A 57,671-nucleotide genomic window follows, 5' to 3' on the forward strand; every position below is an offset into this window, starting at 1 on the left:
GCATGCGGCACCCGCGAGCAAGCAACCGCGCCCCACGACCGTCTGGATAGTATCGCCCGGGAATATGTAAAGCTCGGCCTTTCGATCGGACAGTTCGACGGCGATTTTGTGGATGCCTACTATGGCCCCGACTCGCTCAGGCCCGCAAAAACCGATACCTCGCATTTCCCGAAAGAAACGTTCCTGCAACGGGCGGCAGCCCTGAAAAAAGCCCTTGCCGCATTGGCGACGGGTAATGAGCAGGACACGCTCGCCCACCGTGCCGAATGGTTAACCGCCCAGCTTACGGCATTCGAAAGGCGCATTCACCTATTTTCCGGGACGTTCGTCGCATTCGACGCCGAGTCCAAAGACCTGTTCGATGCCGTGGCGCCCGTTTACGATGAGAAGCATTTTCAAGACCTTATCGCCAGGCTCGACCACCTGCTGCCGGGGCAAGGGCCTATTCCGGCACGGTACCAGCAACTTGCAAACCACTTCCTGATCCCGCAGGACAAGATCGATACCGTTTTCACAACCGCCATCGCGGAGGCCCGCCGGCGAACACTCGCGCATTATGCGTTGCCCGCAGGTGAGGATTTCAAACTTGAATATGTCCACGACAAGCCGTGGTCGGGGTATAACTGGTACAAAGGCAACTACAAAAGCGTGATCCAGATCAATGTAAGCCAGCCAATTTACATTGAACGGGCGATCGATCTCGCATGCCACGAGGGTTATCCCGGACATCATGTGTACAACGCATTGCTGGAAAAGAACCTCTTCCGCGACAAAGGATGGACGGAGATTTCACTCTACCCGTTGTTCAGCCCGCAGTCGCTGATCGCCGAAGGAAGCGCCAACTACGGCATTTCGATGGCTTTCCCCGGTAATGAGCAGCAGGATTTCTGTAAAAAAGTGCTGATGCCGCTCGCCGGCCTGGATACCACCATGGCCGGTGCCTATTTTGAAGCGCTTACGATTCGCTCGGCACTGAACTACGCCCGCAACGAAGTGGCGCGCGGCCTGCTCGACCACGGTATGAGCGAACAGGAGGCGAAGCGCTGGCTTACCGACTACTGCCTGCTTCCCGAAAAAGGCGCGTCGGATTACCTGCGGTTCATTCGTAAATACCGGAGCTATGTGATCAACTACAATTACGGGCAGGACATTATTAAAAAGTACATTGAATCGCAGGGAGGCTCCGCGGCCGATCCGGCCAAAAGATGGGCACTTTTCCAGGCATTGCTCAGCAACGAAAACAAGGCAGGAGACCTCATAAGGAAGTAAAATGCGCTATATTTAACTTCTTTCAGCAATTCCCCTGACCAATCTTGAAAAACTTTAATTTAATCGGCAGAAAGAGCAGATTCCACTTTTTTCTAACCACCTGCATAGCCCCTGCAATGGCGTGCGTGACCATTACAAATGCGCAGGCACAAACGCCTCCGGCCCCGAAAAACTACACTTGTTACAGGGCGGAAAAGAGCATTTCGATCGATGGAAAGCTGAATGAGCGTTCCTGGAAAAAGGCCGCGTGGACTTCGTCGTTCGTAGATATCGAAGGGGACAAAAAGCCGCTTCCCTTGCAAGAAACCCGCGCCAAAATGCTTTGGGATGATCACTATCTCTACATTGCCGCGCAAATCGAGGAGGAGCACATATGGGCTTATCAGGACAAAAAAGACCAGATCGTGTACCTCGAAAACGATTTCGAAGTTTTCATCGACCCGGATGGCGACACCGAGAATTACTATGAGCTGGAAATCAATGCTATCAATAACACATTCGACCTGTTTTTGCCCAAAACTTACCGCAAAGGCGGAAAAGCGCAACTGAAATGGGATATCAAAGGCCTGAAATCGGCGGTATCGGTGGAAGGCACCGTAAATGATGCGAAGGGTAAGGACAAACGCTGGTTCGTGGAAATCGCGATTCCGTTCGAATCGCTTGCAACTGAAAATGTGAAACCGGTGATCCCCGCCGACGGCTCCGAATGGCGCATCAACTTTTCACGCGTCAACTGGCAGCACGAGGTGGACGCCACTGGCCGTTACAGCCGGAAACGCAATGCGGAGACGGGCAAAATTATTCCGGAGTACAACTGGGTATGGTCGCCGCAAGGCATTATCAATATGCATTATCCCGAATACTGGGGAAAACTGCTTTTCCGAAACGAGGAAGCCGGAAAAGCGAGGTAATCTTAAAACCCCGGCAAGCCGCCAGGCGTGCCGGGGTTTTGACTATCAATGCCCTTCACTCGACTCGAAGCCCAGGATGGCAAGCCGGTAAGGCGTAGCGGAGACTTTCACCTTATTGATTTTGGCCAAATTGCTCGTGCTTACCACCAGCAATTCACCACTTTTCGGCTGGGTAATATATATGTACCGTGAGGTCGCTTCCAGTTGCGGCTTCTGCGTTTCGTCTTTCGCCGTCGCGCCTGTTACCGAGCCATTGATTTTCAAACTATTCGTCTTCAAATCATAGATACGGAGTTCGCCGCTATGCAGCAGCACCGCCAGGTTATTCCCGGCGTAATCCACCTTCGCCTGCATGATATCCGCGCTCGCGAGCACCGGCGTAACCGATTTCGCGGCAACATCTATGATATAAACGCCCTTTGCAGCGGTGTAACCCAGGAATTTACCGGCTCCTTTTGCTTCAAGAATGGAACCGAACCACGCCTCGCCGAAATCGGCGGGATGCGGGATCAGTTGCTGATTACCACTAGGCTCCACGGCGAGAATGCCGCTGGAAGAGCCAAAAAGCGAAACACTTCCATTGGTAGCATTACCATGAATGCCTTTGGTTTGAATGGTTGAAGCGAAAAGCGTTTTGCCCGACGCGTCGATGATCTTCACGCGCTCGGGTAATGTGCCCGCTGCCGAACCATCTTTCACGGTAATGGCATAGGTACCGTTGTCAAACTTCGTCATGGCGCCGTGGTGCGCCACGTTACCGGCATTAACAAGCGTCATTTTCTTGCCTGCCGTGTGAAAATCAGCCTCTTTGGCAATGCTAAGCGTACCATCGCCGTCGTTGAAAGTAATAATTTCGTCGCCCTTGCTTTTAAAATGGGTAGGCTTGTTGCCATCACCGGTCAATGCGCCGAATTTCGGCGTTCCTTTCACATCCACATGGTCGCCGTGACCTTCGAAACCCGTATCGAACAGCTGCACAAAATTGTTCGCGCCATTCACAATCGCCCCGAAGCGACCGCCTTGCGTGCCATAGAGGGCCGATTTGGAAAATTGTGCTTCGAACTTCTCGGCCGTCATTTTCACCGGGTCCACCAGCGACAGTTCCCTCGAAACCTCGTCATTCACCACCACGCGGATGAATTTGTACTCCGTTTCTTCAACAGGTTTTACATCGTCTTTTTCCTTGTCGTCGCAAGCCACGAGCACTACGCCGAAAGCCGCTGAGAGTAGTAATTTGAATAAATGCTTTTTCATAAAAAAATCTTTACATGCAACAATGATGCAAATGTAGTTTCAGAAAAACCACAAATGCAACAGTGTTGCACATAAAGATTAAAAAAGAATTAAAACGTTCCCGGACCCTATCAGGCTATCGCTTCACGTAAGAGGTTCCTGCTCTCCTTCTTCACGAAGGTTATCGGCACAAACTCGTCATTCGGCGCGCCGATGTAATAGACCGTCCATTCCGGATCATGATGCGACAGCATTTCGCTGATACAATCCGCGCGATGCGCAACCGGATTGGTACAATCTTCCCAGTAAAACAGCTCGACCCGATAGAACAGGTTCTGCTTGATTCCGTTGATCGTTACCTCAACTTTAATCTCCTGCTTACCTTGAAGCGGCGGGATAGGGATGGCAATGTGGCTCATGGGATTATGTTGTTAAAATTCAATTTTATAACTGGGAGGAAGGAGGATGGAGGAAAGGGAAGATGGGGATTTCCTCCTCCCCTTCGTCCTTCCTCCCTTTCCTCCATCATTCCGCTCGAAGGCTTTTGACAGGATTCGTCAACGCGGCTTTGATACTTTGAAAACTGATGGTGAACAATGCTACGAACACGGCCAGTGCGCCGGCGAGGAGGAACATCCACCATTCGATATCGATGCGGTAGGCGAAGTCGTTCAGCCAGGTTCGTACGGCCCACCAGGCAACCGGCGTGGCGATCAGGATGGCGAAGAGCACGAGTCGGAGAAAGTCCCGTGACAGCAATGCCACAATGCCCGCTACCGACGCACCCATCACTTTTCGCACGCCTATTTCCTTGATCCGCCTTTCTGCCGAATAAGAAGCGAGCCCGAACAACCCGAGGCACGATATGAAAATCGCCAGCCCCGCCAGTATGCCCACGATCTCGCTTACCTGGCTGTCGGCGCGGTACATTTCGTTGAAATGCTCGTCGAGAAATGAATAGGTAAATGGCTGATCGGAAACAAGCTTGTTCCATGTTCCCTGAATGGCGGCCAGCGCCTGCTGCGAATTTTTGCCCTTGATACGTATTGACATTTCAGAATACGACCAATCCTTCTGGTTGAATATGCAAAGCGTCTCCACTTTATGGTGCAGCGAGTTGAAGTTGAAGTCCTCCGACACGCCTACGATCGTAGACAGCGAGTCCATCCCCGAGAAACCAAACCGCTTGCCGATCAATGTCTCCATCGTCAGCGTCGGCTCGTCCTTCAAAAGCTCCCTGGCGAGCGACTCGTTGATAATGTAGGTTTTTGCATTATCCGCGGCGCTGTTGGTGAAATTACGTCCTGCGATGATTTTGATTTTGTACAATGACAAGTAATCCGGGTCAACTATTACCTGCGACGAAGTAAGCTCCCTCCTGGCCCCGGTGCCTTGAAACGCCACGCCCGTCTGGTGCAGGTTGTTACCCAGTCGCTGCTGCGAACCGGTTACCGCCTCGATGAACGAGCTCGTCAGCAGTTCCTGTTTCAAAGCGGCATACTTCATGTCCGACGTCGAATTCAATGGTACAATCACCACCTGCTCCCGATCGAAGCCGGGGTCCTTATTGACCATAAACCGCAATTGCTTCACGGCAAAACCCGTGGCGATGATCAGGAACACCGCGCTCGTGAACTGCGCGATCACCAATGCATTCCGGAAATTGCTCTTACCGGCACGGATTGTACCTTTCAATACCTTCACAGGCTCGAAAGCCGACAGAAATGCAGCGGGGTACAGTCCCGAAAACAGTCCCACCAGCATCGTACCCAGCAGAACGATCAGTAATAATCCCGGATTTTGAAATATGGAGAATTCGAGCCGGCGCTGGCTGAAATCCGCTACCGAAGGCATTACCAGCTTGGCGACCCCCACCGCCAGCACCAATGCAAATAATGCCAGCAGCACCGACTCGCCTATAAACTGCCCTGCCAGCTGAAAGCGTTGTGCACCGATCGATTTTCGGATACCGACCTCCTTCGCCCGACCCGTCGAACGCGCCGTAGAGAGGTTCATGAAATTCACACATGCAATAATGAGCACAATGGCCGCGATAATGGAGAAAACGTAGGTATACCGCTTATCGAACTTCTGATAATTCACATAATCGTGTGTAATGTCGACGGATTGCGCGTGGACCTCGTTCAGCGGCTGTAAAAACAGCTCGTAAAACTTCCAGCCGCCCTCTTTCATATGCTTTTTGAGGAATGTGGGGAATTTCTTTTCAGTTTTGGCGATATCGGTCCCTGGCGCGAGTTCGAGGTAGGTCACGAGCCAGTTACCACCCCAGTTTTTCATAAAATCGGGCTTAGCGATGGTCGTAAACGAAATGAGTGCGTCGAACTGCAAATGCGAATTCGCTGGCACGTCCTCCATAATGCCCGTCACTTTTAGCGTAAGCGTATCGTTGCCGAAGTGGCTGACATACTTCCCGACCGGATCGGCATTCCCGAAGATATTTTTCGCACTTTTCTCGGTCAGTACAATGCTGTTCGGCTCTTTCAAAACCCGGCTTTTCTCGCCTTCGCGCAGCGGATAATCAAAGAGCTGGAAAAAATTGGAGTCGGTCAGGAAGGTTTGTGACAGCTCGATACGCTGTTCCTGGTAATGCACAGGCAGTTTTCCTGTGGTATTTATTCGGACAAACTGCCGGATTTCAGGAAACTCTTCCTGCAATGTGGGGCCCATCGGGAACATCGAGAGCGCCACTTTTTGCGGGGCCACCATCCCTTCAAACTTCTGCACCTCGTCGAGCCGGTAGATGTTTTTGGAATGCATTCCATCGAAACTGCGCTCGTAGAACACAAACAGCATGATCACGATACAGGCGGCCATACTCACCGCCAGGCCCACGATATTGATAGCAGAGAAAACCTTGTTTTTCCAGATGTTCCGGAGGGCGATTTTGAGGTAGTTTTTGAGCATGCCGTTGCTGTTTTTTTGACCGCAGACGGCCGACCGCCGACCGCCGTTATTTAGTGTTTGGCTACGCCAGTGAATGCATTTACGTATCGATACAGATGTTCCTTGCTTAGCCCCATCGGCGGTCCGCGGTCGGCCGTCGGCGGTCACACCCATCAGGCATAAAACAAGAATTGCCAGAAAACGTAATTCCCTGACAATGACTGTTTCAGCTTCTGGCAACAAAGTTATGCCAGCCCAATCAACGAATTAATAATCAGCATTTTAATGGAGAAAAACGAACGGACAATGTCCGATTTCGGACAATTTTGTTCACCGATGGACAACGCGGGAAAGTCGGATGGGGCAACGTTATTACCAGCTCTTCCGGATACCGATATACCCGCCTGTCCGCTTGGTAAAAACATCCCCCTGATCGGTTGCAATGCGTGCGATAATGCTGGTGTTTTCAAACCACGGAGCGGCATACTGCGCGCCAAGTACCGTCGAAAACTGCCCTCTCGGCGGATCGAAAGGAGCTCCGGGTGTTCCGAAGTTTTTGCTGTAAGAAAGCTTCAAGGTAAGTGCCAGCGACCGGCCTGCTTTGCCCTGCGCTCCCAGGTAGTACACATTGACTCGGTTATTTGGGAAAAACCGCGGATTCACGAGTTTCGACTGGTCCATATCCTTCCCGGGAATAATGAACGGCGTGCCTAACGTCCGGCCCTGGTACGACCAGCCTTCTGAATACTGCGTGTGGTTAAAGTAGTTATCAGCACCCTGGTACTTGCTTCCGGGAATGTAAAATTCGGAACCGGACTGGTCTTTGGTGGTCAGGAATTCCAATGTCAGATGGGTAAGCGCAAAGTCGTTTGCGGCATTTCCGGGCAACAGTTTCAGATTGACACCGTAAAGCCCGTCGGGAATATTCTTGAAAAGCATGCTCGAAACATCTTCGAAAGGATGCTGATGGTACACGAAAAGCCGGTAGTCTTGCAGCTTCGTTTCGAATGCGACGTCATAGCTTCCCAAATGGTTGCCCACCCGGTAGCTGTCGAATGCACCGTAACCATTTTTTTCAAACCAGTTTTTGGAAGTAAATGCCAGCACCACATTCGGGTAAATGGACCACGACGACGGCAGTTCCCCATTCACCGCAAGTTCGGGATGTTGTTTCAGATAGTCGGAATGCCCTGCCCACATCACATTATGGTTCAGTCCGAGGTAGAATTTGGATTTATGTTTACCCAGCCGCAGGTACAGAAACTTCTGGTGGAGCCTTACTCCCTGAATGTAATCCGTATTGAACCACCCGTGTGCAAACCCGGCATGTACTGCCACGAAATTACCGGTGAATTTGAGCGGTGAAAATCCTATCGTCCCGATCTGTACCTTGGGAATCGGCAGCGAATTCCCCGACATCGAGTAAAAGCCCGACGACAAAGTAGTGTCACCCAGCCCCATTACTTCCTTCCTGCGCCCTACCCACAGCTCCACGCGCTTGAAACGCACACTTGCCTGCGCCTCCGGCAGCACAAATTCGAATTTGTTTTCCTTGTTATAGATCCCCGCCGGACTTACGCTTGCGCTCCAATCGAATTTCACCGGCCGGTTGGTAAGGCTGTCGTAAAAAAGGTAGTTCCTCCGCGCCGCTGCCTGCACAACGCCCGCCGTAGCACGGTCGGGTACTGCCCCAAACTGGTTTGTCCTGAGCCAGAAAGGCGTTTCGCCATTGGAAGAAAGGTAGGCCCCGGCTTCCACGCTCGCATCGAAGTTGGACACAAGCATGCTCTTCTGGGCAAAAAGTGGCCCCGAAATGATTATAAGAATCGCAACGACACTGAAAGTAAAGGTTCTACACAAGTGATCCGCCCGCTAATGGTTTACAATGCAAGATAAATACGCGCGGCCGATATTCGTTACTGTGAGCTTGGTTTTAACTTAACATTAATGAAGAAGGGAGTAAGGGAGGAAAGGGAATAAGGGAGAAAGGAGGAAAGGAGGAAAGGAGAAAGCCTATTCCTCCCTTTCCTCCATCCTCCCTTCCTCCCTTCCTCCCATTCCTCCATCCTCCATTCCTCCATCCTCCCTTCCTCCCTATTCACTACTCCGCCTTAAGGCTCTTAACCGGATTGATAAGCGCGGCTCGGATGGCTTGGAAACTGACGGTTAGCAATGTGATCAGCAATGCCCCGAGGCTGGTACCGGCGAAAATCCACCAGGATATTTCGGTGCGATAGGAATAGGTTTTCAGCCAATCGCTCATAAAATACCAGGCAATAGGCCCTGAAATAATGCAGGCGACGATGACCAGCAGCAGGAAATCAGTGGAAAGCAACTTCCAGAGATTGACCACAGACGCACCGAGCACCTTCCTGATCCCGATTTCCTTCGTACGTTGCTCGGCGACGAACGATGCCAGTCCGAAAAGACCCAAACATGATATAAAAATCGCCAGCACCGTGAAGAAAGAAGCGAGTTTACCGATCCGCTCTTCGTCGGCAAACTTCTGAGCATAGCGGGCGTCCACAAACTGGTAGCTGAACGGGCTGCCCGGATCATATTTTTTAAAAACCGCCCCGACTTTCTCCAACGCATCGCTCATTGCGGCCGAATGCGAGATCCGGATATTGATCATGTTCGTATTCCGGTAATTGACGACGTAAAAGGCCGGGCTTATGGTACTGAAAGGCGACTCCCGGACCATGTCTTTCGTTACGCCGATCACCCGGTACTCCTTACCTCCCCAAATCAGTATCGTTTCGAGCGGCTTTTTGAGGGCCATGAGCTCCAACGCGGATTCGTTGATGATCATCGCCACCGAGTCTGTCGCGTATTCGCGCGAGAAATCCCGGCCCTGGGTAATTTCCCAACCCACCGTTTTGCCAAAATCATGCGAAATACTGTTCGACATCAGCAAAGGGATCGCGTCCGGCGCCTTACCCGGCCACGAAAGGTTGGTAACACCTCCATAGTGAGACGTGATCGACCCCGTCGACTGCGAATAGCCGCTTACGACACCGGTATTCATAAGATCGTTTTTGAGGGTATTATAATGTCCGTACAGTGCCGGGGAGGTCATATTTACCTCGATCAACCCATGTCTGCTGTACCCAACCGGGCGGTTTTTCGCATGTTGTATTTGTCTGAAAACGACCACCGTACCGATGATCAGCGTCACAGAAACTGTAAATTGCATGACAACCAGCACTTTCCTTGGCAACACGGCAAGCTGGCCGGCCTTGAATGTCCCTTTCAGCACTTTCAATGGTTGGAAAGACGAAAGGTAAAGCGCCGGATAGCTGCCAGCAATCACAGCGGTGAGCAAGCTGAAAACAATTCCGACGATCCAGAACAGCGGATTGGCAATGGGTAATGCGATCTTCTTCCCGGACACTTCGTTGAAAGCCGGCAATGCAACACCCGCCAGCACCAGCGCAAGCACAAATGCGATCATTACCACCATTACCGATTCACTAAAGAACTGGCTTACCAGCTGCGCCCGCACCGAACCGATCGCTTTGCGAATACCGACTTCCTTGGCCCGTTTTTCAGAACGCGCCGTACTCAGGTTCATAAAATTGATACACGCGAGCAAAAGCACAAAAACGCCGATGGTACCGAAAAGCCAGACGAAACTGATCAGGCCTCCTACATTCACGCCATTCTCGAAATCGGAATACAGGTGCCATTTGTCCATCGGGTGCAGGAAAAATTCCGGCTTGTAGCCCGGCGGATTCTCCCTCTTCATGCGCGAGTCTTTGATTTTGGCCGAAGCCGTCGCGAAATCCGCACCTTCCCGAAGCTGCACATAGATCTGATAGGAATTTTCGTCCCAATTCGTATCCGCCCCTCGCAGCGATTTATCCACCGCCACATACAGCTCCCACGGCGCGAGCACCTGAACCTCCCTGAATGTGCTGTTTTGAGGAATATCTTCGAAAACACCTGCCACTTTCACATCGCGGTCGCTATTCAGCTTCACGATCCTGTTAACCGGATTGGTATCACCAAAAAGAGCCCGGGAAAACGATTCTGACAGCAGTATCGAATTAACATCCTGCAAGTTATCGCTTCCGGATACCATCCTGACGGACATCATTTTGGTAAATGAAGGCTGTACATACCGACCTGTCTTCGAGAACTTTTTGTCGCCATTTGAAATAATCATATCCCGGAAGGCCGATTTACTCACCGCTTCGAAATCGGGATACTTATCCTTCATCTCCACCGCCAGCGGCAGCGGTACCACATCATACGCGGATTTCTCCGGCCCAAACTGTACAAACTGCCAAACCTGCCCGATGCGCTTGTGGTTTTGATGGTAATGGTCAAACGACACTTCGTCGTAAATCCACAACCCGATCAACACCGCCACAGCCATTCCCACCGAAAGCCCGCCAATGTTAATAGCCGAATACCCCGCACTTTTCAGCAGGTTCCGTAATGCGATTTTTAAGTAGTTGCGTATCATGTTCGTTGCGTTTTTTGGGTAACAGTTATCGCCTGCGGCGGACGATGAATCATGACCGCCGACCGCCGACGACCGACCGCCGATCGCTATTCTTTCCAGTCTATTTTTCAAACTCAAACCAAACCATCGTCCATAGTCTATCGCCCATGGTCACGCCGCAGGCCCCACCCATCGGCGGTCGGCCGTCAGCGGTCGGCGGTCATTCCCAACCAAACCATCGTCCATCGTCAGGCCCCAGGCCCCACCCATCGGCGGTCAGCGGTCGGCCGTCAGCGGTCATTCCGACCTCAAACTCTTCACCGGATTCATCAACGCCGTTCTTACCGATTGAAAACTGACCGTGCATAAAGCGATCACCAGGCTCAGCGCGGACGCCGAAAGGAATATCCAGGCGCTTATTTCAACTTTGTACGGATAGTTTTCCAGCCATTTCTGCATTGCATAATAGGCTGCGGGGAAGGAGACGACGAAGGACAGGGCCACGAGTTTGACAAAATCGCTGGACAGCAGCGTAACGATACCCGCTACCGATGCGCCAAGCACTTTGCGGATACCGATTTCCTTGGTCCGGCGCTCTGCCGCCAGGGTAGCGAGGCCAAACAGGCCAATGCAGGAGATAAAAATGGTCAGTACCGCGCCGAAAAGCATGATCTGCTTCCATTTCGCCTCCGATTCGTAGCTTTTGACATTCGCCTCGTCGATAAACTGATAGCTGTACGGTACCAGCGGGAACAGCTTCCGGAATGTCTTGCCGATGTGTCCAAGGCTCGCCGATTCGGTACCGGGTTTGATGCGGATCAATACTTTCCCGAACACATTACCCGGTTTCATCGTAAAAAGCTGCGGCCGGATGTTCGACGTCAGCGACTGAAAGTGGTAATCTTTCACCACGCCCACCACGGTATATTGCTCGCCGGGGTTGTACCAGAAATCCACTACTTGTCCCAAAGGCTTTTTCCAACCTGCTTTTTTAACGAATGTCTCGTTTACCAATATGGCTTTGGTGGAATCCGTAGCCAGCGCTCCCGACAATTTCCTGCCTTGCAACAAAGGGATTTTCAGCACCGAAAGGTAATTGGCGCCAACCGTTTCATAAGAGAATTCGATATCCGTCCCGCCATTAATCCTCGCCGTCGTACCCCATTGGCCGCCGTTTTTGGGCGAGACAGCGGTTATCGAATGGTTTTTCAACAATTCCTCGGTCAGTAACTTCGCCTCCGGGCGTGTGAGATTCTGTTTCTCGATGCTGAGCAGGTTCCGATCGTCGTAGCCGAGCTCCATATTGGTGAGGAAGTTGAATTGCGACCGCATCGTGAGCGTGACGATGATCAGGAACGAGGCCAGCGCAAATTGGACTACCACCAATGTTTTTTGCAAATAATTCCTCCCCGAAAAGTTGAACCGGCTGTAAAGTGTTTTCACCGGATCATAGCCCGAAAGCACCACCGCCGGATAAAAACCCGCCAGCAACGCAGTGAGTATGAACAATGCAATGTAAGCCGCTATCAGTTGCCAGTCGAACAGGTAGGAAAGCGAAAGTGCTTTGTTGGCAAGGTTGTTAAATGTAGGCAAAACCGATTCCACCAGCAGGATAGCCAGCACGAATGCCGCAAAACACAACACAAACGATTCTCCCAGAAACTGCGCCGCAAGCTGGTACCGCCCGCCGCCGACCACTTTCCGGACCCCTATTTCCTTCGCACGTTTCAGCGAACGCGCGACGGTCAGGTTCACGAAATTGATGCAGGCGATCAGCATGATAAACAATGCAATCCCTGAAAGCACGTAGGAGAATAACGGCTTGCTGCCATTCACGAGGCCATTTTCGGCGGCCAGTTGCGGATCGAGGTGAATGGCGGTAAAAGGCTGCAAGGCGTAGTACTGCTTGTTTTTGAGTCCATACTTTTCGGCCACGGCCTTCATCGCATCGCGGGCGTCGGACTGGTAAATGCGGTTCATCGTCGCGCTCACAGCCGTGGTATCCGCGCCGGGCGTGAGCTTCACAAATGTATTCAGCGAGCTGTTAAACCACGCTTCGCCCTGCATTTGCGACTCCGGCACGGGCAGTGGTTGTAAAATTTCGAATTGAATGGACGAATTCTGAGGGCATTTCGCCGCGACGCCGGTAACTGTAAAAGGTTCGAAAGCCGCATTTTCATCAAATGCATCCTTGAAAAGCATGGTCTTACCCAATGCATTAACCGTACCGAAATGCTTTTCCGCCGTTTCTTCCGAAATCACTACCGACCGCGGCTGCGATAGCGCCGTGAGTGGGTTACCGCTAAGCAACCGGAACGAGAATATTTTGAAAAAGTCACGATCGGCCTGGTGCACCTCCTGGCTGGTTACCTGGTCGCCAACTTTTAAATCGTTCCTGTGCTGATGGAAGCGGGTAAATGCCTCTATCTCCGGCGTAGCCGCCGAAAATTTAGGTCCCGGCAGGTAACCGGTAATGGCACTGCGGTTTTCCAGCACGCCCGCCGGGTTCACCGATTTAAACGTGATCCGGTAAATATTCGGATTGTTGACATGGAAGCCGTCATAGCTCACCTCATCCTTGGTATAAAGCATGATCAGCATAGCCGCCGCGAGCCCGATGCTCAGCCCGGTAATGTTGATCACCGAATAGACCTTGCTCTGCGCAAGCGTCCGTAATGCGATTTTAAGGTAGTTTTTTAGCATGATATTTTTTGTTCCTCCATCACTCCAACTTTACCAACATTTCTTTCGCTTCATTATACATTCCATCTTTCGCTGTTACATATTCCTTGTAGCGCACGAGCCGTTCCAGGGTGGCCTTCGCCGATGCCGGGTTCCGCGCCATGTCGTATTTGGCCACTTTCATCATCGCATTCAGCTTGTAGGATTGCTCTTTAAAATCATCACCGGCAGCCAATGCATTGTAGAAAGCCATTGCACCTTCCATGTCTCCATTCTTTTCAAGGATTAGCCCTGCGTAAAGGGATTTGGCAGGATGCACATTGCCCGTTTTACCAAAGTCTGCCACCATTTTCTTACCAAAATCCAATACGGCTTTGTCCTCCGATTCCGCAATAAATTCGAACGCGGCGGTAGCCTGCCACAGCGGGTGCTTCGGGTAGTTTTGGATTAATGTTTTTAATAAATCAATGCTTTTCGAATGATTACCCGGCATTCCTTTGTCCGCCGAATACGACAATGCCATCACCGCGCCGAATGCCTCATGCAGCAGCACGTCCGTAACTTCGGGTGCTCTGCGCTTTTCTAAACTTGCTACAACACGCTCCCTGTTTTCTTCGAAATCAATGGATTCAGGTGCATTCAAAACATAATTGCGAACAAATGCGGCAGCAACCGGTGAGAGTAACAGATTCCCGAAACCCAGCAGCGCGGCAGCGGAATGCGCATTGGCGGGCGAAAGTAATAGGAGCGTCAGGTTGCGCTGCGGCACACGGAGCAATAGTGCGGAACTGTTGTCGCCATAACCATACGACCAATGCAGGTCGACGCCGGCCACAGAACCGGTGAACCAACCCATTCCCTGCGGACTACCCGGGTAAAATGGCGTTGTGATTTTCCGGTAGCGCTCAGCCGGAAGAATGCTTTCCTTACCTATCGCCGCCGAATAGCGCACCAGGTCCTGCACGCTGCTCATCATCCCGAAGCCGGGCCCGCTCTGCATCCCTGCCGGGTTCACAGGCCGCGGTACATACTTGCCGGCAGCGGCATCGAAACTATACTTTACAGCCACCCATTTCCTCAGATCTCCGTGATCAGCCTCCGTGAAGCGCGTGAGCGTGTGGGTCATTTGAAGCGGTTTTAAAATACCCTTTTCAATCTCTATTGTGAATGGGCGTGTCATTTCTTCCGTGGAATCCATCGGATTAATGGCCGAAAATGCATTGAAAACGATATTGAACTTGCTCCCGTTATACACAAATGCCGACCCGACCGGCGTGCTTTCCGAGGTATGGCTCACAAGGTGCGCGAGCGTAGTCTGTGCATTCCAGCGCTCCTTCGTGAAATAGCGGTTCGGGTACTTATCCACGGGGTCGTTCAGCGAAAGCTTTCCGGCCTGTTCGAGTTGCTGCAATGCAATAGCGGTAAGCGATTTGGTAACAGAGGCTATTTCAAAAATATGATCCTTCGTAATCGCCACTTTGCCCGCCGAATCTGCATAACCCGCACTTTTGAAAAACACGATCCTGTCGCCCTCAGCCACGCCCAGCGCATACGCAGGCAGCCCGAGCATACGCGCATAACGCTCCACATCCTTCTCAAAACCGCCCCTGGCCTGCGACCATGACTTTTGAAAAAAGCAGAATAGGAGGAGAAGCGCTAGGGTGTATTTCATGGCGTTTAATGTTTGGGAGGAACGGGAGGAAGGAAAATCTCCATCACTCTCCTTTCAACGATTTCACCGGGTCCATCAAAGCCGCTTTCACACTCTGAAAACCGACCGTGAACAATGCTACCAGGATAGCGAGCAGGCCGGTAACGGGGAAAATCCACCATTGGATACCTACCTGGTAGGCAAATCCCTGCAACCACTGGCGCATGCCCACCCACGCGACGGGCGTGGCGATCGCGAGCGCTATGCATACGAGCGAGAGAAATTCACCCGAAAGCATGCGTACAATGCTGCTTACCGATGCGCCAAGCACTTTTCGCACACCGATTTCCTTTGTGCGCCGCTCCGCCGAGAATGCCGCCAATCCGAACAGGCCGAGGCAAGCGATCACGACCGCAATGCAGGTGAAATACAGCACGATGGTGCCTGTGCGGCGCTCTTTTTCGTAATTCTTCTGAAAATCCTCGTCGAGGAAGGAGTAAGCGAATGGAATATCCGGGTTCAGCTTCTTCCAGGTTGCCTCCACCGATGCCAGCACGGCTGCATAGTCGCTGGTTTTTACATTGGCAATGAAATACTGGTACTTATCGGTAATGCTGGTCGTAAGCGCGTAAGGCTTGATTCCCTCGTGCAGGCTATTGAAGTTGAAGTCCTTCACCACACCCACCACCTGCAAGCCCCGGCGGTTGCCGCCGAGCTCGAAAAATACATTTTTGCCGATCACGGAGGTCAGGTTGTAACCCAGCTCGCGCACTGCCGCTTCGTTCAGGATAATGCTGCTGGAATCACCGGTAAATTCCTTGGTAAAGGAGCGGCCTGCGGCCATTTTCAGGCCTAATGTTTCAATATAATCATCACCAACGGTGGCGAAATGCGTATCGACAGCGTCGTGTATGGTCTTGCTTTCGGCATAAAGGGGGAGGTCTTCGATGTTTTCGATACCCGGGTAAACCGACCCGCTGGTAGCCGTCTCCACGCCCGGTATCCGCAGTACTTCTTCCCTGAATGCATGGTAGTTAGCCGTCGCCTTCGCGTTTCTGAACGGCACCACGAGTTTTTGTTCCTTATCAAAACCCAAATGCTGATTTTGCAGAAAAGACAATTGCTGCCCGATGACGATCGCGCCGAGAATGAGGATGATGGAAACTGTAAACTGAAATACCACCAGTCCTTTTCGCAGCAGCGAAGCCGAAGCTACGTTCGCCAGCCTGCCTTTGAGAACGCTCACCGGTTTGAAGGACGACATGTAAAAGGCCGGATAAAGTCCCGCCACTAGGCCGGTGAACAGTGTAATGCCCGCTATCCAGTACAGAAATGCAGGCTCCGCAAACATATCGAGCACTTTGCCCGTGAGGTTATTGAAATAAGGCAAAAGAAGCTCCACCACCAGCACCGCAACGCCTAGCCCCATAAGCGCCAGCATCATCGACTCGCCCAGAAACTGATACACGAGCGACTGCCTCACCGCCCCCATCACCTTCCGCACACCCACTTCCTTCGCCCGCTTTTCGGAACGCGCGGTACTGAGGTTCATGAAGTTAATGCAGGCAATGAGCAGCAGAAATACCGCAATGGACCCGAAAATGTACAGGTAGGTCATGCTGCCATTCGGCGCGATCTCACCGCCGATGTTGGATTTCAGGTAAATGTCGGTAACGGGTTGAATGAACAGTTCCTTGGAAATGCCCATTGCTTTGAGGTCCGCGCCACCGTGGCGGTTCATGAATGGGGTGAGTTTGGCTTCAAATGCCGCGGGATCGGCGTCATCGCGCAGCCTCACGTAGGTATGAAAAATATTGTTCATCGCCCAGTTGTTCTGGCTCGCCACCCAGCCGCCCATGTCGCCATTCTGCATAGAAAGGAAAAAACGTGCATCGATATGCGACTTGTGATTAGCCCTGAAAACGCCCGAGACGGTATATTCGAAATCCCCGAAATTCAGCCCGACGCGGATTATCTTACCCACCGGATCGGCATTGCCGAACAGCTTCTCAGCCACATTTTCAGAAAGTACCAGCGAGTTCGGCCGTTTGAGCGCCGTGCGGGCATCGCCGTATTTGAAATCATAGGTAAAAACATCGAACAGCGTAGAATCCGCATAATAGCCATTGGTTTCGTAAAACGGCCTGGTAACCTTGCCATTCCAGTTTTCCAGCAGCATACGGTCGAAACCGGAGAATTTCAGCACGCGCGCCACCGATTTTACTTCGGGAAAATCAGTCTGGATACCCGCCGCCACCGGCCCCGGCATTCCCGACCATTTTTCGTTCTGTACCTCCATGGCAATGCGGAAAAGCCTGTCCGCCGACCGATGGTGTTTATCATAACTCATCTCATCGAAAATGTACAGCACGATCAGCAGGCAAGTCGCCAAACCCAGCCCCAGTCCGAACACATTGATGGCGGTATAGCCCTTGTTATTCAAGAGATTGCGCAGGGCTATTTTTAGGTAGTTTTTTAGCATGGGGGTTTGATGTTTTTGACCGCCGACGGCCGACCGCTGACCGCCGATTGGTTGGGCCTTCGGCGACCATGGACGATCAACCATGAACCATGTTTTGATTGGTTACACTATGTCTTCTATTATAAACTAACCGAAGTCAGCGATCGGCCGTCAGCCGTCAGCGATCGGCCGTCAGCGGTCGGCGGTCGGCGGTCAGCCGTCAACTCTATTCCGACCTCAACGACTTCACCGGATCCAGCAACGCGGCCCGGATCGCCTGGTAACTTACCGTTGCCAGCGTTACGAGTAGCGCGCCTCCGCCTGCTGCTGCGAAAATCCACCAGGGGATGTCGGTGCGGTATTGGTATTTTTTGAGCCAGTCGTTCAGGAAATACCAGGCGGTGGGCGTCGAGATCAGGAAGGAAATGATCACCAGCGCTACAAATTCGCGGGATAGCAATGCCCAGAGGTTGGCAACCGAAGCGCCGAGCACTTTGCGCACGCCGATTTCCTTCGTCCGTTGCTCGGCGGTGAAAGATGCCAGCCCGAACAATCCGAGACAGCTGATAAAGATGGCCAGCACGGCAAACACCGTCGCCAGCGTGGCAATGCGTTCTTCGGCTGCGAATTTCCGTGCGTATTCTTCGTCCGTAAATTTGTAGTCAAATGGCGCGCCGGGATTCACTTCCCTGAAAACCGCGGCTACTTTGGCCAGCGATTGCTCCAATGGCAGACCGGCTTTGAGTTTGACACTGATGAAATTGGCCCAGCCGTAGTTCACCATGAATAGTGTCTGGCGTACTGGGCTGAACGGAGAGCCCATGACCATGTCGCGGATCACGCCCACTACTTTGTAAGGATTATCACCCCATTTCACCGTTTGGCCTATTGCATCCGACGGCTGTTTGAAACCCATGTATTTCATCGCCGACTCGTTCATCACCATACCCGTCGAGTCGGTGGAGAACTGGCGGGAGAAATCACGGCCGCCGATGAACTGCCAGCCGACTGCTTTGCCAAAATCGTGTGAGACGCCGATCGTGCCGAAGTTATCATGCAGGTTAGGGTCTTTGCCCGGCCAGCTGAAACCGCCGTTGTTCGACCCGAGGAACGTCGACGCAGACGAAGACGTCGCCATTTCCTCCACCGCGCCGGTTTCCTGCAATGCAGCGCGGATCCGGTTATATTGGTTGTACAATTCGGGCGTGTTGATTTCGACAGTAATCAGGTTATTCCGGTCGTAGCCAACGGGCCGGTTCTTGGCGTACTGGATCTGTTTGTAAACAATGGCGGTACCAATAATCAATGTAACGGACACTGTAAACTGCAACACGACCAACACTTTACGCGGCATCGAAGCAAAACGGCCTGCATTGAATGTACCTTTCAAAACCTTCACCGGCTGGAACGACGACAGGTACAACGCCGGGTAACTGCCCGACAACAGCCCGGTGAGGAAGCAGAATGCAAAACCTGCCAGCCAGAAATAGCCGTTCTGCCACGGGAACTCGATCCGCTTATCGGCCAATTGATTAAATGCCGGCAATGTGAACACGACGATCAGGATCGCGAAAACAAATGCCAGGAACACCACCACGAACGATTCGCTGAAAAACTGGTTGATCAGCTGGCCCCGCATCGAACCGATCGCTTTCCTAATACCTACTTCTTTCGCACGCTTTTCGGAACGGGCAGTGCTGAGGTTCATGAAATTGATCGATGCCAGCAAGAGTACAAAAGCCCCGATAATCGCAAAAAGCCACACGTAACGAATGCGCCCGTCGGCCTGCCCGGCATCGTCCCAGGTACCATACAAATGCCATTTCGACATTGGTAACAGGTAGTTTTGGGGTTTCAGAAACCGTGCTTCCGGCGTATGTTGGGATTTAATATTCCTGATTCTTTCCGTAACCCCTTCAAATGTTGTGTTAGGACGGATTTGCGTCAGCAATTGCCAGGAGTTGTTGTTCCATTGTTCCTTATCCCGCGCCTCGCGTACCCAGTCTTGCGTAGCTACATACAAATCCCAGGGCGCTACGAATGTCAATTCGCGGAATTCGGTATTGTAAGGCAGGTCTTCGTAAACGCCCGTTACCTTCATATCGAAACGGTTGTCCAGCTTCACAATCTTGTCCATGGGATTCTCCTTACCGAATAAAGCCGCTGCTACCGATGCTGAAAGGATGATGGAATTGCGCTCTTTGAGGCCATCGCGCGAGCCCCGCTGCATATTCAGCGTGAACATATGGGGCGCACCGTCGCTCATGTAGGCACCCGTTTTGGTAAATTTGTTGTCTTTGTAAGCCAATATGTGCTCGTCCGTCCACGACGATTGAATCACGTGCTCGAAGTCGTCCTTATGGTGTTCTTGCAGATATTGCCCTAGCGGAAAGGACGTATGCTGGCCGCCGTCATAGGTTTTGCCCTCAAAAACACCCCGCTCCACGACTTTCGCAATGCTGTCGTAATTGGCATGATAGCGGTCGAACGTAAATTCATCATAAACCCAAAGGCCTATCAGCATAGCCACGGCCATTCCCACAGCCAGCCCGCCGATATTGATAGCCGAGTATCCCTTGCTTTTAACAAGGTTACGGAATGCGATTTTTAAGTAATTTCTGATCATGATGTTATCTTTTTTTGTGGGAGGAAGGAAAAAAGGGACGAAGGAAAAAGGAACTCCAATATTTTTTTCACCATCCTCCCTTTCCTCCATTCCTCCCTTTCCTCCCTTCCTCCACTATTCCCCTTTCAAACTCTTAACAGGATCCAACAGCGCCGCCTTCACGGCCTGGTAACCTACCGTTCCCAGCGTGATGAGCGCGAGGCCGGCGGCTGCGGTAATGAAAATTCCGGCGTCGAGGTCGATGCGGAATGCGAAGTTATCGAGCCATTGGTGCATGAGCCAGCCGATCAGCGGGAATGCCACGAGTAATGCGATCACCAGGAGTTTGATAAAATCGATGGAAAGCATCATCACTACATTGGTTACCGAGGCGCCCACCACTTTGCGGATACCGATTTCCTTTTGTCGCCGCTGCGCCGTAAATGCGGCCAGTCCGAACAGCCCGAGACACGAGATGACGATCGCCAGACCGGCAAAATAGCGGGACAGCACGCCTACCCGCCGCTCGGAAGCATAAAGTGCTTTGTAATTTTCATCCAGAAACTGGTAATCGAACACGAGCCCCTTGTGACGGTCCTGAAACAGCTTGCGTACACGCGCGATCGTCTGCTCCTCGGCCCCTGCCTGGATTTTGACCATCACATTCGGCATGATCGGGTACATTTGGAAGAAGCACGGTTTCACGGGCTCGTACAGCGATTCGAAATTGAAATCCTTCACCACACCGACGATCTGCCGTTCTCTTCCCCAGAACTTCACCATCTTGCCGACAGGGTCTTTCAAACCCATACTTTTAATAGCCGACTCGTTGAATATGATTTCGTTGGACGCATTCTGGTTTTGGGAGAAAAACCGCCCCTCGCGCAGCGTCATACCCGTGGTTTCCATGAAATTATAACCCACTTCGAGGTTAGAGAACTCGATATCCGTACCCGCGGGCCTACCTGGCCATTCGAAACCGGAGATTGCGCCGTGCTGACCGGTGAGATTATGGTAGTAGCTCGACGCATTTACCACACCAGGCAAATTTTTCACTTCCCCGAGAAACGCCTCCGCCGCTTTCAGTTTCAGCGAATCCATTTCAAGGGGTATTTCAAAATGGATAATGTGGTCGCGGTTATAGCCGAGGTTCCGGTTCTGGATAAACTGGATTTGCCGGTAAACAACGATCACCGACACGATGAATATCACGGAAACCGCAAACTGGAAAACTACCAATCCACGCCGTATGAGCAATTCTCCGGCGGTATTTCTCAGTTTTCCTTTCAAAACAGCAACCGGATCGAAACCGGACAGGTACAATGCGGGATAGCTGCCCGCCAGCAAACCGGTGACGAGGGTAATCGCTAATGCGGCGGAAATAAGCGCCGGATCGGGCGAAAGAGTGATTTGCTTGCCGGTGATGCTGTTGAATTCGGGTAACAGGAGCATAACCAGGCCGACAGCGGCAAGCAGCGCCACGAAAGTGAGCATCAGCGATTCGCTCAAATGCTGCATGATCAGCGAACTGCGCAATGCTCCCACCACTTTTTTGATCCCCACCTCCTTCATACGCCCCGAAGCCCTGGCCGTGGAAAGGTTCATGAAGTTAATGCAGGCGATCACCAGAATGAACACCGCGATCACTGAGAACAACCTCACGTACGTAATGCGCCCGCCCCTCTGCACGCCGTTTTCGAACTGGCCATGCAGGTATTTGTCCGAATAGCGGATGGCGAAAAGCTGCGTGTCGTTGTCTTTGCTTTTGGATTTCAGGAAATGCCTGATCTTATCGTTGAAAAGCGCCAGGTCCGTACCGCTTTTGAGGATTACAAATGTATTGGGATCGCTGTTACCCCATTTCTCCATCCCCGGCCGCCGCGCCTTGAACTGCTCGAAATTGAAAAGAATATCAAACTGATTGCTCGCATTACGCGGATTGCTTTTGAACACCCCGCCCACGCGGTAAAGCCCGCTGAATTCCCCCTCTTCCCACTTGACGGCCTTTCCCACCACATTTTGTTGTGTACCAAAAAGCTTTTCAGCCATTTCCTCCGAAAGCGCCAGCGTATTATTGTCGCCTGCCACCGCCTGCGCGTCACCCTGTGTGAACGGGCACGTGAAAACATCGAAATAATCTTTGCTGACGAACTGCCCGCCTGCTTTCAGCTTCGTTTCTCCGGCTGAGATTATACCTTTATTTGAAAACCATTCGGCCGGTACCACCGTTGTCGCCAACGCTACTTCCGGCATTTCCGCCTTCAATGCATCGGCCAGGAGGCCCGGCGTGTGTCCGCCGGTTTTCATGCCATCCTCATGCGGCTGGTTGACCATGACCTGGTACAAATGCGCGTCCTTCACATTATGCTTATCCACGCGCAGCTCATCGGTTACCCAAAGGTAGATCAGCAGCGTACAAGCAAGCCCTGTAGAAAGGCCCAGCAAATTGAGCAGCGTAAACTGCCGATCCTTGATCAGGCTACGCCAGGAGATTTTTAGGTAACTTTTTAGCATGTCAGTATCTTGTTTCTGTGGGAGGAATGGAGGAAAGGGAATAATGGAGGAAAGGAAGGAAGGGAGGATGGAAAAAAATATTGGAGTTCCTTTCTTCCTTCCTCCCCTTCTTCCCTCCTCCCTTTCCTCCCTCATTCCCTTTTCAAACTCTTCACCGGGTCCGTCAACGCGGCTTTAATACTCTGAAAACTCACCGTTAGCAAAGCGATACCGGCCGCGAGGAAACCTGCCCAGGCGAATATCCCCCAATGTATCTCGATGCGATAGGCGAAATCCTGCAACCAGCGGTGCATGAAATACCAGGCAACCGGGCTCGCGATGACGATCGCGACGAGCACCAGTTTCAGAAAATCCATCGATAGCATGGCAGTAATGCCCGCCACAGAGGCCCCGAGCACTTTCCGTACGCCTATCTCCTTGGTACGCTGCTCAATGGCGAAAATGGCGAGCCCGAAAAGCCCCAGGCACGACAGGCACACCGATAGCAGCGCAAAAGTGGTCGTCAGGCGGGTTGCAAGTTCTTCGCGCTGATAGAACTTCGCAATTTCCTCGTCATAGAAGCTGTATTCAAATACATTCTCGGGAAAATGTTTCTGCCACGCCGAGCCGATCCGGCTGATCGTCGACGCATTTAACCGGCTCAGCTTTACGCCCGCCCGGCGGTAGCGCTGCTGATCGGCAAAAACGATCGTCGGCTCGATGCCGGTGTAGAGGTCGCCATTATTGAAATCCGACAGTACGCCCACGATGGTACCGGTTTTGCCCGCGTCGCCTACGTGCAGCCGTCGGTTCAATGCGGCTTCCGGCGATTTCAGGCCCAATGCCCGCACCAGTTTGCGGTTGATCAGCAACTCGTTCAATGTATCCGAATGCACCGGAACACGGCCTGCTACAAGTTTCAATCCATAGGTTTTTACAAACTGATCGTCCGCCGCTCTCGAGCGGGCTACGAACTTCTCCCAATCGCGGTTTTCGAACCGGATCGACCCGCCGCCACTCATCTGCACCGACGGCGCGCTTCGGAAAAACGACAGACCGGTCACCTCCGGCAATACCGAAAGTTCATTGCGCAATGCCGTGAGCTTACTGGTTTCTGTTTCTGGCAAATTCAGATGCAGGATCAGGTCCTTGTCCATTCCAAGGTCTTTATTTTTCAAAAACTGAGACTGTAAAATGATGAGCGTCGATACTGCGATCAAGACGAATGAGATGCCGAATTGTGTCACGACCAGCCCCTTTCTGACTGAAAAAAAGCTCCGGTTATTTTCTTTCAACACCCCCTTAATCGCTTTCACCGGGTTGAACCTGGAAATGACGAACGCCGGATAAACGCCGGCCAGCATAATCACGAGCAGGAACAATGCGGCACAAAAAGCCAGCAACCGAATATCCCTGAAAATATCGATACGCACATTCAGGCTCAGCCATTGACTGACCATAGGCGCAAAAAGCCAGGCTACTGCCAAGGCAATGGCACCGGCTGCGAACGTCAGCAATGCGGTTTCCTGGATAAAAAGCCAAAAAACCTGCGCTTGCGACACGCCTAGCACTTTTCTCACACCCACTTCCTTGCTTCGTTTGAATGCCTGTGCAGTGGAGAGGTTGATGAAATTGAAGCAGGCAATGAGAATGAGTAGGATGCCTACCGTCGCGAGTACGATGATTGTATTGAATTTGATTTTACCGCCGTAGGCAATATTGAAATGCACATCGGACAGGTCCTGTAAATGGTAGTGGTAAACCCTGGCGTCCGGGCCGTAATATTTTTGGGCAAATGCCGGCATTTGCGCCTCGAATGCGGCCTTGTCCTCCGGTGAGCGGAGCGTTATGTATGTATCGCGGCCGCTGTCGATCCACCCCCAGTCTTCGTAGCCATATTGCGGGACGATCTTTTTTAAAGTAGGCAGCGAAACGAAGATATCCTGCTGGAAATCGGTTTCCTCCGGGTAGTCGGCCACTACGCCGGCGATCACGAGGTTTTCACGGTTATTCGCACGGATCACCTTTCCCATTGCATTATCATTCCCGAAATACTTCCGGGCATAGCGTTCCGTCACTACCGCCTGATTCGGTGCCGCCATGGCGGATGCATTGCCGCTAATCCACTTGTAATCAAATATTTTAAAGAAATCCGCATTCGTAAAAACCAGATGTTCTTTTTCCAGGAACTTGCGCGATGTCCCGTCCGCATCGACCCGGATCGTCACTTCCTTTTGGGCCACGTAAGCGGCATCCCGGACATTACTGAACTCTTTTTTCAACGTTTCGTGCAAAACATAAGCAGAGCCTCGCTCCTGCTCTACCGAGCCGTCTTCCAGGTGCAGATCCACCACCACGCGGTAGGTCCTGTCGGCATTGGCATGGTACCGGTCCACGCTGAGATGGTATTTCACCAGCTGAAACAGCACAATCGCCCCCGCCATCCCGACAGCCAGGCCAACGAGATTAATACCGGCATAAACCCGATGTTTCGCCAGGCTCCGAACCGTAAATTTTAGATAGCTATTGATCATATGCTTATGTTTTGGGAGGAAGGAGGATGGAGGAAAGGGAGGAATGTTTTCCATTATCCTTTCCTCCCTTTCCTCCCATTCCTCCCCTTACTCCCTCTTCAAACTCGTAACAGGATTCGTCACCGCCGCTTTAATCGCCTGATAACTCACCGTCGCGAGCGTGAGGGCGAGGGCTCCTGCGCCTGCGAGGGCGAAAATCCACCAGCTGATCTCAGTCCGGTAGTGGTAATTTTGCAGCCATTCGCTCATCGAATACCAGGCCAGCGGTGTTGCAATGAGGCTTGCGATGGCCACCAGCCCGACAAAATCTTTCGAAAGCATACTCCATAATGCCGCTACCGACGCGCCCAACACTTTACGGATGCCTATTTCCTTGGTACGTTGCTCGGCGGTGAATGAGGCCAGCCCGAACAGGCCGAGACAGCTTATCAACACAGCCAGTGCAGCGAAGAAACCGGCCAGTTTTCCGACCCGCTCCTCCGCCCTGAACTTCGCGTCGTATTCCACGTCGGCAAACTTGTATTCGAATGGCGCGGCGGGTACTATTTTCCTGAATACTTTTTCAACGGCGGGCAAAGCCGCGGCAGAGCTGATATTAGGATTCAGTTTGATATTGATCCAGTTGGGAGAACCGAAAAGGAAGAAAACCGTCGGCTTGACGGGCGCGAACGGCGATTCCATTACCATATCTTTCACTACCCCGAGCACCGTGTACGACTTGCGGATGTTGTCGGTCATCCACTGGCTTTTCCAGGAAACGGTCATTCCAATAGGGTCTGCCACGCCCAGCAACCGGGCTGCCGATTCGTTGATGACGAAGCCCGACGAGTCGGAAGCTAATTCTTTCGAGAAGTTACGACCGCTTACAAACTGCCAGCCGGCTGTTTTGGCGTACTCGGGCGAAACCGTGAGGGTAGCAAATGTTTCTACAAAGCCCTCCGGCATTCCCTTCCAGCTGAACCCTTCGTTGGACGACCACACACCGGTAACCGGGCTTTGCGATTCGGCAATTTCGGCTACCATGCCGGTATTCTTCAATTCGGTGCGGAACAGGTCGGTTTTGCCATAAAATTCATCGGTTTTCATAGGTACCATCAGCAACCCGTCGCGCGAGTAGCCGACAGGCCGCTCCTTGGCGAATTTGATCTGCCTGTAAACAATGCTGGTACAAATGATGAGTGTAACGGAAATCGTGAATTGCAATACCACCAACGCCTGCCGCGGCGTGTAGGCAAAGCGCCCGAAATGCGTCCGCAGCGACGCGCCCGAGCCTTTGAGCACCTTCACAGGCTGAAAAGATGTGAGGTAAATGGCCGGGTAGCTGCCCGCCAGCACCGACGTGAGCAGCACAAAACCCGCACTGCCAAGCCAGAAATAACCATTACCCCACGGGATAATCATCTGCTTTGCAGCAAGGTTATTGAACCAGGACAGCGACAGTACGACGCCCGCCAACGCCACCACAAACGATAGCAGCACTACGAGGAATGATTCACTAAAAAACTGCCCGATCAACTGCACCCGCATGGAACCGATCGCCTTACGTACGCCCACCTCACGCGCACGCTTCTCCGAGCGCGCGGTGCTGAGATTGACAAAATTGATACACGCCAGAAGCAGCACAAAAAAGCCTATCAGACCCACCATCCACACATATTTTACAGGCCCGTCACCCACCGCGCCATTCCGGAAGTCGGAATACAAATGCCAGTCTTTCATCGGATGCACCCACATTTCGGGGCGGGTGGCGGCTTCCTCGCGCATGTCGTCCATTTTGCGGATCGCATTCAGTTCCGAGAGGCGGATAGCATTGCTGGCAGTTTGGAAATCGGTATTATCGGCCAGCTCGGTGTAAACCCAAATGGCGTGGTTGTCCCATTTCTTATCCCGCATAAAGCGGTTCTTTTCCATAAAATAATCCCAGGAACCCATAAACTGCACTTCGCTGAACCGGGTATTCTGGGGAAAATCTTCGTAAACACCCGTTACTTTCAGGTTCAGATGGGTATCCACCATCACGATCTTGTTCATCGGATCGGTATCGCCGAAAAGTGCCCGGGCAGTCGATTGCGAAAGAATAATGCCCTGCTGGTCTTCCAATGCGGCCAAAGAGCCTTGTACCATCCGGACGCCGAACATTTCCAGCGCTTCCGCTTCGATAAAATGCCCGTTGCGGGTCAGCCTGGTTTCCCCGGCCGTAAGAATGTTGTCGCTGATCTGCGTGGAAGCAACAATGCGCTTGAAATTGCCCGCATAATGCGTTTTCATCTCTGCCACATACGGCACGGGCAGCGAAAACGACGTTTTCTTTTCCCCATGCTCTACCCGGTTTTGCAGCACCTGCCCTATCCGGTCGTAGTTTTTGAAATAGCGGTTAAATGCCAGTTCATCATAAATCCAAAGGCCGATGAGCATCGCCACGCCCATCCCGATCGCCAACCCGCCAATATTGATCGCCGAATAACCCTTATTTTTCCAAAGGTTGCGGAAGATGATTTTTAGGGAACTTTTTAGCATGATGGTATCGTGGGTTTTTGGGAGGAAGGAGGAAAGGGAAGAAGGGGAGGAAGGGGAATTACTTACGACTTCCATCCTCCCTTTCCTCCATCCTCCCCTTCCTCCTTTATTCGCTTTTCAAACTCGTTACAGGATTCCTCAACGCCGCCTTAATGCTCTGAAAACTGACCGTTAGCAAAGCGACACTTACCGACAGTAGCCCGGCGAGTGCGAATACCCACCATTCGATATCGACCTTGTAGGCAAAATCGGAAAGCCACTGGTTCATACCGTACCACGCGAGCGGCGAGGCTATGACGATGGCAATGCCGACGAGTTTCACAAAATCTTTGGAAAGCAATGAAACAATGCTCAGTACCGAGGCACCCAGTACTTTACGGACGCCGATTTCCTTGGTGCGCTGAATAGTGGTGAATGCGGCCAGCCCGAACAACCCGAGACAGGCGATCACCACTGCTAGACTGGCAAATATGCCGAACAGCTTCCCTACCCGCTGCTCCGATTCGTACATTTTGTCGAAACGTTCGTCGAGGAACGAGTAGGCGAACGGATTGTCCGAAGTCGCTTTCCAGGTCTTTTCCAAAGTTTTGAGCAAGCCGGGGATATCGTTGTTTTTAATGCGAATGGCCATTTGGTAACTGTCGCCACCGTAGAACATCACCAGCGGCGCGATGCGCTCGTGCATGGAGCGGAAGTGGAAATCCTTGGTCACGCCCACCACGGTGTAATACCTCTTACTTTCAGGGGTACCATTGCCGATGGTCCTGATACGTTTTCCGATCGGGTTCGTCCAGCCGAATTGCTTTGCAGCCGCCTCGTTGATCAGCACGGACGCACTGTCGCCGCCGAAGCTTTTCGAAAAATTACGGCCTGTGGCAAGGCCTATACCCAGCGTTTTCAGGTAATCCTCATCGATCTGGTAAGTTGTGAAACGGTAGGGCGTAATGTTGTTTTCGGCATTTTCGGGGAGGAACCCGTCGGTACCATTGTTGGAAGAACCCGCCGGAATAAAGCCTGCGAGGGTGACGCTGCTCACCGCGGAAAGATTGCCCAGCTGTTCTTTGAATGTCTTCGCCTTGTCGCCCAGCAAATAGGTATCGTGCAGGATCAGCACCTGTTCTTTATTGAAACCTACATTTTTATTCTGTATAAAACGCAGCTGGCGGTAAACGACCAAGGTACCGATGATCATCGCGATCGAAACGACAAACTGAATGGTAACCAACGCATTGCGCAGCCATCCGCTTTTTACACCCGCCTGAATGCTCCCTTTCAGCACTGCTACCGGCCTGAATGCCGACAGAAAAAAAGCGGGATAGCTTCCCGCGAGCAGGCCTACGATCAGGCAGCCGGCCAATGCGTATGCGATCATCGGGCCATTCAGGATCGACTGGATATCAAACTGCTTGCCGGCGAGGTCGTTGAAACCGGGCAAGAGCAATGCAACCAATGCCAATGCGACCACGAGCGCGAAAAATGTTACCAAAACCGATTCGGTCAGGAATTGCGCCATGAGCTGCTGACGTACCGAACCCATTACTTTTCGCACCCCCACTTCTTTCGCCCTACCAGCCGAACCGGCAGTAGAAAGGTTCATAAAGTTGATGCAGGCGATGAGCAGAATGAATGCGGCGATGGCCGTAAAAATGTAAATGTATTTGATGTTGCTGTTGCCTTCCAGCTCGTTTTCGAGGTTGGACGTGAGGTGAATGTCGGTCAATGGCTGTAAACCAAACCCGAATTTGTCGCCCTTCCGCAGGTACTCGTCATAGCTCATACCCAGGAATTCCTGGATTTCCGGACCGATGTATTTCCTGACAACCTCCGGCATCCTTGCGGAAAGCTTTTCCGCGGGATAACCTTTACGGAGCAAAACATAGGTATGCGCGCCGCTCGAAAGCCATTTCTCACCCAGCGTGATCGATTTCATCGACCCGAAAAAGTCATAATGGAAATGCGAATTGGAAGGCACATCTTCGCAAACGCCGGTTACGCGAAAAAGGCCAACCCTGCCCATGTCGAGACTCTTTCCGATCGGGTCCTGGTTTCCAAAGTATTTCAATGCGGTGGATTTGGTCAGCACGACCGTCTTCGGCTCTTGGAGCACGCTGTTCGCGTCGCCTTTCAGCAGCGGAATAGAGAAAAAATTAAAGAAGTTGGAATCGGCAAAAATGACGCGCTCTTCCAGAAAGCGCTTTTCACCGTTTTTAACCAGAAAGGTACCATTGGTATTGAGCCTCGCATACGACTCCACGCCCGGGTAGTCGCGCATGAGCGCAGGGCCTGCGGGAGCGGATGCGCCCGCGATGTTGATGTCGTTACCGCCTATCCGGCCATGTAAAGTAACCCTGAAAATGCGGTCGGCATTCTTGTTGAAGCGGTCGTAACTGAGCTCGTGCTGTACGAAAAGCAGGATCAGCATGCACGTCGCCAATCCGATAGCCAGCCCGAAAATGTTGATGGAAGCGAAAACCTTCTTGTTCGAAAGGCTCCGCAGAGCGATTTTCAGATAACTGGATAGCATAACTGGGCCGGTTACGAGGGTTAGCGGATGGACATTCCATGCTAACAGTCAAATTATGCACCAGTCGGCAACAATATCACAAATATCTGAAAATCAATTTTTTATATATTAATAAAACAATTCAGCGGTGTTCACTATCGGACACGTCCCGTTCGATTTGGAACGGGACGTGCGACGCAATGCTATTCACTCCGCAAACTCTTCACGGGGTTCATCAGGGCCGCCCTGATGCTCTGGAAACTGACCGTCGCAAAAGCGATGACGGTCGACGATACCGCGGCAATCACGAACACCCACCAGTAAATGCCGGTGCGGTAGGCAAAGTTTTCGAGCCAGCGATCCATTCCGAAATAGGCAACGGGCGCCGCCACTACGAATGCGATAAGTACCAGTTTGAGAAAATCCCTTGAAAGCAGACCCACAATGCTTGCAACAGACGCGCCCATCACTTTACGCACGCCTATTTCCTTGGTGCGTTGCATGGTACTGTACGACGCCAGGCCAAGCAAACCAAGGCAGGAAATGAATATCGCCAGGATGGCAAAATTGAAAAACAGCTTTTCGAAACGCTCCTCGGCGCGGTATTGCCGGTCGAAGAATTCGTCCATAAAATAGTAGCTGAACGGCCTGCCGGGAACCATTTCCTTCCATTTGCCCTCCACCGCCGCAACGGTTTCTTTCAATCGGTTACCCTCGATTTTAACAGAAACAAGCTCCGTACCGTCTGGCTCAATGCGCATTGTCAGCGGTTTAATGGTTTCCTGCAACGACCGGAAATGAAAGTCTTTGATCACGCCGACAATTTTGCCTTCACGCCCCCATTGTTTGAAACGGCGCCCGATCGCATCTTCGGCTTTGGCATAACCAAACAGCTTCACCGCCGCTTCATTGATGACCATGGCCTGGGTACTATCTGTGCCGAATTCTCTCGAAAACGGTCTGCCGGCTGCCATTTTCAGTCCGAATTGCGGGATGTAATCAAAATCCACGAAATAGAGATCGAGGTTGGCGACTTGCAGCTCGCCGCTTTTATTCTCAATTTCGGAATATGCGCCGCGGTTGGGACCTCCGGGGACGCTGGACGATAAAGTCGTTTGTTTCACGCCTGTCAATCCCCGCAGCGACTCTTTGAATGCCTCCCGGCTGGAATCGCCCTCGGTATTGACCACGAGCATCTGATCCTTGCTGAAACCGAGGTCGCGGTTGCGCATGTAGTTCATTTGAATGTAGACGATCATTGTAGCGATAATCAGCGCGATTGAAATGGCAAACTGAACGGTTACCAAGCCTTTTCTTAGCAAAATCCCTTTAAAACTGGTCGTAAAACGCCCTTTCAGAACCGTTACCGGCTCAAACGACGACAGTACCAATGCCGGATAAATGCCTGCCAGAATCCCGATCATGATCGCCGCCACAAGCATGTACATGAGAAATGAAGGATCGGCAAAGATGTTCGAAACAATCACTTTACCAGCCAGATTATTGAACAGCGGCACCAGCACCGCCGAAAGTGTAATCGAGAACACAAATGCGATGAGGCATAGGAGGATGGATTCGCTCACAAACTGCCTCGCCAGCAGCCCTTTCGCCGCCCCCACCACCTTGCGGATGCCCACTTCCTTCGCCCGTTCGGCCGAGCGTGCGGTGGTGAGGTTCACGAAGTTGATACAGGCAATGAGCAGAATGAAAGCCGCAACCACGGAAAATACATATACGTTGCTCATACTACCCTTTTCAGCCACATCCCGCTCCGAATGCAAATGCACGTCGCGCAGCGGTTCGAGGAAAAGTTTGTAGGACATTTTTGCCTCGCGCATGAGCTTGCCCGCGCGGCGTTCGAGGTATGCCGGAAACTTCTTTTCCAAAGCTTTACGATCGGCCCCCGGTTTCAGAAGCAGGTAGGTGGTCGCCCCGAAATTGCCCCATTCATCGTCGATACCGCGATTGAAACGCGTGGTCATGGTTGTCATCGAAACAAACATATCCCCTTTGATCTGGGAGTTTTCGGGGATGTCCTGCATTATACCCGTAACCTTCGCCGGAATGCTTTCGCCCGTCAGCAGCACCGTCTGCCCGACCGGATCGCTGTCACCGAAGTACTTTTGGGCTGCTTTTTCCGTAAAAACAATGCTTAGCGGTTCTTTGAGCGCCGTTAGAGGATTTCCTTGTATCAGTTTAAAATCAAAAACGCGGAAAAACGAAGAGTCGGCGAACACCGTAGCTTGCTCCTGGAATTTGATATCCCCTTTCCGGACGAGAAAACTACCGCTATTAATGCGGGCATAGGCCTCTACCTCTGGAAAATCCTGCTTGATCGTCGGGCCATAAGCCCAGGAAGTAACGCCCGCATGAATGGTTTCGGAAGGAGTAATCACGTCCGTCACGACCCGGTAAATGCGGTCAGACTTGGCATGAAACGCGTCGTAAGTCAGTTCGAAATTGACATACAGCGAAATCAGCAGACAGGCCGACATCCCGACGGTCAGCCCCATGATGTTGATCAGGGAAAAAACCTTGTGCTTCCACAGGTTCCGGAAGGCGATTTTGAAATAATTCTTTAACATGGCTGTCAGATATGATTGGTATTTAAATAGCTAGTCGTTCTTCAAAGACGCCGCCGGGTTGACCATCGCCGCGTGTACCGCCTTGAAACCGACGGTCAGGAGCGTAATGAGCAGCATCATGGCGATCGTCAGGAAATGTACCCAGAGCGGCATGCTGATCCGGTAGGCGAAATCCTCCAACCAATGCGACATGAAATACCACGCCGCCGGAATGGCGATCACACCCGAAATGAGTACCAGCACCACAAACTCCCTCGAAAGCATTCCCACAATGCCCGCCGCCGATGCGCCCAGCACTTTCCGGACGCTGATTTCCTTCGTCCGCGTTTCCGTGGTAAAAGTAATAAGGCCGAAAAGTCCCATGCAAGCGATGAAAATGGCGAGTACCGTAAACACCGAGAACATCCCGGAGAGCCGCATTTCATTTTTGAAAGTTTCATTGAACGCATCGTCGAGGAAGTAATATTCGAAAGGCGTTTCAAGGTCGTACTTTTTGAAAAGGCCGCCTATGGCTTTTACGTTCGCGGCGATGTCGGATTGAGCGTTCATGCGCACATACATGACTCCCCGCACAGATCCGGGCGTGCGGAGCATGTTCGTGGTATCGGCGGCTACCGAAAGCGTCATCGCTTTGGCACCGTTCTGCACACTGGTAAAATCGAAATCTTCAAACACGCCTTCCACGGTAATGCCTTCGATCAGTTGCTGGCCTACGGGGTCTTTTTTCAAACCCAGTTGTTTAATGGCCTGCTCGTTCACCAGGGAGGTATTGAAGCGCGTGCTTACCGCCGGTGTTTTCCATTTGATTCCCAATGTGTTGATAAACTGATCATCCACAATAAGCTGCACAATACCCACCTCCTTTTTAGTGATTTTGTTCGGCGCGACGAACATATTATACCCTTTGAAAAGGCCCGCATTCGCAAAAGTGGCATTCGACACGCCCGCTTGCTGCCTTACCGCGTCACGGAACGGAATGTAATTGTCGGCCATCGAGGGCCCCAGCGGAATGCTGAGCAGCTGTTCCTTGTTCAGCCCGAGCTCTTTCCGTTGCATGAATGAGAGCTGCTCCCGCACAATGAGGCTGCCGACGATCAACGCCATGGAAACGGCAAATTGAAAGACCGTAAAAACCCGCCGCACGCCTACCCCGCCGATATTACCCGTAAACCGCCCTTTGATCACTTCCAAAGGCGCAAAGCCCGACAGTACGAACGCCGGATAGCTCCCGGCAACCAATGCGGTAATGGCCAGTAACCCCGCCAGAAACGATAAAAAGAAAGGCGATATCACGAACGAAGTATCGATCCGCAACCCCAGGAGCGCATAAAACGGCTGACTCAGATAGAAAACCATCAGCAATCCCAAACCAAATGCCAGCGCGCATACCAATGCCGATTCCATATAAAATTGGCTGCCGAGTCCTGCGCGTGTGGCGCCTACGACTTTACGCACGCCTACCTCACGTGCGCGCTGCGTGGCCCGGGCGGTGGTGAGGCTCATGTAGTTGAAGAGCGCGAGCAGCAGAATGGCAATAGCGGCGACCCCGAAAATCGGGATCAGTTTGTTGTTTCCCGAGTCGGTGAATGCCCCGCCGAGGTGCATATCGTCGAGGCTTTCGAGGGTGTATTTAGGTTTTAAATCAGGCTGGCCTTCCTTTAAATGGCTAACGCGGTTGATCCCCTTCTCGGCCAGCGCTTTCGATCCGGCGGAATTCAATAGCAGGTACACATTGAAGATTCCGCCCCCATTCTCCCAGTTTTGACGGTTTGAAGCCGTCAGCGCAGGATAGGTGGTACTGGAAATGACAAAATCAAAATCCAGGGAAGAATTGGACGGCGGGTCCTGGGCAACACCCGTAATCTGGATGAGGTGCTTTCCTTCATACAACAGCGCCTTGCCGATCACATCGGTACTCCCGAAATATTTCAATGCCGCCCGCTCCGAAACTACCATCGTGAAGGGCTTTTGCAATGCCGCCGGCGCATTCCCTTTTTCAAGCGGAAAACTGAATATCTTGAAAAACGACGGGTCCGCGAACATAACATTCTTTTCCAGGATCGCCTCCTCTTTCCGTGCGGGGTCTGCGATGGCCACGTTTCTGTACGAGGGCAAAATCCTGACATAATCAGCCACCAGCGGCACACCTTCTACTATCGCCGGCGCAAAACTGGCAGCAAAGGAGTTCATCTGGAATTCGTTGTCGCCCATTTTTACCTTTCCCAACACCCGGTGAATATCGCGGTGCCGGGCATGAAACCGGTCGTAGCTATGCTCATGGACCACGAACATCAGTATCAGCGTAGAAACACAAATACCCGCAGCAAGCCCGAGGACATTGATCAACGAATACGTTTTATGCCGGAAGAGGCTCCGGATTGCAATTTTGAGGTAATTTTTGAGCATAATATCGCAGAAAGGCTTCGAACGTCGATTCCGGAATTGGGTCAACAAATCCGTACCAGCCAGATAAAGCACTTTGTATCAAATATTTACCTCAAAACGAGTGTTCAAAACCGGACAGTGATGATTTTATCCATTACTATCAAACAAAAATGTATATTAGCAATGGATACTTTTGTTTGATATAAAAATACATTGTTGTATTTTTGAATCGATAAGAATAGCAATGATCTTAAAAACCGTCATAGCAAGCGTTGCGGAAGCTCAAAAAGCGAACCTTACCATCCTGGAATCCGGGCTGGCAAGAACCGCATTGGACAAGCTGCCGGATATCACCTCCCATGCGCTTATTGTTTCAGGTGTGCGACGTTGCGGTAAAAGCACGCTGTTGCACCAATTGCTGCGCGAGAAGCATCCGGATGCGTTTTATCTCAATTTCGAAGATACCCGGCTGTATGATTTCGAGCCTTCCGACTTTCTCCGGCTGGATAGCCTCGTGACGGAAACCGGGCAAAAAGTGCTTTTCTTCGATGAAATCCAGATCGTCGACCGGTGGGAAACATACGTGCGGCAGAAGCTGGATGAGGGTTGCAAAGTCGTGATCACCGGCTCCAACGCCTCGCTATTGAGCCGCGAGCTTGGTACCAAGCTCACAGGACGCCAGATCACCAAGGAGCTGTTCCCTTTTTCCTATTCCGAGTTTTGCGCGTACCGGAATGCCCTGCCTTCTCCTGACGCCACCCGTGACTACATGGCCACCGGCGGATTTCCCGAATATGTAAAATCCGGGCTGGAAGAATTCATGCGGCAACTTTTCGAAGACATTCTCATACGCGACATTGCCGTGCGCTACGGCGTACGCGACGTGCGGACTTTGCAACGCCTTGCGCTATACCTCGTTTCGAATATAGGCCGACTCATCACCGGTAACAGGCTGAAAACTATGTTCGAAGCAGGGTCCACGAGCACCATCATGGATTACCTTTCGTATTTTGAATATACATACCTGTTCCATTTCGTGCCGAAATTCAGCTATTCCCTCCGTAAGCAGCTGGTCAACCCGCGCAAGGTGTACGCGATCGACACGGGTGTGGTGAATGCCAACTCGGGATCATTTACGGACGATTTCGGGAGTGTCTTTAAAAATCCGGTGTTCCTGCATTTGCGCAGAAACTATAAGGATATCTATTACTTCTCGGAAAAGAGCGAATGCGACTTTGTAATCTCGGAGAAAGGCACTGTGCGGCAAGTCGTGCAGGTTTGCTATGATCTCAATCCCGACAATATCGACCGCGAGTTGAAAGGGCTTTTCGAAGCCGTGGCACATTTTGGTTTAAAAGAGGGTATGCTCGTGACGTTCAACCAGACCGACGAATTCGAGCGGGACGGTATGAAAGCCCTTATCGTTCCGGCCCATCAATATCTTGCAGATTAAAAAACGCCGGGCTTTCACCCGGCGTCCACTATCAGTTACCGCCATTCTGCACGTCGTCGTTTCGAATGCCGCGTTTGTTCTTTTTAATGCCGTCTTTCAGTTTTCCAAACTTGTAGTTCACGCTGAAATTGAACGACCGGAAGTAATTCCAGCGGTCGGTGAACTGGTCGAAATCCGGGCCGAAGGTTTCATTGTGGAACCGTCTGAATTTCGTGAAAGGATTGCTCACAGCCGCCGATACCGACAATTTATCCTTCACAACATCCTTGTTCACGCTGAACGACGTGCTTTGGATAGAGTTCGTAGTGCCTTGCAGGTTCACGCCCGGGCCATTCGCATTGAAGTTGGCATTCACCCGCCAGTCTTTCGGCAGCTTGTAACCCGTGGAAAGTGAAAACTGGTACATTACTCCGCTGTTGGTGATCTCCACGCCATTCACAATGCCGGTTACCTTGCCATGTGCAATGCGGAGGTTGGTGCTGACATTCCATTTTTTGCTGAATGGGTAATTCGCATTCAGGTTACCGCTGATGAGCCGCGCGCGGCCGGTGTTACCGTAGGATGTGCGGGTAATCTGCGTTTCGGGATTGTAAACGGCGATCGGAAAAATGAGGTCTTTGAAATGCGTGTAACCTACGCCGAAATTGATATTTCCCTTTTTGGCTTTATTAAAACTCAGTTGCAGATCGTTCACAAATGCCGGACGGAGATCGGGGTTACCGGTGCGTTCGTAGCTCGGGTTCGAACGGTCGACGAACGGGTTGAGTTGCCAGATACCGGGGCGCTGGATGCGTTTTGTATAGCCGAAGTTGATCCCCGCATTGTTTTTAAGCTTCCGGTTGATCGAAACGGAAGGGATGAAGTTGAAATAGTTTTGTTCCACCTTCGAATCCGTAGAAATAAAATCGGCGTCGATCACCGTCTGCTCCACCCGCGCGCCCGCTTTCACACCCCAGTTTTTGAAATTGTACGCGTAAGTATTGTAAGCGCCGAACACATTCTGCTGGTTCTTGTACATATTACTCATGCGGGTGTCGACCTCGTAAGTATTGGTTTCGGCATTGAACACCGTGTATTTGAAATCACTCTTATTGTCTCGCATAATGCCCTTCAAACCCGCTTCGATATTGAGCTTTTTCACAGGATAAACCAGGTCGACCTGGAAAGTCTGCTCCGAAAAACGCTGGTCGTTGAGCTGGCGGTAATCGGGCCGATCGTAGTTGATTCGGTTCGTAATGTTGAGGTTCCCGTTTTGCTTGTTGTCATAGCCGTAATAGCGGTAAGAGAATGTCAGCAATCGGTTTTTATCGGCTTTGAAACCCTTCTGGTAGTTGAGCGCCGCGTCGCGCCCGTTGCCGCGATCCGAATTGGTGTTGCTCACATTGTAGCGTTCGAGGATCTCGTCGCCCGCATTCAGCAGCGACGACTGATAGCCATACGAACGGTTCCGGCCGCCATTTACATTCAACTGGGCACTCAGCAGGTTCAGCGTATCGATCTCGTAAGTGATTTCATAGCCGATGTAGCCATTCTTGTTATTGTTCCGGTTCCAGCCGCGCTGATCGAGCTCGGTAGGATTGGTGCCCGTTGTAGTACGGTTGGAAATCGACTGTGTAGAAGGGTTTTTGTATTGATTTAAACCCGCATTGAGCGACATTCCAATCTTCCCGAGCTGGGCCGAGAGCGAGCCACCGACTCCCGGTCCGCCCGTCGGGAAGCGTTCACTGACATTGAGGGTACCATTATACCCGTTATCGATTTTTTTGTTGGTAATAATGTTGATAATCCCCGCCAGGCCTTCCGCGTCGTACTTTGCTGGCGGCGTAGTGATCACCTCGATGCGCACGATAGACGACGCCGGCATGCTGCGCAGCACATCCTTGTAACTCCGCTCGACCATACTCGACGGCTTACCGTTGATCAGGATCTTGAAATCGGTATTGCCTTTGAGCGAAATGTTGTCCTCGGCATCTAGCGAGAGGTATGGCACCTTCCGCATCATTTCGAGTACGCTGTAAACCTTGCTTTCCGGATCAGCTTCGAGATCGTAGCTAATGCGGTCTACCTCCTGTTTCACAATGGGTTTTAATGCAGTAACCGTAACTTCTTTCAGGCCAACCGCATGCTGGCTGATCGTAATATTGCCCAGATCCACCTGCTGACGGGTGCTGTCCGTCAGATCGACATCGATGACCTTGTTTTTATAACCTACGCCAACCATTACCAGCGCATATTTCATCGGTTTCAAATTTTGAAAAGCAAATGAACCGTCGGCCTTTGTAAAATCGGCTTTCACGGCGGTGTTCTTGTCTTTCATGAGGTTAATGGTAATGAAATCCAGCGCCTTGCCGGTTGTCGAATCGGCTACAATGCCTTTAATGCTCCCGGTCGCAGGGACGCCTGCCGCAGGGACGCCTGCCGCAGGAGCTACTTTCGCAGGAGCGCCTGCCGCAGGGACGCCTGTCGCAGGAGCGCCACCGGCGGGTGCCGTTTGCGCGAATGAGTCCTGGCAACAAATCAGTCCAGGGATCAGGATGGACATGAGAATTTGGAATAGTGTTTTCATGGAAAAAAATTTCATGGCTAATAATTTTTTGAATGGGCATAGGAATTCTGGCAAGAGATTTTGGGCTCTTTCAGACAGCAATCTGTGTATCAATAGATTAGATATCGATATTCAATTGACGCACAGATACAGACTAACCTAATTTTGATGTTACAAATGTATTGGAAGGTACTTTGTGATGCAAGGTACTAGGCCTGATTTTTTGCATTAAGTGATGAACGGTAGAATAATGCAGCTGATCGGTACCGGCCTGTTCCTATTCGAGTGGCTTTGGCTTGTTCAAATACCTTTCTATCAAAAAATTCAGGATTAGGCTGATGCCGCCGTAGAGGAACACCATCGACATATACGCGACCTCCGTGTGGAAATCATAGTTTTGGTCCAGCCAGTTCGCCGTCAGGATACCTAGCGCGATACCCACGAAAAGCATACCGAATTTGAGTGTGGGATAAAACTTCTGGTTTTTATCCGTAAAAATCGACGCATCGGCGCCCTTCTCGATCAGCGCTATACGTTCGCGGTGGCGTGTCATCAGAAACACATACGCGATTCCGAAAATACCCAGAAAAGCCGCAACAGAAACAAGTACACCATTCATGACTAAAAGATGGTTAAATTTCGAATGTTACCCATTTGACAGCCGCGCGGCATTCCCGGTTACAGTTTTTGCAAAAAGTTTTTGGTTAAAAAATAAATAGGGTTCCCTGTAACCGATCCGGGGGTAATGCAGTCTCATTAGCAGGCGAGCCATCGAATGCATGAAAAATCAAGACGACCGGATACACATCGAGAATGTAAAGCAGGGTAACCTGGCTTCGTATACTTATCTGGTCGACAAGTACAAAAACATGGCATTCACCATTGCAATGAAAATCCTTTCGAATGCGCAGGACGCCGAGGACGCGGCGCAGGAGAGTTTTGTGAAGGCTTATATGCAAATCGGGAGTTTCGAGGGCAAATCCAAGTTTTCGACCTGGCTGTACACGATCGTTTACCGGACGGGCGTTTCAAAATTGCAGCAGCCGCGGCTCGCTTTGCAAAGCATCGATGAAGAATTTGAAGAAAATTACCATTACCAGCACAGCCCGCCGCCGCTGGAAGGCTTGCAGGCCCGCGAGCGCGAACGGTTCGTGAAAGAGGCGATCGACCGCCTGCCCAAAATGGAAGCGCTGGTCATTACATTATATTATCTGAATGAGAGCCCTATCGAGGAAATCGAGCAGATCACGGGCCTTTCGAACAGCAATGTGAAAGTAAAACTGTTCAGGGCCAGGAAGGTACTGGGCAAAGAATTGCAATTTTTGTTATAATGCGGGAATTATGGAGCAGACGGACGACAAACAGGAAGCGCATTTCAGGAAACTGATCCAGGATACCGGGACCGACGCGCCTTCGGACGCGTTCACGCGGGCGGTCATGCAGCGCGTACACGAGGAAGCCGCATTCCATGCGCTGATGCAGCAAAATGCCGTCGATGCAGCTCCGAATGCATTCAGTAGCGCGGTTATGGCGCAAATCCTAGCCAGCCAGAAAGTCGCCGCGCCGAAGCCGGTCATTTCACGAGGCATATGGTACGGGATTGCGGCCGCGTGGGCTGCATTGATCATTGCGTGTTTTTTCCTGCCCGGCAATGAGCCGCAATCAGCGTTTTTTAGCGAACTGAACGCGCACATCATGTCAAGTCAGGTTTTCAGCCAGCAATTCTCCACCATTCCGCAGCCAGTCATGCTGACAGTGATCGGGCTGTCGTGCCTCGTTTTGCTCGACTATTTTCTTCGGAATAATCGGGTGCTGCTAAATAAAACGGCCAGATCCTGAGACCTGGCCGTTCGTTCATGGCTATCATTTCAATCGGTTATCCTCTGCGGTTGTAACGGTTTTCGAAACGGTGCTGATAAGCGAACAAACGTTGGCGTTGTGCAGGCGTCAGCACAGAGAGGATTTCTCTTTGTTTCTCTTCTTCCAATCTTTTCATGCCTTGGTAGGTGCTGTATCGCTGGTTTCTGCCGGCCAGACGATCGTATTTGTTTTCGATCTTTTTGATCTGGTTTTCCTGTTTGCGGCTCAGCTTAACAATCTCGTCCAGCTTGTTGATCTTGAACTCTTCGGCGGCATTGTCGCGGGCGTCGATCACGACATGGGCAGGTTGGCTATAACGCTGGGCAAAAGTATTTCCGGTAGTGAAAGTTACGATTGCTGCGATGGCGAAAATGATCTTTTTCATGGTTTCCAGTATTTAAATTGTTTGTTTATGTCTTTTAGAGGCACTTTTCCCCTCCAAGTTTAACGCACTGGAAACACAATCTGCGAAATGTCACTGTTAGTAGATAGCAAGCCGTTTTTGATCGACGAAATGGCCGCCGCAGGCTGGATAGAATTGCTATGGGGTTCTTTTATTTTTAAATTTGAATAAGGCCAACCTACAAAAGAGATGCTAACTACTATCAAGGGAATTTATGAAGACGGCAAGGTGACGCTCATGGGAACGCCACCTGTACAGTCACGCACGGAAGTCACAATTACATTCCCGGAAAAAGTAGCAAAACCGCTCAAAAAACGTCAGGCGGGAGCACTGAAGGGAAGAATTCATATGTCAGACGATTTTAACGAACCACTTGAGGATTTGAAGGACTACATGTAGATGAAAGTATTATTGGACACACACACGCTGATTTGGTTTCTTGAAGACAGCCCCAAACTCTCACGCAAGGCCAAATCTCTCATGGAAGATTTGGGCAATGACGTCTATGTACACGCCATCAGTTGGTTTGAAATGTCAATTAAGGCGAAAATCGGAAAACTTTCGCTGGCGGACCCTATCGATCTAGCTTTTACTCAGGCTACGAAAAACGGGATATTGACCATAGATATTGATGTCCCCCAGCTGAAAGCTTATCAAGAGCTACCATTCATCCAGGAACATCGCGATCCATTCGACCGTTTAATAATTGCAACAGCGATTCAAGAACGCCTTAGCATTGTATCCAACGACCCGAAATTCGCACTGTATCCGGCAGCAGAAGTCCTCTGGTAAAGAGATAGCCTACTCGCTCCGCAGCGACTTCACGGGATTCATCAACGCTGCTTTGATCGCCTGGAAACTTACTGTCAGTAATGTGATGGCTACTGCCAGCAATGCCGCGACGACGAACACGACCCAGCTTAGTTTGATATGGTATTCATATTTATCCAGCCAGTCGTTCAGGAAGTAGAGCGCGATGGGCGAGGCGATGACGCAGGAGATTACGACCAAATACACGAATTCTTTGGACAACATCGCCCACATCTGCGCGACGCTAGCGCCCAATGCCTTGCGGATACCGATTTCTTTGGTGCGCTGCTCGGCTGTGTAAGCTGCGAGGCCGAATAGCCCGAGGCAGGAGATAAACACTGCGAGTACTGCAAACACCCGGGCCAGTTTCCCTATCCGCTCTTCGGCGCGAAACTTGGCATCATACTCCTCATCGGCAAACTTGAATTCGAATGGCGAATCCGGATCGTGCTTGCGGAAAACGGTTTCTACTTTCTTTAAAGCCTTATCTACCTGCGTTCCGGGGGCGAGTTTGACGTTGATCAGGTTGGCCCATTCGTAGTTAAGCATAAAAATCGTAGGTACTGCCGGCTCGTAGGGTGATTGCATGACCATATCCTTGATCACGCCCACTACCTGCCGCGGTTTGCCGTTGTAGCGGATCGTTTTGCCGATGATGTTTTTCAGGCCCGTCAGTTTCACGGCCGATTCGTTGAGTACAAATGCGGCTGTGTCCGTTGAAAAATCCCTGGAAAAATCGCGGCCGTCGATGATTTTCCAGCCGATTGTTTTGCCAAAATCATGTGTGCAGGCAATGGTACCGAACAGCGGCACGGAGCCCGGCTCCAATCCCTCCCATTCAAAACCGATCTGGTTCGAATAAATGCCCGTGGTAGGGCTCGACGATTCGCTCATTTCAAATACCGCCCCGGTTTTGAGCAGATCATCGCGCAGCGGATCATATTTACCCCACAAATTGGGAGAAATGGTAATCTGTAAAAGTCCCTGACGATCGTAACCCACCGGCCGGTTTTTGGCATGCTGGATTTGCTGGAATACGATAATCGTCCCGATAATGAGCGTGATCGAAACGGTGAACTGCACCACGACCATCACCTTACGCGGCACAGCCGAATATTTCCCGACCTTGAATGTACCCTTCAGAACCGCTAACGGATTAAACGAGGACAGGTAGAATGCAGGGTAACTTCCGGCCACAAGACCCGTAAACAATGCGAATGTGATCAGCAACAGCCAGAATTGCCAGTAGAAGAACGGGAATTTCACATGCTTGCCAGCGAGGTCGTTGAATGCCGGCAGCGAAATAAGAACGATCAGGATCGCGAGTACCAATGCAAACGTCACTACCAGGAACGATTCGCTCAGGAACTGGAATACGAGCTGGCTTTTGAGCGAACCGATCGACTTGCGGATGCCTACTTCCTTGGCCCGTTTCTCCGATCGCGCCGTGCTCAGGTTCATGAAGTTGATACATGCCAAAAGCAACACGAATGCGCCAATAATACCGAAAAGCCACACAAACTGAATGCGCCCGCCGACGTTATGGCCGTTCTTGAAGTCGGAATACAAGTGCCAGCGGCTCATCGGATGCAACAGGTATTGAGGCTTGTCGGTTTTCGAGAATGCGTGCGGCATTTCCACGTCCCTGATTTTGCGGGAAACCGTGGCGATATCCGCATGATCGGCTACCTGTGCAAACCATTGGAACGAGTGGTTACCCCATTGCGTTTGCGCGTCCTTCACCCATCCTTCCGCTTGCAGGTAGTCGTTCCAGGGCAGGATTAAATAGAGTTCGTTAAAGTTCGAGTTGAAAGGAATATCCTCGTACACGCCCGTCACTTTCACGTCCTTCTTGATATCGAGTTTGAGGGGTTTGTTCAGCGGGTCGGCGTCACCGAAAAGGGCTTTCGCCAGCGACTCGCAGATCACCACCGATCCCGGGTTTTTCAATGCACTGTAATCGCCCCGGATCATTTTCAGGCCCAGCATTTCAGGAAATGACGGCTGTGCCCACATCCCCGATTTGTTGATTTTCTTATCGCCATTGGCCAACAGATGCCCGAAATTCCAGGAGGCAAGCGAGGTATGCCTGAAATCCGCCGAATACTTGGTCGCCATTTCCGTTACCGAAGGAATGGATACGGCGGTACCGGTGCCGGTTTGGTTATTAAAAGTCTGGCTGATCCACGCTTGCACCACGCGGTCGTAGCTCTTGTGGTATTTGTTATAGGACAATTCATCCCAAACCCACAGCCCGATCAGCATTGTGACGGCGATACCTACCGACAGTCCGACGATGTTGATCAGGGAATAAACTTTGTTTTTGAGGAGGTTGCGGAGCGCGATTAACAGATAATTCTTGATCATGGCCGGGTCAGATAGGTTGGGAGTTGGAATACTTTGGCGAAAGATGTAAAAACCAGCCTGCTGGTTGCATCTCCAAGCCCCTGATTATTCACTCCTTAACGCCTTCACCGGGTTGGTCATCGCGGCCTTCACGCTCTGGAAGCTGATCGTTACCAGCGCGATCAGTACCGCAGCCACGCCTGCCAGCACAAACAGCCACCAGCTAATGCTTACTTTATAGCTGAAATCCTGCAACCATTCATTCATGAAATACCACGCAATAGGCGATGCAATGACGAGCGCAATCACCACCAGTTTGACAAAATCGATGGAAAACAGCCCGAAAATGTTCATCGCCGATGCCCCTACCGCCTTGCGGATACCCATTTCCTTCGTGCGCGACTCGGCCATGAATGCAACCACGCCGTAGAGTCCCAGGCAGCCGATGAAAATCGCGATACCGCTCAGTATCCTGAACAACGAGAACAGTTTTGCCTCTTTCTCATAAAAGCTTTCCAGCGTCTGGTCGTAGAATGAGTATTTAAATAAATAATCGGGGAAAGCTTCCGACCAAACCTGTTCTATCCGCCCGATCTGTTCCAGCCCTGCACTTTTATCGAGCTTCACGCTCAATGTCCGGTAGTTATTCCGCATGGTAGTCATTGCACAAGGGATGATTTCCTGGTGCAGCGAGTAAGTATTGAAGTTTTTAACAACGCCTACTATCGGCAGCTTAAAGTCGCTGCCTCCTATCGCAAGCCGTTTTCCGATCATATCCTGCGGGTTTTTAAAACCCATTTTTGCAGCAAACGCCTCGTTTACAACATACTCCCGGATCGTATCCGAGGGAAGAAAAAGTCTTCCGGCGGCCATTTTCAGACCGTAAGTATTAAAATAAGCAGTATCGGCAGGCCGCATTACTATATCGAAATCCAGGAACTCGGTATCGTTCTCGTACTTGAAGCCGGTTTGCCAGTTGCTTCTCGACATGGGCGTAAATGCGCTGTATGCGATGGACTTCACGCCCGGAATCTGCGCCACTTTTTCCCGCAGGGTTTCCAGCTTGCCTTCCTCCTGGTCGGGCACGGCAATCGTCACGATTTCGTCCTTTTCAAAACCCAGGTCCAGCGAGTTGAAATACTTCATCTGGCTGTAAGCGATCAACGTTCCGATCAGGATTACCTGCGATATGGAGAATTGCAGCACGATCAGGCCTTTGCGAAGGTTTGACTGTCCGCTTCCCGCAACGCGCATTTTTCCCTTCAAAGCCAGTATCGGCTGGTACCCCGAAACGACGAGCGCAGGATAGAACCCGGCCAGAAAAGTGGTCACGACCGTCAGTACCAGGCAGCAGAGCAAAACATACGGATCCTGGAAAAACACTACACCCTGCGATTGTATATTGAGGATACTGGCAATGGAAGGCAACAGCAACTGCGCCGAAACCAGGGCCAGCAACACCGACAACACTGTAATAATACCCGTTTCGGAGAAGTATTGCCGCAGTAACTGCCCGCGCGTGCTCCCGAGCACCTTGCGCACACCTACCTCACGCGAGCGGCGCAGCGCCTGCGCGGTGGCGAGGTTCACAAAATTCACGCAAGCCGTGATCAGAATGAAAATCCCGACCAGCGACATCGCCCAGATCATGCCTTTGCTGATCGAGCGGTTGGCGTAGTTACTCATTTTTGTAGCAAAATGAATGTCCTTCAATGGCTGCAAAACGAATTTCAGCTTGTCGACATCCTTGGGGTCCCGGTACTTTTTATTGAAGGCCAAAAGCTGCTTTTCAAACTGTGCTTCGGTCACATTTTCGGGCAGCATCAGGTATATTTGCCCGCCTCCGTAGCTGGAAACCCAATCGTCCCAATTGGTAAATGCGCCGAATTCTTTCAGCGAAGCAAACGATAGCAGTGTCTTAAACGGCAGGTTAGTGGTGGCAGCCGGATCGGCCACCAGGCCAGTAACCACGAAATCCATCTGGTTCCTTACCCGGATGGTTTTGCCCATCGGGTCTGCATCGCCGAAATACTTTCGGGCCTGGCTCTCTGTCAACACCACCGATCCGGGGTTTTTGAGGGCCTGCGCCGGCGAACCTTTCAGCCATTGATAGTCGAACATCCGGAAGTATTCGGGGCCTGTGAATGCGATATCGTACCCCGGATCCGAAAACTTCTTTTTCTCCGAACCCTGCGTGATGGTGATCAGCGTTTCGCGAAGTCCATACGTGCACACAACCTGATTCCTGATCTCTGGATAGTCGTTGCGCAGCGCTTCCAGTGCCGGCAGCGGAATCCCGGCACCAAACCCCTTCTCGCCATCTTCTACATTCTGGTTGAGCAGGCGGTAAAGCCGGTCGGCATTCTTATGATGGCTGTCGAAACTCAGCTCGTACCTGACCGTAAAAAAGATCAGCAAACAGCAAGCCAGGCTCAGCGTAAGCCCGGTAATGTTGATCAACGTAAAATTCCAGTTGCGCCGAAGGTTTCTGAATGAGGTTGTTAGATAGTTTTTGATCATGGCACCTTATTTTCTATTTTTGAATACAATGAAAGAACCGATTCACCCACAGCGCCGCTTAGGCAGCTTGAAAGGAAAAATCGGTACTCCTGATGATTTTAATGCTCCATTAAACCACCCTACTCGCTCCGTAGCGACTTCACCGGGTTCATGAGCGCGGCTTTGATACTCTGGAAACTGACGGTAGCGATGGCGACGAGCAATGCGGCGGCACCGACTCCTATGAATACCAGCGGGCTGATTTCAATGCGGTAGGGGTAATTATCCAGCCACAGCTGCATGAAATACCAGGCCGCCGGCGTGGCGATCAGGATGGCAATGAGGACAAGTTTTACAAAATCCTTGGATAATACGAATACCAGGCTCGCAATGCTTGCACCGAGCACTTTGCGGACGCCGATTTCCTTCGTGCGCTGTTCCATGACGATCAATGCGACGGCGAACAGGCCGAGGCACGACAAGATGATCGCCACGGACGATGCCAGGCTGAATACCTGCGAAAGCCTTTCTTCCTCTTTGTACCAGTTGTTCGTGTTCTCATCCAGAAACGAGCCCATGAACTCCGATTCCGGCGTGATTTCTTTCCACACGCTTTTTAACTTCTCCATCGACGATGCCAGGCTCTGCGGCGTCACGCGCACAAAAATGTACCCGATGCCGTCGGTATGAGAGAGGTACATCGTGATCGGTTTTATATTGGTTTTGGATGAATAGAGGTTAAAATCAGGCACTACACCGATGATCTGATGCTTGATGCCGGCCGTGTCGGTCTGGAAGAACTTGCCGACCGGATCTTTTTCGCCGATCGCTTTGGCCATACTTTCGGTGATGATCACCCTTCCCATCGAATCGGTGGGGTAAGCGGGGTTAAACTCCCTTCCGTCGCGTAATTTGATATTCAGTGTTTTGAGATAGTCGTAACTGATATGCAGCCAGTCGGTTTCCACTTCGCGTTCTTTGAATGTAAAACCAATGGAACTGCGGGAACTGCTGCGGTCGAGACCAAGTCCGAGGTTCACGCCCGTGCCGGTGATCGCTACCACGTTGGGATCGTCGGCAAGGCGGTTACGCATTCTACGCAGCGCTGTTTGTCCATTCACTTTGCTGCCCACCGGAATGCTGATCACTTCTTCCTTCTGAAAGCCCAGCGGCTGCTTCCGGAGATGGTCGACCTGCTGTACAGCGATGATCGTGCAGCATATCAGCAAGCTCGAAAGCGCAAACTGCGCCACGATCAATGAATTGCGCAATATACCCGGCTTTTTAAGCGACACCTTCCCTTTCAGCACTTCCACCGCATTGAATTTAGACATCTGCAACGCCGGATAACCGCCCGCCACGAGCGTAACGAACAGGAACAGCGCGATCAGCATTGCCATTTTATCGGGCTCGAAAATGTATTCCAGCGAGAGCTTGGCCCTGAATGTCGCATTAAACGCAGGCAGCAACAGGATAGCCAGTACTATGCCGGTCAGGAAACCAAGGAAGCATATTACCCCTGCCTCGCCCCAAATCTGCAAGAAAAGCTGTTGTTTCAATGCCCCGAGCGACTTACGTACGCCCACCTCACGTGCGCGGATGAACGAGCGCGCGACGCTGAGGTTGATGAAGTTAATGCAGGCGATCAGCAGGATGAAGATCCCGATACCCATTAATGCATAGATCAGCGATCCCTCCTTACCGCCGGAAATTTCTCGGTTGAAGTGGATGTCTTCCAGTTTTTGAAGGCGAAGCGTGTAGATATCGCCTCTTTCATCGGGCTTAGCGCCTTTCTTTTTAAGCTTAGTAAGCGTTTCCGCGAAATATTTGGCCGTAAAAGGTTTCAGCTTCTTCTCAAATGCCAGCTTATCGACCCCGGGTTTTAGTTTGAGAAAAATATTATGTGAAAATGCGTCCCACTGATCCTTTTGCTGCTGATACCCACCCACATTCTCACTGCGAATGAACGCGTCGAATTGCAGGGAAGAGTTTTCGGGAAAATCCGCGAGGACGCCGCTTACGACATACTCCTTTTTACTTTCCTCCAATCCCAGCTGTATGCGCTTGCCCATCGGGTCTTCTTCGCCAAAAACAGCCTTGGCCATGTGCTCGGTGATCACAATATTGCTGAGATCCTGCAATGCGGCTTGTGGGCTGCCTTGTTTAAACGGAAATGAGAATATTTTAAAAAAATCCGGCTCGGTAAATTTGATGTTTTTGTCGAGATACTTGCCTTTGTATTCCACCACATCCGAACCGTTGACAATCCTCGCTACCGCCTCGATATCGGGATACTCCGCCTTCAATGCGGGCGTGATCGGGAATGGCATGGAGGCGGTACGGCCTACGCCCTCGGGATCATTTGAAAAGAAATAAGGTTCATAAATCCGGTCTTTATCGGCATGAAAACTGTCGTACGACAGCGCGAAATATGCGGTCAGGAACAGGAACACGCTCACACAAAATGCGACCGACAGTCCGACGATATTGATAAAAGCATAACCCTTGCTCTTCCAAAGGTTACGCAGCGCGATTTTGATGAAGTTTTTGAACATAGCTTATGCTTATTTGACCGCCGACCATTGACGGCCGACCGCCGATCTCTTGTTATGATTTCTAACTAGTTCCTTTCTGATTCCAAGACCTGTTGACTAATGTACATACAACAATCGGCCGTCGGCGGTCGGTCGTCAGCCGTCATCAACGCTACTCCGACTTCAACGATTTCACAGGATTGGTAACGGCTGCCCTGATAGCCTGAGTACTCACTGTCAGCAGTGCTATGATCACTGCCAGCGCTCCCGCCGCGGCGAACATCCACCATTGCAGGGTGATTTTGTAGGCAAAATCGGCTAGCCAGCGGTTCATGAGATACCAGGTAAGCGGCGTGGCTATGACAATGGAAACGACTACGAGTTTGACAAAGTCACCGGACAACAGCCCCACGATGTTGGTCACCGAAGCGCCGAGCACTTTTCGTACGCCAATTTCCTTAATGCGCTGCTGAGCGGCAAATGCGGCCAGGCCAAACAGTCCGAGGCAGGAAATCAGGATTGAAATAATGGTAAATGCATTGACAAGCCTCGAAGTACGCGCATCGGCAGCATAGTTTTTCTGAAAATCCTCGTCGAGGAAGGTATATGAGAATGGCTCGCCCGGCACGAGTGATTTCCATTTACTTTCTATGAACGGCAGCGCGGCGGCGGCATCCTTGCCCGCGATGTGCGCGATCATGTAGTTGTAGCTCGGGTCCATATTCAGGAAGAAAGCATAGGGTTCTATCACTTTGTGCAAATCCTGAAAATGAAAGTCTTTCACCACTCCCACTACCTCGACGGAACCCGGCGTATCGCCGCCATTATTAAAAAGGAACTTCTGCCCTACCGCCTTGTTCAGGGGCACGTTGAATTTACGGAGTGTGGCTTCATTCACCACGATTTTATAATTTGTATCTGCCGGAAATTCTTTTGAAAACATACGTCCAACCAGCGGTTTGAAACCCATTGTTTCCATAAAATCCGGCGCTACCCAGTTGGTTTTGATAATATTATCGTCATTCACCGTCTGTCCAGGCAGGTACACCGACATATCACTCGGATTGAGAATGCCCGGGTAATAGCCCGTGCCCGATGCCGCGGTAATGCGGCTGTCCTGCAAAAGTTCGCTTTTCAGCGCCGTATAAGCCTGCCGCGATTCCTCGCTCCGGAAAGGGATTACAACCTGCTGGTCCTTATTGAAACCCAGCGGCTGGTCCTTCATAAACCGGATCTGCCCCTGAATGACGATCGTGGCGACCACCAGCCCAATCGAGATAACAAACTGGAACACCACCAGCCCCCGGCGCAGCGTCGTAGCCGATACCGAATTCACAAACCGCCCCTTGATCACGTCCAGCGGGTTGAATACCGACAAATAGAATGCAGGGTAACTTCCCGCCAGCAAGCCCGTAACCAGCGCCAGCAGCAGAAAACCACCTACAATTTTCACTTGTAAAAGGTCATTTACATCGAGTGATTTGTCGGCGAGCTGGTTGAAGAATGGCAACAGCACCACCACAAGCGCCATCGCGATTGCCAGGCCCAGGAATGTAAGCACCATCGATTCGCCCAGGAACTGCCCGACCAGGCTGCCTTTGCCGGCGCCCATTACCTTGCGCATGCCTACCTCAGCCGCCCGTTTCGCAGAGCGCGCGGTGGCGAGGTTCATGAAATTGATACAGGCGATCAGCAACGTGAATATTGCGATGCATGCCAGAACGTACAGGTAAGTCGAGCTGGTGGTGGCCGAAACAATGCGGTCGATCTGGCTGAAAAGGTGAATATCCCGTACCGGAAGTAATACCAGTATTTTATTGAATCCGGCGATTTTCAGGTCCTTCCGCGCATACTTATCAATGAATGCGGGCAATTTAGCCTGAAACGCAGCCGCATTGGTACCCGGCCGGAGGCGCAGGTAATGGTAAAACATGTTGTTACTGATAAAGTTGTGCTCTGGCTGCCGGAGGTAATCGCCGATCCAACCCACCTGGAATGTTACAAAATAATGGGCGTCGATGTGGGAGCGGGCGGTTTCGTCCCTGAAAACGCCGGTTACTTTGAAATTCTCGTTATGGCCTGTCTTCCCGCCCACTTTTATGGTGCGGTTCAATGCAGGTTCGTTGCCGAAAAGCTTTTGCGCGAGTGCGTCGGAAAGGACGATCGAATGCGGATCGCTCAATGCCGTCCGCTTGTCTCCTTCCAGGAATTGGTAGGTGAAAACGTCGAAAAACGTCGAATCGACGTGGGTACCTTTGGTTTCGTAGAATGATAGCGGGGCTCTTCCGGCCTGTTCGACCGTCAGCAGGGCTTTGTCTTCGAGGAAATTCTGCCAGAGTCGGGTTACCTGTATTACTTCCGGGTATTCGGCTTTCAGCGCTTGCGCGTAAGGCGCCGGTGCGCGGGGGTTATCCATTTTCTCCCCGTTCGGCTGCACATTTTCCGAGCGCACCAGGTAGAGATCATTGATATGCTCCTGATGCTTATCGAACGATACCTCGCTCAGAATATAAAGCAGCAGGAGCATGCAACAAGTCATCCCGACCGAAAGGCCGAAGACATTGATGATGGAGAACATCTTGTTTTTCAAGACATTCCTCCAAGCAATTTTCAGATAGTTTTGAATCATGGCTGGTCATGGATTGCATTCCGTTTCATTAAGAATGAATAACTGTACCAGCAGGGCTACCAATAGAATAACTTGTTAATAATCAAATATTTAAATCCTCAATTAAACAACAAAGGTGTCCACTATCGGACACCTTTGTTCAGTATTGGACTGGGAGATTTTAATACGAAATTGGTTCTTGCCTTGTGCTCCGTACCCGGATAATGTTTACGCTATAATCGACATCATCGATAAAGTAGGTAACTCGTATATTGTAAACTTCAAATGACCGGAATGCTTCATTATGATCGATCCTGAATTTATCCGGACCAAATCGCATGGGCTCGGCTTTGATCTTCGCAATGCATTCCAAAATCTTCTTTTTGACTTTCAATGCATTCTGATAGGAATCTTTGCGAATGTAGACAAAGATTTCTTTAAACTGAATCAACGCGACCGTGTCCCAACGAACGTCATACTGCCTGTCTACCATCCATTAATTTCAGCTTCTGCTTCTTCCTCCGTGTGATATCTTCCTGATTTAATTCTTGCCAGGGCCTCATCCAGCTCTGAATTATATTGCTCAATCGAAACCCGCTCACCGTGGTCAGGTCGTTTCAATTTCAGGAATGCCTCGATAATGCCCAGCAGGGATTTCTTTTCTCCTTCTCCCAACAGCGGCAGATAGCTTACAATTTCGGAATCTATTGTTTTCGTGCTCATTGCCGATAATATTTAAGTCAGATAACATCACTTAAAACAATACTTATCTGATACTAAACTAATCAATTCCGACCATTATCCCCTACTCACTCCTTAAACTCTTCACCGGATCGGCCAGCGCAGCTTTGATGCCCTGAAAGCCGACGGTCACAACGGTAAGGAGCAGTGCACCCAATGCGACGAGTACGAAAATGTACCAGGGCAAATCGACGTGGTATTCGAAACTCGCGAGATATTTGATGACGAATGTGTAAGCCAGCGGTAACCCTGCGAGCATGGCGATAACCAGGAGTATGATGAAATCACGTGAAAGCAGCATCGCGATTCCCTGCACGCTGGCACCGAGCACTTTGCGGATACCTATTTCCTTGGTACGCTTGCTGGCGGCGAGCGATATGAGACCGAAAATGCCGGCAAATGCAATGATAATAGCCAGGAACGTCACAAAATTGACCATTTTCCAGATGCCGTCGAGGTCGTTGTACTGTCGGCTGAGCTCATCCTGCATATAAAAATACTTGAACGGACGCTTGGACGGTATGCTTTTCATGTCCTTTTCCAGTGCAGCCAGCACGCCTTGCGCCTGTGAAATGTCCGTGAATTTCAATGAAAGATAGTTGCTCAGGGCCGGCGGGCCATTGTACCAATGCAGCAGGGGCTCGATACGCTCTTTCAAAGGGCCGTAGTGGAAGTCTTTCATTACGCCTACCACCGTATAAACCTCGGTATTATTGCCCTGTCGGAGCGTCTTGCCTACGGCGGTTGTCCAGCCGAAAGCCTTACGAGCCGCTTCGTTGATCACTACGGGATGCTGGTCGCCCTTTTTGTCGAGTTCTTCTGAAAAATCCCTGCCTTCCACCATCCGGATATCGTAGGTGCTGGTGTAGTCGGTACTGGTGCCGACGTGGCGCAAGCGAATATTTTTCTTCTCTTCGCCGTCCGGTGTATACATGTTATAATTACTCCAATAGCGCGTCGGAACGATGCCGGACATGGCAATACTTTCTACTTTTGAATTTTGCCCTAAACCGTTCAGAATAGGGACGAATCGTTGTATAGCGGCATTCTCATCCTTGTATTGCAGATCCGACATAACCACAACAACATTCCCACCTTTGAATCCGGTATCGGCCTGCCGCATGAAGTCGATCTGCCAGCGCACCGCGATCGCCCCGATTACCAGGACAATGGCGATCACCAGTTGCACGACGATCAGTGTCCCCTGCGTCCAGTTTCCGTAGCCCGGCTTGCCCGACAGCTTCCCTTTCAATGTATCCCGCAAATCGAGCTTGTTCAGATAAGCCGCCGGAATGGTGCCGGCAATAAAAGCGATGATTCCGATTATACCCGTCAAAGTCAGGAACGTGGCGGAATCCCGCTGCCAGTTCACCACCAGCTGCATTCGGCCCTGCCTGAATTCATTAAATTGAGGTACCAGATACATGATCCCGAATGTTACGGCAATCAGCAGCGACGCGATCAGTACCAGCGCCGATTCGGTCCAGAACTGCGCCAGCACCTGCCCGAGCGTGGAGCCGGTTACCTTCCTCACCGCCACTTCCTTCACGCGTGTGAACGACATTGCGGTGTTGAGATTTACCATATTGATACTGATAATCAGCACAATGAATACCGCAATGGTGATCGCCCCGTAAATCATCCACTTGAAATTGGGGTTTTCATAATGGATGTATTCTTCCAAAGGCGCGATGTGGATTTGCCATTTCTGCCCTTCGGCATGGAAATGCGTTTTCGCAAAGGTGGGGAATTTCGCTTCCAGCCTGCCTACATCCGTATCCTTCCGCAATTTGAGGTAAACGGTCGCGAACGTATTGTACCAGTCGGCACTCGATGCAAAGTCTTTATTGTCTTGAAGATTTGAAGCAGGTAACAGTACTTCGAACTGAATGGACGAATTGGCCGGAACCGGTTCGAGCACACCCGTAACGGTGAAAGTGAGCGTATCCTCCACCGTAACCGTTTCGCCGACGGGGTTAACATCCCCGAACAATGCCGCCGCAGCCTGATCGCTCAGCACGATCGACTGCTTCCGTTTCAACGCGATGGCCGCATTGCCATATTTAAGTTTGAAGGAAAAAACATCAAAGAATGTGCTGTCGACGTACCTCGTTTGCCGCTGCAAATCCTTGCCGTTATGGTTCAGCCACACATCGTTCCAGCTCTGCACGTGCGTGCCGGTTTCGACCTCGGGAAACGTTTTGACCATCTGTTCCAAAATCGGATAGACGGTCTGGTTATAACGTCCCGACACATCGGCTGTCTGCACAAAATAGAGCTGGTCGTTGTCCTTGTGAAACGTATCAAAAGTAATGCCCCGCTGAATAAAAAGGATCAGCACGCCGGCACTGGCCAGCCCCAGCGAAAGCCCAAGCACATTGATCGCCGTAAACAACCGGTTTTTCCACAACGACCGGAATGCGATTTTGAAGTAGTTTTTTAACATGGTAAAAGGGAAAGGGAGGAATGGAGGATGGAGGATGGAGGAAAGGACGAAGCAGAAAAAAAATCCCTTCCTCCCTTCCTCCTTCCTCCATTCTCCCCTACTCCGTTCTAAGTGATTTAACAGGATTCAACATCGCCGCGCGGATGCTTTGGTAGCCCACCGTCAGTACCGCGATGGCAATGGCGAGGACCGCCGCGATGGCGAAGTACGACCATGACATGGGAATGCGGTAAGGGAAATCCTGCAACCATAAATTGGCGCCGTAATAGGAAATCGGCAATGCGATGAGGATCGAGATGACAACGAGTTTGACAAAATCCATGGAAAGCAGCGCGGTAATGCTCGCTACCGAAGCTCCCAGCACTTTGCGGATTCCGATTTCCTTCACACGCGTCTCCGCATTGAATGTCGCCAAACCAAACAGCCCGATGCACGACACGAAGATCGACAGTACCGCCGCTAGCGTGATCATCTGCTTCCATTTCGCTTCCGATTCGTAGCGTTTCAGATTCGCCTCGTCTTCGAATTTGTATTCAAAAGGCTGGTTTTTAATATGATTTCTAAAAATCTTCTCGATGGCTTTGAGCGTCGCCGGAATGTCTTTACTATCCAGCTTTGCCAGAATGGAACCCACGCGGTATTTTGGGTCCTGCGTAAGTACCAATGGCTTGATAGTATCTTTCAAGGAAGCGTAGTGATAGTCGCGGATCACGCCGATGATCGTCATCTTCTTATTTTTCCATTCAAAATTCACCTCCTTGCCGATCGGATTTTTCAGGCCGGCTTCCTTCACAAATGCCTCGTTAACTACAATCGCGTCCTCGGGATCGGTGGAGAAGCTTTTGGAAAAATTGCGGCCTTTCAACACCGGGATCTGCAACGTGCTCAGGAACTCGTCGCTCACGCCAATGTAGCCGAAACCGATCTCATGTCCGTCGACTTTGGCGCCGGTACCATTGTAGTTTCCATTATACGCCGCTACCGACTTTACGCCGGCCGTATTTTTCAACTCATTCTGAACGACCTCCATCACCTCCTTGCCCGGCCCGCCGCGGCCCAGGCTGAAACTCATCAGGTTCTGGTCATTGTAACCCAGATTCTTATTAGTCAGATATTGGAATTGAGAATAAATCACAATGGTGCCGATTACAAGGCACACCGACAATGCGAACTGGAATATCACGAGGCCTTTGGTGAGGTAATTCTTCCGGGCGAGCCTGGTGCGGTTGTACAAAGTCTGCACCGGACTGAATCCCGAGAGTACGAGCGCCGGATACACGCCCGCAACGAGGCCTGTCATGAAAAACAATGCAATATAACCCGATACCAGCCCGGTATCGAGCAAATAGGAAAGGGCCAGTTGCTTATTAGCCAGCTCGTTGAAAACCGGCAATGCGATTTGCGTAAATGCAATAGCCAGGGCAAATGCAAGAAATGAAAGCAAAAACGATTCCCCCAGGAACTGGTAAATGAGCTGTTTCCGCAAGCCGCCTACCACTTTCCGTACGCCTATTTCCTTCGCGCGGTTTAGCGAGCGCGCTACCGTGAGGTTCACAAAATTGATGCAGGCGATGAGCAAAATAAAAATGGCGATACCCGACAGAATATAGGAATAGACTGGGCTGCTGGCGTGATCGAGGCCATTGTGCAGATCGCCGCTTTCGCTTTGCAAATGCATATCCAGAAAAGGCATCAGACCGAACGTCACCTGGCTACGGATATCTCTCCCATTGTTGGCTTCGGCGGTAATTTTACTTTTCGAAACCTGGTTCATTTTGTCCGCTACCGCATGGTAATTGGCCTTTTCATGCAGCAATACAAAAGTGTTCATATAAAAACCTATCCACTCGCTGTCCGTCCAGCCTTTGGCTTCCTGGTAGGCGAACGGCAGCACGGCATCGAACTGGATCGATGAGTTTTCCGGGCAGCGCTTCGCTACGCCCGACACGATAAACGGCTCGAATTCATCCCCGACTTTCAGTTGCATCGTCCGCCCTACCGCATTCTTCGTACCAAAATATTTTTCGGCCAAATCCTCACTCAATACGATGGAATGAATGTCCGACAGCACCGTTTTGGGATCACCCGAAAGCAGCGGCATAGAAAAAACCGAGAAAAACGGCGCGTCGGCGAACAGGATATCTTCTTTCAATACCTCATTCCCTTTTTTGATTACGAACGAATTGCTCTGCGCCCGGACCACCTCTTTAACCTCCGGAATATCCTGCTTGAAAGTCGGTCCG

33 protein-coding genes (2 of these 33 running past the window's edge) are annotated in these 57,671 nt (G+C 51.2%); 7 read left to right on the forward strand and 26 right to left on the reverse strand.

Annotated features, from left to right (window positions below; all coding sequences use genetic code 11):
- Together BLQ88_RS14670 and BLQ88_RS14675 are read left to right on the forward strand one after the other, a co-directional pair.
- Positions 1-1,269, forward strand: the 3' portion of a protein-coding gene (locus BLQ88_RS14670; protein ID WP_090151224.1) for a hypothetical protein. It extends 48 nt beyond the left edge of the window; only the last 1,269 of its 1,317 coding nucleotides appear in the window; its start codon lies beyond the left edge, outside the window; the stop codon is at positions 1,267-1,269.
- Between the two features lie 116 nt (positions 1,270-1,385).
- A complete protein-coding gene (locus BLQ88_RS14675) occupies positions 1,386-2,180 on the forward strand; it encodes a carbohydrate-binding family 9-like protein (protein WP_229212701.1) in 795 nt (264 codons plus the stop codon).
- Positions 2,181-2,225: 45 nt separating this feature from the next.
- Here BLQ88_RS14675 and BLQ88_RS14680 read toward each other — a convergent pair whose 3' ends face one another.
- The 15 genes from BLQ88_RS14680 to BLQ88_RS14750 form a co-directional block, all read right to left on the reverse strand.
- A complete protein-coding gene (locus BLQ88_RS14680; RefSeq protein ID WP_090151227.1) occupies positions 2,226-3,434 on the reverse strand; it encodes a hypothetical protein in 1,209 nt (402 codons plus the stop codon).
- Between the two features lie 110 nt (positions 3,435-3,544).
- Positions 3,545-3,832 (reverse strand): hypothetical protein, encoded by a 288-nt coding sequence (locus BLQ88_RS14685; RefSeq protein WP_090151229.1) that lies wholly within the window; start codon positions 3,830-3,832, stop codon positions 3,545-3,547.
- Positions 3,833-3,938: 106 nt separating this feature from the next.
- Positions 3,939-6,338: an ABC transporter permease gene (locus BLQ88_RS14690; protein WP_090151574.1), complete on the reverse strand. Its 2,400-nt coding sequence runs from the start codon at positions 6,336-6,338 to the stop codon at positions 3,939-3,941.
- Positions 6,339-6,689: 351 nt separating this feature from the next.
- On the reverse strand, positions 6,690-8,102 hold the full coding sequence (locus BLQ88_RS14695; protein WP_090151232.1) for a capsule assembly Wzi family protein: 1,413 nt from the start codon (positions 8,100-8,102) through the stop codon (positions 6,690-6,692).
- 316 nt (positions 8,103-8,418) lie between these two features.
- On the reverse strand, positions 8,419-10,788 hold the full coding sequence (locus tag BLQ88_RS14700) for an ABC transporter permease (protein WP_090151576.1): 2,370 nt from the start codon (positions 10,786-10,788) through the stop codon (positions 8,419-8,421).
- Positions 10,789-11,064: 276 nt separating this feature from the next.
- The gene (locus BLQ88_RS14705; protein ID WP_090151236.1) at positions 11,065-13,470 is read right to left on the reverse strand and encodes an ABC transporter permease; all 2,406 of its coding nucleotides are present in this window, start codon (positions 13,468-13,470) and stop codon (positions 11,065-11,067) included.
- A 19-nt stretch (positions 13,471-13,489) separates the two neighbouring features.
- Positions 13,490-15,121, reverse strand: coding sequence for a serine hydrolase domain-containing protein (locus BLQ88_RS14710; RefSeq protein WP_090151239.1), 1,632 nt, complete (start codon positions 15,119-15,121; stop codon positions 13,490-13,492).
- 43 nt (positions 15,122-15,164) lie between these two features.
- Positions 15,165-17,582: an ABC transporter permease gene (locus BLQ88_RS14715; protein ID WP_090151579.1), complete on the reverse strand. Its 2,418-nt coding sequence runs from the start codon at positions 17,580-17,582 to the stop codon at positions 15,165-15,167.
- Positions 17,583-17,787: 205 nt separating this feature from the next.
- Positions 17,788-20,187 (reverse strand): ABC transporter permease, encoded by a 2,400-nt coding sequence (locus BLQ88_RS14720; protein ID WP_090151582.1) that lies wholly within the window; start codon positions 20,185-20,187, stop codon positions 17,788-17,790.
- Positions 20,188-20,301: 114 nt separating this feature from the next.
- A complete protein-coding gene (locus tag BLQ88_RS14725; protein ID WP_176884995.1) occupies positions 20,302-22,680 on the reverse strand; it encodes an ABC transporter permease in 2,379 nt (792 codons plus the stop codon).
- Between the two features lie 131 nt (positions 22,681-22,811).
- Positions 22,812-25,193 carry an ABC transporter permease gene (locus BLQ88_RS14730; RefSeq protein ID WP_090151246.1) on the reverse strand — a complete coding sequence of 794 codons (2,382 nt, stop codon included), beginning with the start codon at positions 25,191-25,193 and terminating at the stop codon, positions 22,812-22,814.
- An 87-nt stretch (positions 25,194-25,280) separates the two neighbouring features.
- Positions 25,281-27,710: an ABC transporter permease gene (locus BLQ88_RS14735; protein WP_090151248.1), complete on the reverse strand. Its 2,430-nt coding sequence runs from the start codon at positions 27,708-27,710 to the stop codon at positions 25,281-25,283.
- Positions 27,711-27,816: 106 nt separating this feature from the next.
- Positions 27,817-30,234, reverse strand: coding sequence for an ABC transporter permease (locus tag BLQ88_RS14740; protein WP_176884996.1), 2,418 nt, complete (start codon positions 30,232-30,234; stop codon positions 27,817-27,819).
- Positions 30,235-30,416: 182 nt separating this feature from the next.
- Positions 30,417-32,798, reverse strand: coding sequence for an ABC transporter permease (locus BLQ88_RS14745; protein WP_090151251.1), 2,382 nt, complete (start codon positions 32,796-32,798; stop codon positions 30,417-30,419).
- 30 nt (positions 32,799-32,828) lie between these two features.
- Positions 32,829-35,204 carry an ABC transporter permease gene (locus BLQ88_RS14750; protein ID WP_090151253.1) on the reverse strand — a complete coding sequence of 792 codons (2,376 nt, stop codon included), beginning with the start codon at positions 35,202-35,204 and terminating at the stop codon, positions 32,829-32,831.
- 223 nt (positions 35,205-35,427) lie between these two features.
- On the opposite strand from BLQ88_RS14750, the gene BLQ88_RS14755 reads away from it, so the two are divergent.
- Positions 35,428-36,636, forward strand: coding sequence for an ATP-binding protein (locus BLQ88_RS14755; RefSeq protein WP_090151256.1), 1,209 nt, complete (start codon positions 35,428-35,430; stop codon positions 36,634-36,636).
- 31 nt (positions 36,637-36,667) lie between these two features.
- Here BLQ88_RS14755 and BLQ88_RS14760 read toward each other — a convergent pair whose 3' ends face one another.
- Positions 36,668-39,202, reverse strand: a complete 2,535-nt coding sequence (locus tag BLQ88_RS14760; RefSeq protein WP_229212702.1) for an outer membrane beta-barrel family protein — start codon at positions 39,200-39,202, stop codon at positions 36,668-36,670.
- A 256-nt stretch (positions 39,203-39,458) separates the two neighbouring features.
- The gene (locus BLQ88_RS14765) at positions 39,459-39,800 is read right to left on the reverse strand and encodes a DUF6249 domain-containing protein (protein ID WP_090151258.1); all 342 of its coding nucleotides are present in this window, start codon (positions 39,798-39,800) and stop codon (positions 39,459-39,461) included.
- A 160-nt stretch (positions 39,801-39,960) separates the two neighbouring features.
- Here BLQ88_RS14765 and BLQ88_RS14770 point away from each other — a divergent pair, with 160 nt between their 5' ends.
- Entirely contained in the window at positions 39,961-40,512 is a 552-nt protein-coding gene (locus tag BLQ88_RS14770) for an RNA polymerase sigma factor (protein ID WP_090151260.1), read from the forward strand.
- A 10-nt stretch (positions 40,513-40,522) separates the two neighbouring features.
- Complete coding sequence (locus BLQ88_RS14775; RefSeq protein WP_090151263.1) at positions 40,523-41,020, forward strand: hypothetical protein; 498 nt, start codon at positions 40,523-40,525, stop codon at positions 41,018-41,020.
- 37 nt (positions 41,021-41,057) lie between these two features.
- On the opposite strand, the gene BLQ88_RS14780 is transcribed toward BLQ88_RS14775, so the two are convergent.
- Positions 41,058-41,426 (reverse strand): hypothetical protein, encoded by a 369-nt coding sequence (locus BLQ88_RS14780; RefSeq protein WP_090151266.1) that lies wholly within the window; start codon positions 41,424-41,426, stop codon positions 41,058-41,060.
- A gap of 207 nt (positions 41,427-41,633) precedes the next feature.
- Here BLQ88_RS14780 and BLQ88_RS14785 point away from each other — a divergent pair, with 207 nt between their 5' ends.
- Positions 41,634-41,843 (forward strand): DUF2281 domain-containing protein, encoded by a 210-nt coding sequence (locus BLQ88_RS14785; protein ID WP_090151267.1) that lies wholly within the window; start codon positions 41,634-41,636, stop codon positions 41,841-41,843.
- Positions 41,844-42,236: a type II toxin-antitoxin system VapC family toxin gene (locus tag BLQ88_RS14790; protein ID WP_090151269.1), complete on the forward strand. Its 393-nt coding sequence runs from the start codon at positions 41,844-41,846 to the stop codon at positions 42,234-42,236. It abuts the gene before it with no gap.
- Between the two features lie 9 nt (positions 42,237-42,245).
- Here BLQ88_RS14790 and BLQ88_RS14795 read toward each other — a convergent pair whose 3' ends face one another.
- The 8 genes from BLQ88_RS14795 to BLQ88_RS14830 form a co-directional block, all read right to left on the reverse strand.
- Positions 42,246-44,621: an ABC transporter permease gene (locus BLQ88_RS14795; protein ID WP_090151271.1), complete on the reverse strand. Its 2,376-nt coding sequence runs from the start codon at positions 44,619-44,621 to the stop codon at positions 42,246-42,248.
- Between the two features lie 84 nt (positions 44,622-44,705).
- On the reverse strand, positions 44,706-47,120 hold the full coding sequence (locus BLQ88_RS14800; protein ID WP_090151274.1) for an ABC transporter permease: 2,415 nt from the start codon (positions 47,118-47,120) through the stop codon (positions 44,706-44,708).
- A gap of 119 nt (positions 47,121-47,239) precedes the next feature.
- Positions 47,240-49,654: an ABC transporter permease gene (locus BLQ88_RS14805; protein ID WP_090151277.1), complete on the reverse strand. Its 2,415-nt coding sequence runs from the start codon at positions 49,652-49,654 to the stop codon at positions 47,240-47,242.
- 151 nt (positions 49,655-49,805) lie between these two features.
- Positions 49,806-52,262: an ABC transporter permease gene (locus BLQ88_RS14810; RefSeq protein WP_090151279.1), complete on the reverse strand. Its 2,457-nt coding sequence runs from the start codon at positions 52,260-52,262 to the stop codon at positions 49,806-49,808.
- Between the two features lie 160 nt (positions 52,263-52,422).
- Positions 52,423-52,734 (reverse strand): type II toxin-antitoxin system RelE/ParE family toxin, encoded by a 312-nt coding sequence (locus tag BLQ88_RS14815; protein ID WP_090151282.1) that lies wholly within the window; start codon positions 52,732-52,734, stop codon positions 52,423-52,425.
- Positions 52,728-52,964: a hypothetical protein gene (locus BLQ88_RS14820; protein WP_090151284.1), complete on the reverse strand. Its 237-nt coding sequence runs from the start codon at positions 52,962-52,964 to the stop codon at positions 52,728-52,730. The genes BLQ88_RS14815 and BLQ88_RS14820 overlap by 7 nt, the downstream gene beginning before the upstream one ends.
- 82 nt (positions 52,965-53,046) lie before the next feature.
- Positions 53,047-55,428: an ABC transporter permease gene (locus tag BLQ88_RS14825; RefSeq protein ID WP_090151287.1), complete on the reverse strand. Its 2,382-nt coding sequence runs from the start codon at positions 55,426-55,428 to the stop codon at positions 53,047-53,049.
- 97 nt (positions 55,429-55,525) lie between these two features.
- Positions 55,526-57,671: the 3' portion of an ABC transporter permease gene (locus BLQ88_RS14830; RefSeq protein WP_090151289.1), read on the reverse strand. 239 nt of this gene lie beyond the right edge of the window; 2,146 of the gene's 2,385 nt are visible here — the last part of the coding sequence; its start codon lies off the right edge, out of view; it ends in the stop codon at positions 55,526-55,528.

It is taken from the genome of Dyadobacter soli, assembly GCF_900101885.1.
In the GTDB taxonomy this organism is placed as follows: Bacteria; Bacteroidota; Bacteroidia; order Cytophagales; family Spirosomataceae; genus Dyadobacter; species Dyadobacter soli.

Coding starts and splice junctions, on each gene's coding strand:
- BLQ88_RS14675 (WP_229212701.1), top strand. CDS start 1,386: ATGGCGTGCGTGACCATTACAAATGCGCAGGCACAAACGCCTCCGGCC.
- BLQ88_RS14680 (WP_090151227.1), bottom strand. CDS start 3,434: ATGAAAAAGCATTTATTCAAATTACTACTCTCAGCGGCTTTCGGCGTA.
- BLQ88_RS14685 (WP_090151229.1), bottom strand. CDS start 3,832: ATGAGCCACATTGCCATCCCTATCCCGCCGCTTCAAGGTAAGCAGGAG.
- BLQ88_RS14690 (WP_090151574.1), bottom strand. CDS start 6,338: ATGCTCAAAAACTACCTCAAAATCGCCCTCCGGAACATCTGGAAAAAC.
- BLQ88_RS14695 (WP_090151232.1), bottom strand. CDS start 8,102: ATGCTTGTGTCCAACTTCGATGCGAGCGTGGAAGCCGGGGCCTACCTT.
- BLQ88_RS14700 (WP_090151576.1), bottom strand. CDS start 10,788: ATGATACGCAACTACTTAAAAATCGCATTACGGAACCTGCTGAAAAGT.
- BLQ88_RS14705 (WP_090151236.1), bottom strand. CDS start 13,470: ATGCTAAAAAACTACCTTAAAATCGCATTACGGACGCTTGCGCAGAGC.
- BLQ88_RS14710 (WP_090151239.1), bottom strand. CDS start 15,121: ATGAAATACACCCTAGCGCTTCTCCTCCTATTCTGCTTTTTTCAAAAG.
- BLQ88_RS14715 (WP_090151579.1), bottom strand. CDS start 17,582: ATGCTAAAAAACTACCTAAAAATAGCCCTGCGCAATCTCTTGAATAAC.
- BLQ88_RS14720 (WP_090151582.1), bottom strand. CDS start 20,187: ATGATCAGAAATTACTTAAAAATCGCATTCCGTAACCTTGTTAAAAGC.
- BLQ88_RS14725 (WP_176884995.1), bottom strand. CDS start 22,680: ATGCTAAAAAGTTACCTAAAAATCTCCTGGCGTAGCCTGATCAAGGAT.
- BLQ88_RS14730 (WP_090151246.1), bottom strand. CDS start 25,193: ATGATCAATAGCTATCTAAAATTTACGGTTCGGAGCCTGGCGAAACAT.
- BLQ88_RS14735 (WP_090151248.1), bottom strand. CDS start 27,710: ATGCTAAAAAGTTCCCTAAAAATCATCTTCCGCAACCTTTGGAAAAAT.
- BLQ88_RS14740 (WP_176884996.1), bottom strand. CDS start 30,234: ATGCTATCCAGTTATCTGAAAATCGCTCTGCGGAGCCTTTCGAACAAG.
- BLQ88_RS14745 (WP_090151251.1), bottom strand. CDS start 32,798: ATGTTAAAGAATTATTTCAAAATCGCCTTCCGGAACCTGTGGAAGCAC.
- BLQ88_RS14750 (WP_090151253.1), bottom strand. CDS start 35,204: ATGCTCAAAAATTACCTCAAAATTGCAATCCGGAGCCTCTTCCGGCAT.
- BLQ88_RS14755 (WP_090151256.1), top strand. CDS start 35,428: ATGATCTTAAAAACCGTCATAGCAAGCGTTGCGGAAGCTCAAAAAGCG.
- BLQ88_RS14760 (WP_229212702.1), bottom strand. CDS start 39,202: ATGAAAACACTATTCCAAATTCTCATGTCCATCCTGATCCCTGGACTG.
- BLQ88_RS14765 (WP_090151258.1), bottom strand. CDS start 39,800: ATGAATGGTGTACTTGTTTCTGTTGCGGCTTTTCTGGGTATTTTCGGA.
- BLQ88_RS14770 (WP_090151260.1), top strand. CDS start 39,961: ATGAAAAATCAAGACGACCGGATACACATCGAGAATGTAAAGCAGGGT.
- BLQ88_RS14775 (WP_090151263.1), top strand. CDS start 40,523: ATGGAGCAGACGGACGACAAACAGGAAGCGCATTTCAGGAAACTGATC.
- BLQ88_RS14780 (WP_090151266.1), bottom strand. CDS start 41,426: ATGAAAAAGATCATTTTCGCCATCGCAGCAATCGTAACTTTCACTACC.
- BLQ88_RS14785 (WP_090151267.1), top strand. CDS start 41,634: ATGCTAACTACTATCAAGGGAATTTATGAAGACGGCAAGGTGACGCTC.
- BLQ88_RS14790 (WP_090151269.1), top strand. CDS start 41,844: ATGAAAGTATTATTGGACACACACACGCTGATTTGGTTTCTTGAAGAC.
- BLQ88_RS14795 (WP_090151271.1), bottom strand. CDS start 44,621: ATGATCAAGAATTATCTGTTAATCGCGCTCCGCAACCTCCTCAAAAAC.
- BLQ88_RS14800 (WP_090151274.1), bottom strand. CDS start 47,120: ATGATCAAAAACTATCTAACAACCTCATTCAGAAACCTTCGGCGCAAC.
- BLQ88_RS14805 (WP_090151277.1), bottom strand. CDS start 49,654: ATGTTCAAAAACTTCATCAAAATCGCGCTGCGTAACCTTTGGAAGAGC.
- BLQ88_RS14810 (WP_090151279.1), bottom strand. CDS start 52,262: ATGATTCAAAACTATCTGAAAATTGCTTGGAGGAATGTCTTGAAAAAC.
- BLQ88_RS14815 (WP_090151282.1), bottom strand. CDS start 52,734: ATGGTAGACAGGCAGTATGACGTTCGTTGGGACACGGTCGCGTTGATT.
- BLQ88_RS14820 (WP_090151284.1), bottom strand. CDS start 52,964: ATGAGCACGAAAACAATAGATTCCGAAATTGTAAGCTATCTGCCGCTG.
- BLQ88_RS14825 (WP_090151287.1), bottom strand. CDS start 55,428: ATGTTAAAAAACTACTTCAAAATCGCATTCCGGTCGTTGTGGAAAAAC.